43 protein-coding genes, 3 tRNA genes and 1 riboswitch are annotated in these 57671 nt (G+C 35.2%); of the genes, 33 read left to right on the top strand and 13 right to left on the bottom strand.

Annotated elements, in window-relative coordinates; genetic code table 11:
* Positions 1 to 65: 65 nt before the first annotated feature.
* From ABFR62_01750 to ABFR62_01740, 3 genes are read left to right on the top strand one after another with little or no spacing between them, the layout of a single operon-like run.
* Positions 66 to 317: a YkoF family thiamine/hydroxymethylpyrimidine-binding protein gene (locus tag ABFR62_01750; GenBank protein ID MEN8137133.1), complete on the top strand. Its 252-nt coding sequence runs from the start codon at positions 66 to 68 to the stop codon at positions 315 to 317.
* On the top strand, positions 318 to 950 hold the full coding sequence (gene pnuC / locus ABFR62_01745) for a nicotinamide riboside transporter PnuC (GenBank protein ID MEN8137132.1): 633 nt from the start codon (positions 318 to 320) through the stop codon (positions 948 to 950).
* Positions 905 to 1468 carry an ATP-binding protein gene (locus tag ABFR62_01740; GenBank protein MEN8137131.1) on the top strand — a complete coding sequence of 188 codons (564 nt, stop codon included), beginning with the start codon at positions 905 to 907 and terminating at the stop codon, positions 1466 to 1468. Before pnuC ends, ABFR62_01740 begins: the two co-directional genes overlap by 46 nt.
* Positions 1469 to 1544: 76 nt before the next feature.
* On the opposite strand, the gene ABFR62_01735 is transcribed toward ABFR62_01740, so the two are convergent.
* Positions 1545 to 1751, bottom strand: coding sequence for a hypothetical protein (locus ABFR62_01735; protein ID MEN8137130.1), 207 nt, complete (start codon positions 1749 to 1751; stop codon positions 1545 to 1547).
* 339 nt (positions 1752 to 2090) lie between these two features.
* Here ABFR62_01735 and ABFR62_01730 point away from each other — a divergent pair, with 339 nt between their 5' ends.
* From ABFR62_01730 to ABFR62_01715, 4 genes are all read left to right on the top strand, one after another.
* Positions 2091 to 2822, top strand: a complete 732-nt coding sequence (locus ABFR62_01730) for a polyprenol monophosphomannose synthase (GenBank protein ID MEN8137129.1) — start codon at positions 2091 to 2093, stop codon at positions 2820 to 2822.
* A gap of 51 nt (positions 2823 to 2873) precedes the next feature.
* A complete protein-coding gene (locus ABFR62_01725) occupies positions 2874 to 4220 on the top strand; it encodes a dihydroorotase (GenBank protein ID MEN8137128.1) in 1347 nt (448 codons plus the stop codon).
* A gap of 12 nt (positions 4221 to 4232) precedes the next feature.
* Positions 4233 to 4808 carry a DUF4296 domain-containing protein gene (locus tag ABFR62_01720; GenBank protein MEN8137127.1) on the top strand — a complete coding sequence of 192 codons (576 nt, stop codon included), beginning with the start codon at positions 4233 to 4235 and terminating at the stop codon, positions 4806 to 4808.
* Positions 4809 to 4920: 112 nt separating this feature from the next.
* Positions 4921 to 6159: a metallophosphoesterase gene (locus ABFR62_01715; protein ID MEN8137126.1), complete on the top strand. Its 1239-nt coding sequence runs from the start codon at positions 4921 to 4923 to the stop codon at positions 6157 to 6159.
* Positions 6160 to 6234: 75 nt separating this feature from the next.
* Here ABFR62_01715 and ABFR62_01710 read toward each other — a convergent pair whose 3' ends face one another.
* The 4 genes from ABFR62_01710 to ABFR62_01695 all read right to left on the bottom strand — a co-directional run bounded on the left by ABFR62_01710 (position 6235) and on the right by ABFR62_01695 (position 11815).
* Positions 6235 to 7305, bottom strand: coding sequence for a DUF5074 domain-containing protein (locus tag ABFR62_01710; protein MEN8137125.1), 1071 nt, complete (start codon positions 7303 to 7305; stop codon positions 6235 to 6237).
* Positions 7306 to 7323: 18 nt separating this feature from the next.
* Positions 7324 to 9237 carry a TonB-dependent receptor gene (locus tag ABFR62_01705; protein MEN8137124.1) on the bottom strand — a complete coding sequence of 638 codons (1914 nt, stop codon included), beginning with the start codon at positions 9235 to 9237 and terminating at the stop codon, positions 7324 to 7326.
* Positions 9238 to 9342: 105 nt separating this feature from the next.
* Positions 9343 to 9511: riboswitch (cobalamin riboswitch) on the bottom strand.
* A gap of 71 nt (positions 9512 to 9582) precedes the next feature.
* Entirely contained in the window at positions 9583 to 10218 is a 636-nt protein-coding gene (locus ABFR62_01700) for a phosphoribosyltransferase family protein (protein ID MEN8137123.1), read from the bottom strand.
* Between the two features lie 85 nt (positions 10219 to 10303).
* On the bottom strand, positions 10304 to 11815 hold the full coding sequence (locus tag ABFR62_01695; GenBank protein ID MEN8137122.1) for a GH3 auxin-responsive promoter family protein: 1512 nt from the start codon (positions 11813 to 11815) through the stop codon (positions 10304 to 10306).
* 47 nt (positions 11816 to 11862) lie between these two features.
* Between ABFR62_01695 and ABFR62_01690 the strand changes: the two genes are divergently transcribed.
* From ABFR62_01690 to ABFR62_01675, 4 genes are all read left to right on the top strand, one after another.
* Complete coding sequence (locus ABFR62_01690; protein ID MEN8137121.1) at positions 11863 to 12660, top strand: DUF2797 domain-containing protein; 798 nt, start codon at positions 11863 to 11865, stop codon at positions 12658 to 12660.
* A gap of 79 nt (positions 12661 to 12739) precedes the next feature.
* Positions 12740 to 13528, top strand: a complete 789-nt coding sequence (locus ABFR62_01685) for an alpha/beta hydrolase (GenBank protein MEN8137120.1) — start codon at positions 12740 to 12742, stop codon at positions 13526 to 13528.
* 420 nt (positions 13529 to 13948) lie between these two features.
* Positions 13949 to 14497, top strand: coding sequence for a cytochrome C oxidase subunit II (locus ABFR62_01680; protein ID MEN8137119.1), 549 nt, complete (start codon positions 13949 to 13951; stop codon positions 14495 to 14497).
* A 26-nt stretch (positions 14498 to 14523) separates the two neighbouring features.
* Positions 14524 to 16152, top strand: coding sequence for a cbb3-type cytochrome c oxidase subunit I (locus ABFR62_01675; GenBank protein ID MEN8137118.1), 1629 nt, complete (start codon positions 14524 to 14526; stop codon positions 16150 to 16152).
* 74 nt (positions 16153 to 16226) lie between these two features.
* On the opposite strand, the gene ABFR62_01670 is transcribed toward ABFR62_01675, so the two are convergent.
* Together ABFR62_01670 and ABFR62_01665 are read right to left on the bottom strand one after the other, a co-directional pair.
* Entirely contained in the window at positions 16227 to 16754 is a 528-nt protein-coding gene (locus tag ABFR62_01670; GenBank protein MEN8137117.1) for an RNA methyltransferase, read from the bottom strand.
* Between the two features lie 40 nt (positions 16755 to 16794).
* Positions 16795 to 18213 (bottom strand): transglutaminase-like domain-containing protein, encoded by a 1419-nt coding sequence (locus ABFR62_01665; protein MEN8137116.1) that lies wholly within the window; start codon positions 18211 to 18213, stop codon positions 16795 to 16797.
* Positions 18214 to 18390: 177 nt separating this feature from the next.
* On the opposite strand from ABFR62_01665, the gene mutS reads away from it, so the two are divergent.
* The 5 genes from mutS to ABFR62_01640 all read left to right on the top strand — a co-directional run bounded on the left by mutS (position 18391) and on the right by ABFR62_01640 (position 21955).
* Positions 18391 to 20949: a DNA mismatch repair protein MutS gene (gene mutS, locus ABFR62_01660; protein ID MEN8137115.1), complete on the top strand. Its 2559-nt coding sequence runs from the start codon at positions 18391 to 18393 to the stop codon at positions 20947 to 20949.
* 186 nt (positions 20950 to 21135) lie between these two features.
* Positions 21136 to 21207 (top strand) — tRNA-Gly (locus tag ABFR62_01655).
* 6 nt (positions 21208 to 21213) lie between these two features.
* Positions 21214 to 21299 (top strand) — tRNA-Leu (locus tag ABFR62_01650).
* A gap of 54 nt (positions 21300 to 21353) precedes the next feature.
* Positions 21354 to 21439 (top strand) — tRNA-Leu (locus tag ABFR62_01645).
* A 306-nt stretch (positions 21440 to 21745) separates the two neighbouring features.
* On the top strand, positions 21746 to 21955 hold the full coding sequence (locus tag ABFR62_01640) for a hypothetical protein (protein MEN8137114.1): 210 nt from the start codon (positions 21746 to 21748) through the stop codon (positions 21953 to 21955).
* Positions 21956 to 22034: 79 nt separating this feature from the next.
* Here ABFR62_01640 and ABFR62_01635 read toward each other — a convergent pair whose 3' ends face one another.
* From ABFR62_01635 to ABFR62_01625, 3 genes are all read right to left on the bottom strand, one after another.
* Positions 22035 to 23597: a hypothetical protein gene (locus ABFR62_01635; protein ID MEN8137113.1), complete on the bottom strand. Its 1563-nt coding sequence runs from the start codon at positions 23595 to 23597 to the stop codon at positions 22035 to 22037.
* A gap of 213 nt (positions 23598 to 23810) precedes the next feature.
* Positions 23811 to 25241: a hypothetical protein gene (locus ABFR62_01630; GenBank protein ID MEN8137112.1), complete on the bottom strand. Its 1431-nt coding sequence runs from the start codon at positions 25239 to 25241 to the stop codon at positions 23811 to 23813.
* 337 nt (positions 25242 to 25578) lie between these two features.
* Positions 25579 to 26640 (bottom strand): hypothetical protein, encoded by a 1062-nt coding sequence (locus tag ABFR62_01625; GenBank protein ID MEN8137111.1) that lies wholly within the window; start codon positions 26638 to 26640, stop codon positions 25579 to 25581.
* 549 nt (positions 26641 to 27189) lie between these two features.
* Between ABFR62_01625 and ABFR62_01620 the strand changes: the two genes are divergently transcribed.
* The 4 genes from ABFR62_01620 to infB all read left to right on the top strand — a co-directional run bounded on the left by ABFR62_01620 (position 27190) and on the right by infB (position 34287).
* Positions 27190 to 29463 carry a DNA topoisomerase 3 gene (locus ABFR62_01620; GenBank protein ID MEN8137110.1) on the top strand — a complete coding sequence of 758 codons (2274 nt, stop codon included), beginning with the start codon at positions 27190 to 27192 and terminating at the stop codon, positions 29461 to 29463.
* Positions 29464 to 29653: 190 nt separating this feature from the next.
* Positions 29654 to 30121, top strand: coding sequence for a ribosome assembly cofactor RimP (gene rimP / locus ABFR62_01615; GenBank protein ID MEN8137109.1), 468 nt, complete (start codon positions 29654 to 29656; stop codon positions 30119 to 30121).
* A gap of 9 nt (positions 30122 to 30130) precedes the next feature.
* Positions 30131 to 31366 carry a transcription termination factor NusA gene (nusA, locus tag ABFR62_01610; GenBank protein ID MEN8137108.1) on the top strand — a complete coding sequence of 412 codons (1236 nt, stop codon included), beginning with the start codon at positions 30131 to 30133 and terminating at the stop codon, positions 31364 to 31366.
* A 62-nt stretch (positions 31367 to 31428) separates the two neighbouring features.
* Positions 31429 to 34287 carry a translation initiation factor IF-2 gene (gene infB, locus ABFR62_01605; GenBank protein ID MEN8137107.1) on the top strand — a complete coding sequence of 953 codons (2859 nt, stop codon included), beginning with the start codon at positions 31429 to 31431 and terminating at the stop codon, positions 34285 to 34287.
* Positions 34288 to 34616: 329 nt separating this feature from the next.
* Here the strand turns inward: infB and ABFR62_01600 are convergent, their stop codons facing one another.
* Complete coding sequence (locus ABFR62_01600) at positions 34617 to 35057, bottom strand: hypothetical protein (protein MEN8137106.1); 441 nt, start codon at positions 35055 to 35057, stop codon at positions 34617 to 34619.
* A 326-nt stretch (positions 35058 to 35383) separates the two neighbouring features.
* Between ABFR62_01600 and ABFR62_01595 the strand changes: the two genes are divergently transcribed.
* The 9 genes from ABFR62_01595 (at position 35384) to ruvB (ending at position 47979) form a co-directional block, all read left to right on the top strand.
* A complete protein-coding gene (locus ABFR62_01595) occupies positions 35384 to 36637 on the top strand; it encodes a c-type cytochrome (protein ID MEN8137105.1) in 1254 nt (417 codons plus the stop codon).
* An 11-nt stretch (positions 36638 to 36648) separates the two neighbouring features.
* Positions 36649 to 39708: a TAT-variant-translocated molybdopterin oxidoreductase gene (locus ABFR62_01590; protein MEN8137104.1), complete on the top strand. Its 3060-nt coding sequence runs from the start codon at positions 36649 to 36651 to the stop codon at positions 39706 to 39708.
* A gap of 11 nt (positions 39709 to 39719) precedes the next feature.
* Positions 39720 to 41099: an NrfD/PsrC family molybdoenzyme membrane anchor subunit gene (gene nrfD, locus ABFR62_01585; protein ID MEN8137103.1), complete on the top strand. Its 1380-nt coding sequence runs from the start codon at positions 39720 to 39722 to the stop codon at positions 41097 to 41099.
* On the top strand, positions 41092 to 42198 hold the full coding sequence (locus ABFR62_01580; GenBank protein MEN8137102.1) for a quinol:electron acceptor oxidoreductase subunit ActD: 1107 nt from the start codon (positions 41092 to 41094) through the stop codon (positions 42196 to 42198). Before nrfD ends, ABFR62_01580 begins: the two co-directional genes overlap by 8 nt.
* 7 nt (positions 42199 to 42205) lie before the next feature.
* Complete coding sequence (locus ABFR62_01575; protein MEN8137101.1) at positions 42206 to 43534, top strand: quinol:cytochrome C oxidoreductase; 1329 nt, start codon at positions 42206 to 42208, stop codon at positions 43532 to 43534.
* Between the two features lie 256 nt (positions 43535 to 43790).
* The gene (locus tag ABFR62_01570; GenBank protein ID MEN8137100.1) at positions 43791 to 44891 is read left to right on the top strand and encodes a TlpA disulfide reductase family protein; all 1101 of its coding nucleotides are present in this window, start codon (positions 43791 to 43793) and stop codon (positions 44889 to 44891) included.
* 3 nt (positions 44892 to 44894) lie between these two features.
* The gene (locus ABFR62_01565; protein ID MEN8137099.1) at positions 44895 to 46367 is read left to right on the top strand and encodes an NAD(P)/FAD-dependent oxidoreductase; all 1473 of its coding nucleotides are present in this window, start codon (positions 44895 to 44897) and stop codon (positions 46365 to 46367) included.
* 55 nt (positions 46368 to 46422) lie between these two features.
* Positions 46423 to 46926 (top strand): RDD family protein, encoded by a 504-nt coding sequence (locus ABFR62_01560; GenBank protein MEN8137098.1) that lies wholly within the window; start codon positions 46423 to 46425, stop codon positions 46924 to 46926.
* Positions 46927 to 46953: 27 nt separating this feature from the next.
* A complete protein-coding gene (gene ruvB / locus ABFR62_01555; protein MEN8137097.1) occupies positions 46954 to 47979 on the top strand; it encodes a Holliday junction branch migration DNA helicase RuvB in 1026 nt (341 codons plus the stop codon).
* A 71-nt stretch (positions 47980 to 48050) separates the two neighbouring features.
* On the opposite strand, the gene ABFR62_01550 is transcribed toward ruvB, so the two are convergent.
* On the bottom strand, positions 48051 to 50204 hold the full coding sequence (locus ABFR62_01550; GenBank protein ID MEN8137096.1) for a S46 family peptidase: 2154 nt from the start codon (positions 50202 to 50204) through the stop codon (positions 48051 to 48053).
* Between the two features lie 386 nt (positions 50205 to 50590).
* Here ABFR62_01550 and ABFR62_01545 point away from each other — a divergent pair, with 386 nt between their 5' ends.
* Complete coding sequence (locus ABFR62_01545; GenBank protein ID MEN8137095.1) at positions 50591 to 52978, top strand: sodium-translocating pyrophosphatase; 2388 nt, start codon at positions 50591 to 50593, stop codon at positions 52976 to 52978.
* 199 nt (positions 52979 to 53177) lie between these two features.
* Here the strand turns inward: ABFR62_01545 and ABFR62_01540 are convergent, their stop codons facing one another.
* Complete coding sequence (locus tag ABFR62_01540; GenBank protein ID MEN8137094.1) at positions 53178 to 54296, bottom strand: PQQ-binding-like beta-propeller repeat protein; 1119 nt, start codon at positions 54294 to 54296, stop codon at positions 53178 to 53180.
* A 383-nt stretch (positions 54297 to 54679) separates the two neighbouring features.
* Here ABFR62_01540 and ABFR62_01535 point away from each other — a divergent pair, with 383 nt between their 5' ends.
* The 3 genes from ABFR62_01535 to ABFR62_01525 all read left to right on the top strand — a co-directional run bounded on the left by ABFR62_01535 (position 54680) and on the right by ABFR62_01525 (position 57413).
* Positions 54680 to 55087 carry a hypothetical protein gene (locus ABFR62_01535; protein MEN8137093.1) on the top strand — a complete coding sequence of 136 codons (408 nt, stop codon included), beginning with the start codon at positions 54680 to 54682 and terminating at the stop codon, positions 55085 to 55087.
* 66 nt (positions 55088 to 55153) lie between these two features.
* Positions 55154 to 56296: a universal stress protein gene (locus ABFR62_01530; protein ID MEN8137092.1), complete on the top strand. Its 1143-nt coding sequence runs from the start codon at positions 55154 to 55156 to the stop codon at positions 56294 to 56296.
* 232 nt (positions 56297 to 56528) lie between these two features.
* Positions 56529 to 57413: an ATP-binding cassette domain-containing protein gene (locus ABFR62_01525; GenBank protein MEN8137091.1), complete on the top strand. Its 885-nt coding sequence runs from the start codon at positions 56529 to 56531 to the stop codon at positions 57411 to 57413.
* Positions 57414 to 57671 lie beyond the last annotated feature (258 nt).

The following is a 57671-nucleotide window of genomic DNA, read 5'->3' as shown; positions in this document are numbered from 1 at the left end:
ACTCATAATTATTATGTGCTTCACATAGTAATTTTATATCTTTGGTTTTGTTAAAAATAATTTATATGCAAGTTTCTGTAGATATTAGTTTATATCCTTTGAAAGAGGAATTTAAAAAGCCTATAAAAGCTTTTATTGAGAAGGTTAACAGTCAGCACCGGTTTAAGGTAAAGCGTAACAATATGAGTACATCTGTTTTTGGCGATTATAAAGAAGTAATGAATTGGATTACTGATAATATGGAAGATGTGTTGTTGGATGATGAAAATGCTGTTTTCGTGCTTAAAGTGGTTGGTGGAAATTATTATAGAGATTAGATGGGAGAGTTTTGGGACATTCTTTTTAGTCAGTATGAAAATTATTCTAATTTAGATATTGCTTTAGAAAGCTTTGCTACTGTTTTTGGATTGTTTAGTGTTTGGTTTTCCATGCGTGAAAATATTCTGGTGTATCCTACTGGTATTATCAGTACTGCCATTTATGTTTATATACTGTATAATGTAGGACTGTTTGGTGATATGTCTATTAATGCCTATTACTTTGGAATGAGTATATATGGATGGTATAAATGGACCAGGAAAACTGATGAGTCTCATTATATTCCAATTCGTCATTCTACAAAAAAAGAAAAGTTATACTCTCTTGCTTTGATGGTAGTTTCGTATGTTGTTCTTTCTTTTATTTTGAAAAATTATACATCTAGTACGGTTCCTTATATAGATGCATTTACAACATCAATATTTTTTGTTGGAATGTGGCTTATGGCAAAGAAAGTAATAGATAATTGGATTTACTGGATAATAGGAGATATGATAACTATACCGCTTTACATTTATAAGGGACTAACGATAACAGCTACTCAATATTTAATTTTCACTGTACTGGCAATAGCAGGATATATAGCATGGAAAAAACATTTAAACAAACCCAGAGAAACATTGCTAGGATAGTACTTTTCGGTCCTGAATCTACCGGAAAAACAACTTTAGCAAAAGATCTTGCCCGATATTATAACACAATCTGGGTACCGGAATATTTACGTGAATTTGCGCGGACAAAATATAATAATGGTCAGGAGTTAGTGTATGAGGATAATATGGTAATAGCCAAGGGTCAATATCAGACCGAAAAGATGTCTCTGGAGGGGGCCAATAAATATATAATTTGTGATACAGATATACTCCAAACTATTGTTTACTCGCATGAATATTATGGTAAAGTACAAAATGAGCTTGAAGAATTTGTAAAGGATAATGATCAGGAGTTGTATTTATTATTAGAGCCGGATATTCCTTGGGAGTCGGATGTGTTGAGAGATCGACCAAACGATAGGGCAAGGATGTTTAAGGTTTTTGAATCTATTTTGAGAGACTTCGATAAGTCGTATTCTATTTTAAGTGGACATGGAGAGGAGAGATTAAAAAATGCTATAGCTCACATAGATGATTTTTTTAAATACAATCGTTGATCATTAGTTGTATCATGTTGATGGACTCAACGAAAAAACGACAAATCTGATGGTAGTAATTTGCCGTTTTCTAGGTTTACTTGGCAATGTTTTCACTCGGTAAAGTAGAAAACGCCAATTCATGTTCTAATTCATTGATTTTAGATTCAATGCTGTTCAATTTCTTGTAAAGCACCTCCTCTTTTGCTTCTGTTGTGGCGTTTACATAGGAGAAACTAAAAAAAGTAGTTAATCCCATAATAATTAGTGCGCCAACAACAACGAGATGATTTGCAGCATTCATATGTTTGAATTGGTTTGTGTGATTACTTCAAATGTAAGAAAATATCTCAAAAAAAGTAGGAAAGTTGATAAAACTTAAAATATATTTTACTAACAACGCCTATGGTAGTAGTTAAGTTGTTGCAGTATAGTTAATTGCGGTTTTCTTTTGTATTGTAAAAGTGAATAGTTATAGCTAATCTTCTCACGGAGAGTAAGAATTACTCTGAAAGATTAATTAAATTATATAATCTGTATATGCATTTTGATATAAATTTTCTAATTTATGAATGTTTAATAAATTTTATTTCTTCTTGTATATCTTTTGATTAATTTTGTTCGTTATTGAAAACAGCAAAAAATGTCAGATACATTAGTAATTATTCCTACTTACAACGAAAAGGAGAATATAGGAGCTATTATTCATAAAGTGTTTTCGTTGCGAAAGGATTTCGAAATTCTTGTAGTTGACGATAATTCTCCAGATGGTACATCCTTCATTGTAGAAGAGTTGATGGATGAATATCCGGGAGAACTACATTTAGAAAAACGAAAAGGGAAAAATGGCCTAGGGACTGCATATATACACGGGTTCAAGTGGGCTTTAAAGCGGAATTATGATTATCTGATAGAGATGGATGCTGATTTTTCGCACGACCCTAATGATTTAGAGAGGCTATATAATGCCTGTAAAGTTGAAGGAGCTGATGTTTCAATTGGATCCAGATATGTTCAGGGAGTTAATGTTGTAAACTGGCCAATGAAACGAGTTCTTCTTTCATATTTTGCATCAAAATATGTAAAGTTAATAACGTCACTTCCAATAAACGATTCTACTGCAGGATTTGTATGTTATAATAGAACGGTTTTAGAAACTATAAATCTGGATAAAATTCGCTTTGTGGGTTATGCTTTTCAGATTGAAATGAAGTTCAAAAGCTGGAAATACAAGTTTAAGATAAAGGAAGTGCCTGTTATTTTTACAGATAGAACTCTAGGAGAATCAAAGATGAGTAAAAGTATTCTCACAGAGGCTATTTTTGGGATAATTAATATGAAGATCAGAAGTTTTTTTAATAATTATGATCGTTAGAAGTAGATGTTGGTTTTGGGGTAGTTAGGTTTAATATTAAAAAAAATTAGAATGCAAAATCCTGTATTAATTAAGAATGCTACGATAGTAAATGAGGGGAAGTCTTATATTTCTGATGTACTTATCGAAAAAGGGAAGATTGAAAGTATAGGTGAAATGATATCGCCAAAGTCAGCTGATACAAAGGTTATTGATGCCGATGGCCTTCACCTGTTACCCGGTGTTATAGATGATCAGGTACACTTTAGAGATCCCGGACTTACGCACAAAGGAGATACATATACCGAATCCAGAGCTGCAGTTGCCGGGGGTATTACCTCTTACATAGAGATGCCTAATACAAACCCTCAAACCACAACTCAGGAAGCTTTGGAATTGAAGTTTGATAATGCTTCGAAAAAGTCATTAGTGAATTATTCCTTTATGCTTGGTGGTACAAATGATAATATCGAGGAGATCTTAAAAACGGATAAGAAGAATGTTGCCGGATTAAAACTTTTTTTAGGATCATCGACAGGGAATATGCTTGTTGATGATGAAAAAGTACTTGAGAATATATTTTCTAAAACTGATCTTTTGATATCTGCACATTGTGAAGATGAGACAACAATTCAGGAGAATACTAAACATTACATTGAAAAATATGGGGAGAATAACATCCCAATGAGTGCTCATCCCGAAATCAGGAGTGATGTGGCTTGTTATTTGTCATCTTCCAAGGCGATAGAATTAGCTAAGAAAACAGGAGCCCGACTTCATGTTTTTCATCTTTCTACCGCTATTGAAACAGAGTTGTTGTCAAATAAATTACCTCTTTCGAAAAAGAAAATTACCGGGGAAGTTTGTATTCATCACCTTTGGTTCGAAAAAAGTCAGTATGAAACAAAAGGGGCATTGATAAAATGGAATCCAGCTGTTAAATCGGAGGAGGATAGAGATGCTCTTTGGAAAGCTCTTTTGGATGACAGGATTGATGTTATAGCTACAGATCATGCACCTCATACTCTTGAAGAGAAGAATAATACTTATCTTAAAGCTCCATCAGGAGGGCCTATGGTTCAGCATTCGCTAACGGCAATGTTGGAGTTTTCTCATCAGAATAAAATATCTGTTGAGAAAGTAGTGGAAAAGATGTGTCACAACCCATCAATATTATTTGAAATAGAGAAACGAGGATTTATTCGTGAAGGTTATTGGGCAGATTTGGTGCTTGTAGATTTAAGTTCACCTTGGACAGTTAATAAGGAGAACCTACTATATAAATGTGGATGGTCTCCGTTTGAAGGAAATACTTTCCGATCGAAAGTTACTCATACATTTGTTAACGGGAATCTGGTATTCAATACGGGTAAGTTTGATGAGGATTATCGTGGAATGCGACTTAAATTTGACAGATAAAATTATTAACAGATGAAAAAAATAGCTCTCATTATATTGTCTGGATTAATTTTTATTTCCTGTTCATCTGATAAGGAAAAACCTGATCCCTTTTTAGAACATGATGAAATGGTGAATTTGATGACTGACCTTAGCCTTGCTGAAGGAGCGAGAATGTACGCGAGACCAAGTCATAAAAACAGAAAAGGTGAAGAATTAAAAATAGAAGATTATTATGCCATGGTTTTGACTAAACATGGTATTACACAGGTTCAGTTGGATTCTATTAATGCATGGTATATTGATTATCCTGAGGATTATCAGGCTATATTTAAAGAAGTTTTAGATAGTCTTAATAAAATGCAGGCAGAGGAAAAAGCGAGAGTGTTAAGAGAAGCAAAATTGCTGGAAGAAGAGAAAAAGGAAAAGCAAAGGATTAAAGATTCTATAACCAGTCAGCTTGCCATAGATTCAATAAGTAAGATGTCGATACTCAAAGATTCTGTTGCTGAAAAAAAACCTATAGAATCAGGAAAACCGGAATTTAGAGATTCAGTTATAAAAAAGTCTGATGTGAAATTAGATTCTATAATTAAGAAAATAGAATAATTTGAATTTATATATAAACAAAAAAGCCGTATTTTAATTAATACGGCTTTTTTGTTTATAATTTTGATGTTCATTTGGTATTATTGCTATTTTTGATAAAATCCATTTGAGTATGAATTTATTTGTCCGACTTCTCATTATTTCTACAATATTTTTATTGATTGATATTTATGCTTTTCAGGCTTTAAAGCGAATTACAGTTAATAAGTTGTTTTGGCTAATCTACTGGGCATCTTCGATAGCAGTTTTACTGAATGCAAATTATGTAATGATAAATTTTTCGAGGTATGAAGGGCCGACTATTGCTACTTTAAATGCTTCGGGATGGTTATTGTTGTTATATATTCCAAAGCTGATGATAGTATTCGTCTTACTGGGAGAGGACCTGATGAGGGTGTTGATTGTAATATGGAATTTTATTTATGAGAAATTCTTTGGAGCAAACACGAATGTGGATTTTATTCCAGAGCGAAGAAAGTTAATCAGTCAATTAGCTTTTGGGTTAGCTGCTATTCCTTTTGCCTCAATTGTTTATGGAATTGCAAAAGGGAAATATAATTTTAAAGTTATTAAACACGATATTTGGTTTGATGATCTTCCTGAAGAATTTGATGGATTTCAAATTACGCAAATTTCTGATGTTCACAGTGGTAGTTTTAATGATAGGGCCAAAATTTCATATGCAATTGATTTGATAAATGAGCAGGAGTCTGATATTGTTGTTTTTACAGGGGATTTAATAAATAATAAGGCTGAGGAAATGCTTCCGTGGATAGATTGTTTTAAAAGAATAAATGCAAAAGAGGGTAAGTTTAGTATTTTAGGAAATCACGATTATGGAGATTATATCACATGGCGAAACAAGGAAGAAAAGGTCGAAAATCTCAATAAATTAAAAGATATACACAAAGAAACCGGGTTTGACTTGCTTTTGAATTCTAGTCGAAAGCTAAAGCGGAATGAAGAATATATTTCATTGGTAGGGGTAGAGAACTGGGGAGTAAGGTTCAAACAAAAAGGAGACTTGAAAAAGGCAATGGATGGAGTAGGATTCAATGATTTTAAAGTTTTGCTGTCTCACGACCCTTCACATTGGACAGAAGAAGTTAAGAACTATAATTCTAAAATTCACCTTACATTGTCAGGACATACACACGGTATGCAGTTTGGTATAGAAATACCCGGATTTAGCTGGAGTCCGGTACAATATATGTACAAGCACTGGGCCGGATTATTCGAAAAAGCCGGAAGATATTTGTATGTAAACCGGGGATTTGGATTCCATGCTTTTCCTGGTAGGGTTGGTATCTGGCCTGAGATTACTGTGCTAAAGCTGAGGAAAATAAAATAGCCCCATTCGACAAATGTCTATAGGGGCTATAGTTAAAATTTAGTTGTAGTTAATTTTGATTTGTAGGATATGTTTTTAGTTGTTGAATACTACACTATTAGGACCAACTCCTACAGTGTAATTTTCAATTTCATTTCCATCAGAGTCAAATTCTTTCACAGTTCCGTTTGATGAGAAATCAGGAGCTAATGTTCCGAATACATTATTATCTTTATTTACATTGAATCCATAGAAGTAACCCGAAATTATTGGCGCAGAAGGTGCTTCTGTAGCCGAAATACTCATTTCAAAGATTCCATCAATTCCATAGCCTCCACCGTAATACAGTTTATCTTTTGTACTGTTTGTTTTAAGATGTCCGTAATGTGCATATTCCGATAAAGTAATTGTATTCTTAATTTCCTTATTCGATGCATCTATCTCTATTAGTTTAGAAGGTGTTTGTTCTTTTATTCCAACATATTTACCTTCACTATCGTATTCGAATATTATTTTTCCACTGGCCAACACCCAAATATCGCCTTCGCTGTCTTTAACAAAGTGTCTTGGGTTATCAGCATCTAGAGTGATAGTCTCAGTAACTTCGTTGCTGCCAGCATTAATAATTGAAATATTGTTATTACTTCCATAACCACCACTGTTTGCAACCCATATTTCATTGTCAACTACTATTAATCCTTCAGAACCAATCCCTGTTTCAATTGTTTTTATTGATTTCAATGTATTTGCATCAACAACTTCAACAGATCCGTTTTTACCCCATTGTGAGATGTATAACTGATCATTTTTCTCAACAAGGTATCGGGGGGATTCTAAATCCGCAATAACACCCTGTGTTTCGAATGAAGAAGAATTTACAACCTCAATTTTATTTGATGCATTTACTACTAAATATGCTTTATCGTCGTAAATGGTCATTGACTGCAGTACATCGCCAATCGAGTATCCGTTTTTTTCTTCAAAAATATTTTCTTTTACTTCATTATCTTCATTGATAAAACTAATTGATGCGTTGCTGTTTCCCCAGGCACCTTCGTTTACAATAAAAATTCCGTTTTCAAACGTTTCGATATTTTCTTTTTCGCATGAGATTAGCGTGGCTCCAATAAATAATGCACTTAGTACCGACTTGTAAATTGTTTTCATTTTCTGTTTTTACTATGATTAATTAATTATAAATTTAGCTGAAAGCATAAAGTTTCTAAGGGGCATAGCATAGCCTGAAGAAACCTGATATTGCGTATTCCAGATATTGTTTATTTTTCCCGATAGATCTATTTTTAATCCGTTAAAATCGAAACTGTAGCCTATATTAAAGTCACCGATTGCATATGCATCGAGAGATTTCCCAGCTTTATCTATATACCTTTTACTGTAATAATTGATAAAAAGTGTGCTGTATAGTTTCTTGTAATCCCACCTGAATAAAGAATTCAGATTGTGTTTTGGTGTGTAAACCTGAAATTGCCAGTTATTGGATGTATTATTTAAAGTTTCGGCAATTGTGTATGAGTAGTTCTCATTAACGCTTATAATTGATGCTGAAACCGGAAAACTAACTTTTGCTCCAAGCTCAACACCTTTAGCTTTTCCTATATTCTCGTTTAATGGTTTCCATTTACCATCTTCCTGCTGATTCCAAACAATAAGGTTGTTTATATAGTTTAAGAAAACTGTTTGCGATAATTTGATGTCAAAAACGTTTAATTTAATTTTTTGTATTAACCCGAAATCTGTTGAATATCCCGATTCGTCTTTTAGATTTGGATTACCAACCGTGAATCCTGTATCTGTCCAATACAAATCGTTGAAAGTTGGAATACGATACACTCTACTTAGATTAAAATTAAAGTCTAAAGAGTTGCTTAAGTTGCCATCTACACCAACAGAAGCTTGGATAGGAGTAAATTTTGCGTTGACAATTTCTTCTCTCAGACTAATTGCAGCATTTACTTTATTCCATATATTCAATAATCTATAAGCACCTATTAAAGTAGCTTTATTGCGTTTTGATTTTTCGTCGTATTCGTCCGAAACAGCTTCTTCGTATGTGTAGTTCGCAGCCACATATACATATCGGTTTTCGTAGGTTTCTATATTTAAATCTGTTTCAGAAACGAAGGATTTAGATGAATTTATAGCTCTTTTTACAAATACTCCATTTGGGTCGCTAAAATCATTTTTGAAATCTAAATATACATTCTTAAAATTTATTTTCACATTGTTGAAATTATATTTCAGTGTAGTAGAGAGCATAGTGTTTTTATCATTTGTATTTGCTTCGTTAGGGATGTAATTCGACATTAGAGTAGGAACATCCTTATCGTATTCCTGATAAAGTAGTGAGGCAATGAGAACCAGGTTATCTGTAAATTTAGTTTTGTTATCCAAAACAAATCCATACTGCCTAAATGCGCTATTTGTTTGTTTTTCGGTAGGAAAACCAAATTTTGAGGTATTTACAAACTCAAAATCGTTTTCTGATTCCTGATAAAAACTTTTAAACGAAAACAGAGAATTTGATATGTGAAAGTTAGTTCCGGCAGCAACTCTGTAATTGGAGTAACTGCCAATACCTGTACTTATAAATGCAGAATTTTCTTTGCTGAGATTTGAGGAAGATGAAATTCTCAATACTCCAAATGCAGCACCACTACCTGCTAAAGAACCTGAGCCACCGTACTGTAAGCTTACATCACTGAACAGATCAATTGGCAGGAGACTGAGGTTCACTCCTCCGTTCATGGGACTCTGCAAATTTATACCGTTCCACATAACTGCGGTATGCGCCGAACTTCCGCCTCTTACAGAAATGCCGGATAACCCGCCCGGGCCGTCGGTTTTAATGTTTACCCCGCTTGCAGCACTTAGTACATCTGCAACAGAATTCCCTTCATAGTTTTGAATGAGTTTTTTGTCGAGTTCATCAATTTTGTATCCGATGCTATATTCTTTTGCACGGGTATCAATTACCTCGATATTATGAAGTTCGTAAATTGTGTCCTGTTCTACTTCTTGCCCCGGAAGTTGAATCATAAAGAACACAAAAAACAATAAAAATAGTTTTCTTGAGTCCATTGTAAAATAATGATTTAGTAAACCATTTATAGCTCAAGTGTCGAAGAAAAGTTTTGTGATATATTTTTTCAGAAAACCATTCTGTGCCCTTCTACCCGAAAGCTACAAATGCGAAATAATTTCGGCAGGTCTTCTGACTTACTCAAGTGTTTCTTGCCTTCCCATTAATGATTAACAGTGGCATAGGTGAGAAATACTTTTTTACGAGATTACAGCTGCGGGGACAGTATCGGATTTACACCGAATTCCCTTAACCAAAATTCATTGCAATCTTACAATAGATTTTGTAAATTAAAAAGTTTTTTTTTGATATTTTTTTAGTTTGATAAACCGGAAAGCAAAAAATTATGCGGGTTCATGAGATAAAATCATGTCTAAGCGTTTCTTGCACATTTCATCGCTAATATCTTTATAGTTATTATAATAAGAGCTGAGGCCTTTGAATATTCCTGGTTTTATGAGGTGTACAATTCTTTCAACTCTGGGTATAAGTTCTTTATAAGCTTTATTGCTCAAAACAGGAACTGCGATTGTGATACTTGCAGCTTTTCTTTTTTTGCAAGATGTGATACAAGCTTGAAGAGTAGAACCGTGATTAACTCCATCATCAACTATTATTACATTTCGACCTTTTAGGTCAGTCGTGTTTTTAAAAGATCTATAAACTCCGACCTTTTTTCGCATTTCTATTTTAGTTTTGGAAATAATTTCCATTTTTTCTTCATGGTTGATGAATTTCTCAAAATCATTAAAATTAACACTGCCATCTTCTGTTATAGAACCGAAATTAGATTTCGGATTCATAGGCAGTCGTAATTTTTCAACAATTAATAAGTCAAACGAAGAATTGAGGCTGTCAACAATGGGAAGCGAAGTTTCTACACCTCCATTGGGAATTGCCAGAACCAGAGGGTTGATAATTTCAAATTCTCTAAGTTTTTCAACTAGTTTAAATCCGGCGTTGCTTCTGTCGGCAAACATTTTGTATAGGTTTTGATGGTAAATAATGTTTAGCAATTTTAAGAAAAAACTACCAAATAATTAATGTAATAATGATATATATTTTTTAATTTATTTCCAACAATATGTCAAGATATTCCCGGTTATTTGCCAGACGGGGTATCTTGTTTTGACCACCCAATTTACCTTGTTTTTTTAGCCAGTCGTAAAATAATCTTTTTCGGGCTTTGTGTAAGATAGGTGGAGATAATGTCATGTTATTATATCTTTTAGCTTCATAGTCTGAGTTAAGTCCTTTAAGAGATTCGTCCAGATAGTGAGTAAATAGATTCAAGTCAGCAGGCTCCTTTTCAAATTCTACAATCCATTCATGACTACCTGACTTTTTATCTTTCATATAGACAGGGCCTGCAGTATATTCTGTGATTGTTGCTCCTGTTTTTAAACAGGCAAAATTTAGTGCTGAATCAGCATTTTCTATTATTAATTCTTCTCCAAATGTATTTATGTAATGTTTGGTACGACCACTTATTTTGATTCTATAAGGAGATATAGACGTAAACTTTACCGTATCTCCAATTACATAGCGCCACAATCCGGAATTTGTAGATATTACCATAGCATAATTTTTATACAGCTCTACATCGTCGATGTTTATTGTCGTGGGGTTGTCATTGCCGTATTCTTCCATCGGAATAAATTCGTAGTATATTCCATAATCAAGCATTAGAAGTAGCTCATCACTGTAGTTTTGATCCTGAATTGCAAAAAAACCTTCTGAAGCATTATATGTTTCGTAATATTTAAAACTTGATTTAGGGATCAAATTTCTAAACAACTCTTTAAAGGGTGAAAAACTCACTCCTCCATGCAGGTATAGTTCCAGGTTGGGCCATATTTCTAAGAGATTGTTTTTATTTGACTTTTTAATGATTTCATTTAAAAGCACCAACATCCATGAAGGAACTCCTGCCAGACTACGGACATTCTCATTAATAGATTCATTGACAATAGCAGTTAATTTTTCTTCCCAGCCATCCATTAAAGAAATTTTTGAGCTTGGAGTTGTTCCAAATTCCGCCCAAAAGGGTAGGTTATCGATTAATATTGCCGATAAGTCTCCAAAGTATGTGTCGTTATTCTCGTAGATGGAGTGACTGCCCCCTAAGCGTAGCATTTTACCTGAAAAAACTTCAGTGTCAGGGTTATTGTTTACGTAAATGGCAAAAGAATCTTTCCCCGCTTTATAGTGACAATCTTCAAGTGATTCATTACTAACCGGAATAAATTTGCTTTTGGCATTTGTAGTTCCCGAAGATTTTGCAAACCATTTTATGGAAGAAGGCCAAAAAATATTCTTTTCACCTCTTCTGATTCGTTCTATTGTTGGAGAAATATCCTCATATTTATTAAGAGGTACTCTGTTCTTAAAGTCGTTATAGTTTTTAAGAGATTTGAAATCGTATTGTTTTCCGTATTCTGTATTAGCAGCAGTTTTAACAAGACCATTCCATAACTCTTGCTGTACATCGTTCGGGTATTTTTTGAAGAGTTCTATTTGATGATACCTCTTCTTAAAGTACCAAGAAAGTATTGTATTATATATCTGTATCGGCATATTATTGCTAATTTTAGGTTCTTAAAAATAATAAAAAAAACACGCAAATGCATTTTTACGGAGATTTAAAAAAAATGAGTACCGAAAACACTACCCCTGTGAGGTATTTACTCGATTTAGAGGGTGATTTTTTTGAGATGAATAGGTTGATAGGAAAAAAAATATCGATAAAATATTCGAATAAAATTAAATGTTTTTGTGGTAAGTTGGTCAATAAAGTTTATCGCCAAAATTTTTGTTACGATTGTTATTATAAACTTCCTCAGGCAAGTGAAAGTATTATGAAGCCAGAGCTTTGTAAGGCCCATCTGGGAATAGAAGTTAGGGATCTGGAATGGGAGAAGGAGTTTGAACTTAAACCTCATGTAGTGTATTTAGCTGTTTCCAGTGGATTAAAGGTCGGTATTACAAGAAAAACGCAGATTCCGACGCGTTGGATTGATCAGGGAGCAGAATATGCTATAGAATTTGCAGAAGTACCCAATAGATATTTGTCAGGGGTTATAGAGGTAGCACTTAAGCAATACGTGTCTGATAAAACCAGCTGGCAAAAAATGCTTAAAAATGCGTCTCCTGAAATAGATCTGCTAGAATGGAAAAACAGGTTGTATGAGTTTATGCCGGAAGAAACAAAGCAGTATTTTCTTTCGGATAGAAATGAAGTACATGAGATTAAATTCCCTATAGATGTATATCCCGAAAAAGTAAAAAGTGTGAACCTTACAAAGCAAGATTTTTTTGAAGGGATATTGAAAGGTATAAAAGGGCAGTATTTAATATTTGAAGGTGGAATGGTGTTTAATGTAAGAAGCCATGAAGGATATATTGTAGAAGTTGAATTTTAGCGACTGTTGATAAAATCTAAAAACGATATTTATATTTTTATATATCTCACTTTATCTTTGCTACAATAAATATACTGCTATGGATAATTTCCTTGTACATAAAAATACAAAGATCAGATATAGGGACACCGGTAAAGGGGGTGTTATTGTTCTTTTGCACGGTTTTTTGGAGAATCTGGAGATGTGGGATTATTTCTCATCTAAGCTAAGTTTAGCCAATAGAATTGTTTCAATTGATTTGTTAGGTCATGGACAAACTGAATCAGTAGGATATGTGCATACAATGGAAAACATGGCTGAGTATGTTAAAGCAGTTCTGGACCATTTGCGGTTGAAGAAATATGTGATTGTAGGCCACTCTATGGGAGGATATGTAGCCCTGGCTTTAGCAGAGAATTACGTTGACAATATTAAAGGTTTGTGTTTGTTTCACTCGTCAAGCCTGTCAGATTCTGAAGAAAAAAAGCTCAATAGGGATCGGGCAATAAGTTTAGTTAAGGAAAATCATAAATCCTTCATTAGGACTGCTATACCGATGCTTTTTAGACCAAAAAACCGGAAAATCTTCTCAGAAGAGTTGAAAATTACAAAGGAACAGGGGCTGGCAACTTCTAAACAAGGTGTAATTGCTGCATTGGAAGGTATGAAGATTAGAGAGGACCGCGAGGTTTTACTCCATTTTACTCCATTCCCTAAGCTTATGATTGTTGGAAGATACGATTCTGCTCTAGGCTATGATAAACTAATTAATCAGACAAAAAATGCAGCCAATATGGAAATTGCCGAATTTCCTATTGGTCATATGGGGCATATTGAGGCAAGGGAGGCAACTTTGAAGTCTTTGAAGCAATTTTTGAGAAAGGTGTAGTTTGAAATTTTAAAAAGGTTGTCTCAGTTATATAATGAGGCAGTCTTTTTTGATAGATTTTAATTCGAAAAGATAATTACATTTTAGTAAGAGGGATATGTCAAATCAATAGGGTTTTAATTTATCCGTGTTATGTAGGTTATCGAAGTATGGATGTCAATGAGATATTAAATAATTATCATAATAAAAGCAGTTTCCTGTCCAAAACTAAAGTTTATTTAGGTAAGTAAAGTTTTTTTTAGATTCAAAATCAAACTTTTACATCTCTTCGTTAAAATAAGATGTTTTTGTCTTATATTAGCATGGCACATTACGGGTAGTTGAAGATTTAGGAGGATTTTAAAAGTATGGAGGGTGAAGTTATACCGGATGTTGAGAATCTTGATCAACGGAAAATAAATACTAACTCAATATATTTTTATGGTAGATTCTATCGAAGTCCTAAACGGGCAAACAATGGCATATACTTTTTATGCTATTGCAATTATTATCCTCGTACTTTGGTTTGGGATTAAAATCACTTCCGAAGGAAATGTAGGAATGATTAAAGACAAGTACTTTTCTATTCTCGTTGTACTATTAGTGGTTTTAGGTGTATCGCTTCACATAGCTACTGGTTTAACCATTCCATGGGTAAGCACCGATTTGAACCGTAATGAAATTACTGCTCATAATGTTTTCAACATCTCCGTAGCAGATCATAAATTCACTCTTCCACAAGAAAAAATGAAGGCCAAAGTTGGTGATTACGTTATGTTCGACGTTACTTCCGGAGACTTAACCTATGGTTTTGGTATTTTCCGTCAGGACAATACTATGGTTTGTCAGATGCAGGTAGTACCGGGTCACAGAAACGATTTGATGTGGCAATTTGCTAAACCCGGTATTTACTACATACGTTCTACAGAGTATTCAGGACCAAAGGGTAATGGTATGATAGTTGAAAATGCTATCGAGATCTACGAATAATAAAAACTAACTTTTTAGAAAATAATATGACTTTTATAGATACACTAATGAAAGGTGAAAAGGGACTATTTAAGCCCGATAGCCTTACTCCAATGCAAAAACTAACACTGCGTTTTGTAGTAATAGGTGTTTTATTTTACGGACTATCTGCAATTGAAGGTATGATAATGCGCATGTATGCAATTGAACCAATTGCCGGTATTAATGCTGAGCATTATTTTGCAATATTAACTGTTCACCCACTTGTAGGTATTTTTGGTTCATCATACTCGATTGTATTTGGAGCCTTTTTATTCCTTGTTCCCTATTTGATGAAAAAACCTCTTTGGAGTATCAAACTTGGAAACTGGTCATTTATCCTGATTTCAGTTGGTACACTTACTTTTTGGATTGCAGGATTTATTTCGCACTACTCGCCATTGTACACATTGTATTGGCCATTGCCTGCCGATTTTAGCCAATTCTCTGCACTTGGAGGAGCAATTTTTATACTTGGTATAGCATTGGTTATGGTAGGTACTATCTTTTTTGTAATTAATGTATTTACAACAATAGCTTATACTCCCGAAGGAGAAGAAAAAGTTGAAGGAAGAGCTATGTTGGCTTCTGCAACCGGGTTCTCATGGAAAGAAAGTTTCTTCAGAAAGAAAAGCAAACAGCAAGAACCGTTGGTTTCTTTACCGGTAGCCGCTATCGCCCGTGGTACTGTTGATACAGCCCTAAATGCCGGGATAATAACTTTTACAGGGGTCTTAATTCTGGTTTATATGGTAGCCGAGTTATTAGGCTATAGTTTAAAAGAGACTGCTGTAGATGCTCTACTATACAAAAATTGGTTTTGGTGGGGACTTGATCTGATTGCAGATGGACTTGTATTGATATTCGTAGCAGGTACATGGTATTTATTGGCTATGCTTATTACGGGAAAGGATTTATACATGATGCGTGTCGCACGTTTTGCTCTCTGGGTAGAAATGGTAGTTTCGTGGACAGTATGGTCTCACCATTTGTTGGCCGATCAGGCTCAACCTGCATTTTTGAAAATCGTATCCGGTGAGTTTGTTACAGCGTTTGAGTTAATTACTCAAGGCTTGGCATTCTTCATTACATTAATTACTCTTTGGAGTGCACGACCTCTAAAAATGACAAATCCTTTAAAATTCCTTTTAGGAGGATTGTTAGGTTTTGCTTTAGCGGTACCGGCAGGGATTATTCAGGCCGACATGGGATTGAACAGAATACTTCACAATACACAATGGATAATCGGGCCACATGTTCATGTTGCAATTCTTGTTGGTTTGGTAATGACACTTTATGCTGCTATTTATTATTTGTTGCCATTATTAACTAATGGAGCTGAGTTGTACAGTCAAAAATTAGCGAACTTCCATTTCTGGGCTCATATTATTGGAGGTATTGGAATGGGAGCGTTTATGGGGATGGCAGGTATGAAAGGTATGTTGAGAAGAACAATATATTACGAAGGAGAATATGAGCCATATATGATTTTGGCAGCAGTAAGCGGATCGTTACTAATTTTATCGTTCTTTGCTTTCCTGTATAATGTAATTATGACGGTAGGAGTAAAAGGCTTGATCGGTATTTATATGCCTTCGAAACTTGATACAGAAGATTTACTTCCTGCTGGGAAGTAAAATTTATTAAATTGTAGTCAAGCCCTTGCTAATCTTCACCGTGAAGATATCGGGGGCCTGGCTTTCTGTTTTTATTAGTTCAACTGTTTAAACATTTCCCAAACAACAACTCCTGCACTCACCGAAATATTTAAAGAATGTTTTGTTCCGTGTTGCGGGATTTCGATAACTGAATCAGAAGCTGAAACAATTTCCTGCTCTACACCTTTTACTTCATTTCCGAAAACAATAGCGTATTTTTTTGAGTTATCTGCTTCAAAATCATCAAGCATAATAGCGCTTTCTGCTTGCTCAATAGATACTATTTCTACTCCTTCTGTTTTTAAATTTTTAATTACATCTATAGTGTTCTTTGAGTATTCCCAATCAACAGAATCTGTAGCTCCTAAAGCAGTTTTGTGAATGTCTTTATGGGGAGGAGTTGCTGTAATTCCGCATAAATAAATTTTCTCTACCAAAAATGCATCCGAAGTACGGAAAACCGAACCGATATTGTTTAAACTTCTTATGTTGTCTAAAATTATTATCAGAGGAGTTTTTTTAGCTTCTTTAAATTGATTTATATTTTTTCGGTTTAATTCGCTATTTTTTAATTTTCTCATCACAAATCTTTAATTCGCTGCGAAAATACTACAATTATTATTAATCTATATATGTTATGTCCATGTAATAACTCCATTTGTCAAAATACAAATTTCCTCCTCTCCATTCTAGTTCGCCGCGTTGAAAATCTATAGGTTCACTTCTGAAAAACTCTTTTTTAGGATGAAATTCCTGTGAATAACCATCATTAATAATCAACCTGTAGCTATCCATTCCGTTAATATAAAAATCCTTTACCTTTTTATCTTTCGAATCGGTCAATTTAAATGAAGGGTCAACCGGAACCCAGCCCACACCTTCGTAATACACCTCTGCCCAATCGTGTAGATTAATCTCTTCCGGCAACAAATACCATCCACTTTGCCATTTTGTTGGTATTCCTAAACTTCTGGCTAAACTCATAAAAAGTAAAGTTTGCATACCACAATCACCTCTCATATTATCCAGGACATATTTTGGGATATTTGGCATAATTGAATACTCTAAAGCCCCGCTCCAGGTAATGTTATCGTTCATCCAATAGTAAATAAGTTCCACTTGTTTTACAGGGTTTTCCTCATTTCCAACTATCTCTCTTGCAAGAGATTTTATTCTGTCACTAAATTTTATATGTGGGGCAATTTCGGAAGTGTAATTTTTATACAGAGCAGAAGTTTTATTGTATTCCAAAATGTCTTCAGGCTTGATGTCAAACCAAACTCCAGCAAAATCAGCCGAATAAACAATATTAAAAATAGTTGCTGAATCTCTAACAGCACGCTTTTCTATATAGATGCTCCTTTGAATTTGTTCTTTCGGCGCAATTATGTAATTGTCTTCACTTGCAGATATAAGTTCTATATTGCTAAGCCTCATGTCGTTTATCCTTGGATAGGGTATCCAGCATTTCACTATTTCACCTTCAGGGATAGCATTTGCATCAAGAGAAATAGAATAATTTATTTTTATTGTACGCTTGTCTATAGAAGTTTTCTTGTCTATATCTTCTGACAATAATTTGGAAACATAATGTTGTTTAAATTTTGTTACTCCTCCTGTTGATTTACCTATGATTTTTTCTTTCTGCTTTTTTGCTTCATCATCAATTAAAAACAAGTTAGTTGCAGCTCTGTTGAAGTATTTCTTATCGCCATCTATTATCTTGTATTCTAATTTTCCTCTTTCTTCCCAATCATTAATCATCGAATCGCTAACAATATTATAATATTGACTTATATGTTTTATTACATCTTTTTTGTCTTTAGAGAAATCTATTTTAACCCTAGACATAATTTCGGACAAATAGATATATTCTTTAAAAAGGGTTGAGTCAATATCAGGATTGAAACTATATTCATCTATCATTTTTTTGGCTATTTTAAAATTGCCCTTTTCAAAATTTAATTTTATTTCATCATTTGTTGGGTTGTTAATACACGAAATAAAAAATGCAAAAGTCAGTATAATGTAATATTTCATAAATAATGGTTTAACATGATAAATATATGATTTTCATTTTTTTTATAAATAGCAAAAATGTGTTGATAATTTCTGGTCAATAATTTACCCGTTTTTACAAAATCATTTACTTTCGCAATTACTAATATAAACCTGAATATTTTGGCAGCAAAGAAGGCGAGTAAGGAAACTCCATTGATGAAACAATATAACTCTATTAAAGCAAAATATCCTGATGCGATGCTTCTCTTTAGAGTTGGTGACTTTTACGAAACTTTTGGTTCTGATGCAGTTGAGGCATCAAAGATTCTTGGAATAGTACTTACTAATAGGGCCAATGGGTCATCCAGAACCGAGCTGGCAGGCTTCCCCCATCATTCTTTAGATACATATTTGCCAAAGTTGGTTCGTGCAGGACAGCGTGTAGCTATTTGTGATCAGCTTGAAGATCCAAAGATGACCAAAAAGATAGTAAAGCGTGGAGTTACTGAACTTGTTACACCTGGTGTAGCGCTCAATGATCAGGTTTTACAGTCGAAAAGTAATAACTTTTTGGCAGCAGTGCATTTTGGTAAAAAAGAACACGGAATTGCATTTTTGGATGTATCAACCGGGGAGTTTTATGTATCGCAGGGTAATATTGAATATATAGATAAGTTGCTGCAGAATTTCAACCCAAGTGAAGTACTGTATCAAAGACAGAGAAAGAAGTTATTTAAAGATTCATTTGGGGATAATTATTACACATTTCACCTGGAAGATTGGGTCTTTCAAAGTGATTATGCAAACGAAAGTTTATTAAATCAGTTTAATACAACATCATTAAAGGGTTTTGGTATTGAGGGACTTGATGAAGGAATTATAGCAGGGGGTGCTGCATTGTATTATCTTTCAGAAACCCGACATGATAAAATAGGGCATATTACATCTATTCATAGAATTGAAGAAGATAATTATGTATGGATGGATAAGTTCACTATTCGTAATCTTGAGTTATACAATTCACCACACCCTGATGCGACTACTCTATTGGATGTAATTGACAAAACGATTTCTCCAATGGGTGCACGTACGTTAAAAATGTGGCTTGCGCTCCCATTAAAACATGTATCAAAAATAAATGAACGCCTTAATGTTGTAAGTACTTTAATAGAGAATGATGATTTACGGGAAAATTTTGAAAAGTCACTTAAAAACATAGGGGATATTGAGAGGTTAATATCAAAGGTTGCAACTCATAAGATTTCACCCCGGGAGGCGATTCAATTAAAGAGATCATTAGATGCAATTGTACCTGTTAAAGAATTAGCATTAGCGTCGAGTAATGAATCGTTATTGAAGTTAGGCAGAAGTTTGGACTTTTGTGATAATATCAGAAAAAATATAGGGGAAATGTTAAACGATGATGCCCCGGTGAATATTGCAAAAGGTAATGCTATAGCCAGTGGGATATCGGAGGAGTTAGATGATCTGCGAAAAATTGCTTTTTCCGGTAAAGATTATCTCGATAAGCTTTGCCGACGTGAGATTGAACATACCGGTATATCGTCATTGAAAATTGCTTTTAATAATGTTTTTGGATACTATATAGAAGTGCGTAATACTCATAAAGATAAAGTACCTCATGAGTGGATACGTAAACAAACTTTAGTAAATGCAGAACGTTATATTACAGAGGAACTTAAAGAATACGAAAACAAAATACTTGGTGCCGAAGAAAAAATAGGAAAACTGGAACAACAGCTTTTTGGTGAGTTAATTGAACTTATGAAGGAGGAAATTGTTCCTGTACAACGTAATGCACAGTTGATAGGTCAAATTGATGTTCTCAGCTCTTTTGCAGAATTAGCTATTCAGAATAATTATACTAAACCGATTGTAGATGATTCTACCGATTTGGAAATTCAGGAAGGTCGTCATCCGGTTATAGAAAAGCAGTTACCTGAAGGAGAAGAGTATATTTCTAACAGTGTTTCGCTTAATAGAGACCAGCAACAAATGATAATGATTACGGGACCAAACATGTCTGGTAAATCGGCATTACTACGTCAAACTGCGCTAATATCAATTATGGCCCAAATGGGGTCTTATGTTCCTGCTAAACATGCCAGATTGGGAGTTTTAGATAAGGTATTTACGAGGGTTGGAGCGTCAGATAATATTTCTTCTGGGGAGTCAACTTTTATGGTGGAGATGAATGAAACTGCGAGTATTTTAAATAATATTTCGGAAAGAAGTTTAATCCTTTTGGACGAAATTGGTAGAGGTACAAGTACTTATGATGGTATTTCAATAGCCTGGTCAATTTCTGAGTATCTTCATGAGAGCAAGGCAAAACCAAAAACTTTGTTTGCTACGCATTATCATGAGCTGAATGATATGACTGATACTTTCAAAAGGATTAAGAATTATAATGTTTCGGTAAAAGAAGTTGGTGATGGGGTTATTTTTATGAGGAAATTAGTATCCGGAGGAAGTCATCACAGTTTTGGGATTCATGTTGCTAAGATGGCAGGAATGCCTCATAAGGTGATTGCCAGAGCTAATGATATACTGAAGAAGATGGAAAAGAACCATACGGGAGAATTGAGTCCTAAAGTAGAACCTGAAGAGTCAATGCAGTTGAGCTTTTTTAAATTGGATGATCCGACTTTAGAAAATATCAAATCAGAAATAATGGATATAGATATAAATACCCTTACTCCTGTTGAAGCTTTGATGAAGTTAAATGAGATTAAAAAAATGATTGGGGGCTAGATTTATGCATCTAGTGTGGTGAAATCAACGGGTAATTCACTTTGTTTTAAGTCGTTATGACTCAATGGGTCAGCTTGAAATTTTGAAATGTAATTACAGCCAAAAAAAGCTGTAAAAATGTTTTGCAGAAATAGAAAAAGCATCTATATTTGCACTCGCAAAAAACAGGTAAGTTCTTTGAATAATGCGAAAATAGCTCAGTGGTAGAGCACGACCTTGCCAAGGTCGGGGTCGCGGGTTCGAATCCCGTTTTTCGCTCAGCGCGCCTAGGTGGTGGAATTGGTAGACACGCCGGACTTAAAATCCGGTGGACAGTAATGTCCGTATGGGTTCAAGTCCCATCCTAGGTACAAAGGCTCAATCTTTATTAGATTGAGCTTTTTTATCATATTACAATACATCACGCCTAGGTGGTGGAATTGGTAGACACGCCGGACTTAAAATCCGGTGGGCAGTAATGCCCGTATGGGTTCAAGTCCCATCCTAGGTACAAAAGCTCAATCTTTAAATAGGTTGGGCTTTTTTTTGCTATTAAATTGTTTTACTGTTGTAAAGGTTAGTCATTTTTTGATGTATTGAAAATAGGTTATTAAAATAATTGTTGACTCTTAGATAAGATAAATCAGTTTATCATCTAAAATGTGGTTTTCATCACATTGTGAATTTTATTTATCATGAAAATGATTGGATTTTTAAAAATGTTATCATATTTGATGTATCAAAACGATACAAAATAAAAGTGTTTAGGATTCGTTCTAAAATAGTACCTACTAAGCACATAAAAATATAATATAATATGAAAACAGATGATAATTTACTGGTAAAGTTACACAATCATGTAATAGATTTTACAACTGATTTATTAGAATTAGGGTATTCTTTAAGTGAAACATTGAGGTTTGGATTATATTTTATTTATAATCAAAAAGAAAGACAGGATTTAAGTACAGAACAGTATATAGAACTTGAGAGCAAGTATCTGCAAAAGATAATTGCAATCTCATAGTGTACCTACAATCTACTTGAAGTTAGAACAAAAAAAGGCCACCTTTACGGTAGCCTTTTTAATTATAGTGTGATATATTTTAAGGATCAACTCTGGTTAATACTAATTGAATCATATTGTCTCTTGATCCATCAATAACGTTTTCTTCTGTTTCTACAGGATCAAATAATAAAACAACATAGTCGCCTGTTCTTACTTTGTAATCACTGTGATTGTTAAGAGCCTCATTGGCGAAATCAATGTCTGCTTGCTTAATTTGTATACCGGCTAATCCTTCTATTCTATTCATTACATCATTACCCATACCATGGATAACCATCCAAATTGCAGCCTGATAGTGTCTGGCTATCTCTGAAGTAGTTTCTTCAACTGGAGCAAAGTTTGCCATCCAGTTTAATGAACCCCATGGATATGCGGCATACTCAGCAGGTATATTGGCAAGAGCTTCTTCGGTATGAGTAGGATAAATATCTACATCATATATATCTGTAGTAATAAAATTCCAAATATCACCACAATATCCATATGTTGATTCTCCTTTTAATTCTTCAGGATATAAAGGATTGTCAAAGCCTTCAAGTAATCCAATTTCGAAATAGTCAAAGAAGTTTGGACTTTTGAAGTTACCGTAAAGAATTTCTATTGTACCGTGATCAGGTAACAATAGATATGGATCTAGTTCTATATTTGCATCATTTCCTTCCCAAGAACAATTACCTACTACGAAATCAAATATTCCGTCATCACCTGTGATATCTTCTAGGTCATCTTCAGCCATAAATGGATCAGAAGTATATACTAATGGCCATGTACCGTCAGGATAAGCTAAATAAATTTCAAAAGTATATTCGTCATCCTGTCCTTCAATATCCGGAAATTCTATACATAATGGTTCGTTACCATACCATTCTTCATTTGAGTTGACTTCCATATTATTGATTACTTCTCCCTCAGAATCTTTAATCAATACATAAAATATTGCCGGGAAATCATAACCCATATACTCTTGACCTACATACGGAGATCCGTCAAAATTATGAAAGTCTTCGTAAAATTTTGTACAAACATCACCGAAAAAACACAAGGTTTTTACTCTGGTTTTATCAATGTCGAACCAAAAGTATCCGAATTCCTTGTAACTGTATGGTTGCCAGCATAGCACATCTATGTCAACTTTTAACTTTTTAAATGCTTCTACAGTGAATGTGTCACCTATTTTATTAGTAACCCAGTCATAATATTCTGAACCAGGTTTTGGCGCAGCCCAAATAAGGTTGTCTTCTGCATCATACACTTCAAACAGATCAATTGTGTATTCACCAAGCGTCTTAGTTTTTACAACTACTGTTTGTGTTCCGTCATCTACACCTAATATAGGAAGGTGCATTGATGCTACAGGTTTCCCATTAGGATCTATTAACCCAACTATTGCATAATCTGCCTCAGCATCTGAACATTCAGGTAAGTTACCCGTGTTTTCTCCATCAACAGTACCTTTTTTTAGGCTTGGAGTCAGGTTGTTTATGGCAATTGAAACCTCATAATTACCATCTTTAGCTACGGGTTGCTTCTCACACGAGGAGAAGGCAACTATTAAAGCTATTGCAACTAGGGATGTTGCGAGTCGTTTAAAATTCCTCATAGTTTGTAATTTTTGTGATAAAAAAATATTAGACATTAAAAGTAAGAATATTCTCTCGTATTAGCAATGTTTTTTAAGTATTTTTACATCGTAACCAGTTGAAATACAATTAAATACGATTACTGTGCGTGTGTTGTGTTACATGATTACATCTCAAATTAAGAAAATACTTGCTGTAGTAATTTTTTAAATTATATCATGTATAGTTGTCTGTTAATCCGGAGAATCGAATTCTATCTCTTTAATTAGGTTAACACCTTCATTATTGATATAGTTACAGTTTTCACCTTCGTAAACAACGAAGTCAAAAATTCCGTCAGTGTCAATTTCTCCATTAGTGTCTTTGCCATAGAATGCAGATGGAGATAAATTAGGGTTGAGTTTCCTTCCTTCAACTAAAATCCAATCGCCGTTTAGATCTTTGATGTGGATATTAACCCAGTACTTTTCATCTTTTTTATCTGTATAATCAGGGTATTCAATGCACAAAGGTTGATTGTTTGCAAAATCAGACGAATAAGCAATACTGATCTCTTTTTCTTTATGTGCATCAGCACTGTGGTCTAAAATAGTCACTCGCATATCGGCAACAAAATCAGATTGCGATTCTCCCCAATCGCTATAGTTTGGAGTACAAATATCACCGAAGAAACATAAAGTCTTTATAATTGTTTCAGGAGTGCCTATCTCTATTTCAGGACAGAATGGTAAATCCATTTTTAATTCTATTCCTTGGGGGCAATTACCAAAACCGAAGTTAAATATTCCATTTTCTCCTGTAATATTCGATATATCGTCTTCGGCCAGAAACACCTCGGAAGTATGCACAAGTGGCCACGTGTTATCGTGTAGTGCTAAATATATTTCGAAAGTATATCTGTCCTCTTTGTTTAAATAGTCAGGGAATTCTATACATAAAGGTCTATCAATTCCTGCCCTTTTCAGGTTTGAGTTGTTTTTTTGGTTATTAAGAACAACTCCATTTTCATTTTTTATCAATACTTTAAATATGGCTTTAAAACTATCTCCTTCATGAGATTGTCCTTCATAAGGCGATCCCGGATATGAGTATAAATAAGGAGTAAAATTTCTACAGAATTTGGTAAAGAAATCTCCGGAAAAGCAAATAGTTTTTACTTTGATCATATTGAAATCAAACCAGGCGAATCCAAATTCTTTCCAGTACGACGGGGTAAAACAAAGTACATCTACAGGAATCTTTATTTTCTTGAATTCAGAAACTTCAAAAGTTTTTTCTAAACCTTCTATATCCCAAAGTTTTGCATAATCAGATTCTTTCTCAGGTGCTGCCCAAATAAGTACATGATCGGCATCAAAAACTTTAAATGATTGGAGCGTGTATTTTCCGGTTTTGAATTTAACAGTTTGAGTTTGTGTTCCCTCATCCAAATTTTGTAGGACCTCCAACCGATAATCTTCATCATCAATCGTGGCTATAACATATGCAGGAGCTTCATTAGAACATTCTGGGTATACTATGTCATTTTTTTTATTCAGATTGTTTGTTTCATTGTTGATGCTGAATGAAACTTCTTGCAAGGTATCTTCTGATTGTTTTTCACACGATAAAAGGACTAGCGTTAAAGTGCCCAATAATATAGTGCGATGCATTAAATTTTTCATAGCGGTAATTTTGTTATCTACGAAATTGAAGAGTTAAAGTCTGTTTTATAATAATTTATATTTCAAACCAAATAATTAATATTTAGAATATTGTAATAAAGTTGATTTCGCTCTACAGCTATTTTCTTCAAGTGATTCATTATAATAGTAAACATTCTGTATTGCTTGTAAACAGGGTGCTAACTGTTTATTGTTAAGCGAGAGTGTAGAATTGTATATTATTTGAATATAAATGAGGTTTAGATATTTTATCCGAAATATAACATAGAAGCTTATAAAGCAGGCCACCACACCAGGTGGCCTGCTTTGTAAAATAAGAGTTATTTGTTAATTGTCTTTAATAGTCGAGTGAAGTTATATAATCAATATCTTCATCATCAAAGGTCATAACAGCATTAACATCCTGGTTGTATTCCCAATTACATTCAGCTCCTTCTTGTTGAATAACAAAGTCAAATATTCCATCGTCATCAACCCCGTCTTCATCATCATCAGAGAATGTATTCATCCAATGGTCAAGGAAAACCTGAGGGTCATCAGCTGGATTTAAAGGTAATGCTGCAACTGTCAATGGCTGAGCAGAATATGGATGATAAATTTCGAAGTAAACCATATATAAAGCGGGCTCTCCATCTACGTGATAAGGATACTCAATGCAAAGTGGTCCACTAATAGGTTTTTCTTCAGTAATATTAGAAGCACTGGCAATCAAATTTTCACCTTGCATTATTCTAATATTGTATACAGCAGGCATATCATAAAGTGGATCTCCTCCATCTAAGAAAAAATCTGCCCATGGTTCAGGGTCTAAAACACAAATATCTCCAAAGAAACACAATGTTTTTATCTCAGTTCTGTCAAAGTCGAACCAGTAATATCCAAATTCTTTATAGCTGTATGGTTGCCAGCATAGTACATCTATGTCAACTTTTATCTTTTTAAATGCTTCTACAGTGAATGTGTCGCCTATTTTATTAGTAACCCAGTCATAATATTCTGAATCAGGTTTTGGTGCAGCCCAAATAAGATTATCTTCTGCATCATACACTTCAAACAGATCAATTGTGTATTCACCAAGCGTCTTAGTTTTTACAACTACTGTTTGTGTTCCGTCATCCAAGTTAGTTAATATAGGAAGGTGCATTGATGCTACAGGTTTCCCATTAGGATCTATTAATCCAACTACTGCATAATCTGCCTCAGCATCTGAACATTCTGGTAAGTCTCCTGTGTTTTCACCTTCAACAGTGGCTTTTTTTAAACTGTTTGTAAGGTTGTTAATAGCGATTGTTACTTCTTGAGCACCGTCTTTAGCCACAGGTTGCTTCTCGCAAGAAGAGAATGCTACTACAAGAGCTATTGCAACAAGGGAAGTTGCAAGCCTTTTTAAATTTCTCATAATTTGTAATTTTTGTGATTTAAATTTATTACTACTTCAAAAGTAGGAAAACTCTTTCGTATAATCAAGGAGTATTCGTTAAAAATATCAGGGTATATACTTGTGAATCAATGAGATAGGTCTATCTGTGTTGAGGTGGAGGATATTATTGTCTTATAAAATACAATAAAGATTTTTATAAAAAAGTATAGAGTTTGCCTATGTGTTTTTGGTCAATTGTTACAATGATTCAATTATAATAATGGTACTGCCACGAATTTTAAGAAGTTATTAAAAAGATTATTAGAGTAAAAGATTATTGAATCAATGGCAACCGGAACTAATCTACTTATCTTATGATCTTAATAATCAAATATTTTTAAGTAAACCGTTTTTTATTTTCCACACAAATAATGGTAAAACCGTAATAATAATATCATTGATAAAAATGGTTAAAAGTTATATCTATCATTATTTTTCTAAATCTTTTATTTTATTATTGCATTTAAGAATAATAATTAAAAAGCCTGTAGCAAAAAGCTAAAGGTCAAAAGTAAAAGACCTAAAGAAATGAAAGTCTGTATTGCCGAGAAACCAAGTGTAGCAAGAGATATAGCAAAGGTGCTGGGTGCTAATACTCAACGTCAGGGATATTTGGAGGGGAATGGTTATCAGGTAACCTGGACTTTCGGTCACTTCTGTACATTAAAGCAACCCCATGAATATGAAAGTTATCTGAAGCAATGGCGCCTGGAAACATTGCCAATTATTCCGGCCAATTTTGGGATTTCTGTTATTGATAATAATGGTGTCAGGCAACAGTTTCACGTTATTAAAAACTTGATTAATGCAGATGTCTGTACGGAAGTAATAAACTGCGGGGATGCCGGAATAGAGGGAGAGTTAATACAGCGATGGGTTTTACTTAAGGCAAAAAACACTAACCCTGTTAAGAGACTGTGGATATCTTCGTTGACAGAAGAGGCGATAAAAGGAGGGTTTGATAGCCTGAAGGAGGAATCAGAATATGATAATTTATATGCAGCGGGAACATCCAGGGCAATTGGAGATTGGTTATTGGGGATTAATGCGACCAGACTTTTTACCTTAAAATTTGCTCCTCCCAAACATGTTTTGTCAATTGGGAGAGTACAAACTCCTTCTCTTGCATTGATAGTAAACAGGCAGCTGGAGATTGAAAATTTCACACCGGAAACTTATTGGGAGTTAAAAACATTGTATAGAGATGTGTTATTTAGTTCCGATAAGGGAAAGATTAAGATAAAGGAAAAAGCAGATGAGTTTGCAGAGAAAATTAAGTCCGGTTTATTTACAGTTACATCGTTTAAAATTAAAAAAGGGAAAGAAACACCTCCCAAGTTATTCGACCTTACTTCGCTTCAGGTAGAATGTAATAAAAAGTTTGGTTTTTCGGCCGATCATACATTGAAGACTATTCAAACTCTGTATGAAAAAAAACTGGTTACTTATCCGCGTGTAGATACTCAGTATTTACCTGAAGATATGTATCCAAAAATTCCTCAGATAATGAATGGGTTGTTGAATTATAAAGCTTTCACAGCTCCTTTGCTGCAGAAAAAAATAATAAAACCTAAAAGAATATTCGACAATAAAAAAATAACTGATCACCACGCAATAGTCCCTACAGGTGTTGTTGCCAACAATCTTAATGCCGACGATTGGAATGTTTATGATACTGTAGCTCGCAGATTTATTGCGGCTTTTTATCCTGATGCTGTTATATCTAATACAGAGGTAAAAGGAGAGGTAGAAGATATTAAGTTTAAAGCTACCGGGAAGCAAATTCTGGAGGAGAACTGGAAAATTCTGTATAAGGGAGATGCTTCGTCAGGCTCAGCAACCCCGGATGCTGCAGACAAACAGGTGATGCCAAAATTTGTGGAAGGCGAAAGCGGGGAGCATATTCCAAAAGTTCAGGAGAAAAAAACTTCTCCGCCCAAATATTATTCAGAGGCAACCCTGTTAAGGGCAATGGAGACTGCCGGAAAGCAGGTTGACGATGAGGAGTTAAGGGAATTAATGAAGGAGAATGGAATAGGGCGCCCGTCTACCCGTGCTGCAATTATAGAAACATTGTTTAAGAGACAGTACATTTCAAAAAACAAAAAAAGACTTGAAGCTACTCCAACGGGAGTTCAGTTAATCGGAACCATAAAGAACGAACTTCTGAAATCTGTTGAACTTACCGGACAGTGGGAAAGAAAACTGAAATTGATAGAGAAGGGTGAGTTTTCGATTGAGGAATTTAAAAAGGAGATGAAAGAGCTAATTGTTCAGCTTGTACAGGAAGTAAAAACTGATTACTCTCCGCGTATAGAGTCTTTCGATAATGTAAAACCTTTGCCGAAGAAGAAAAAAGCGGAGGAAGATATTTCCTGTCCGAAATGTAAAAAAGGACATTTGATAAAGGGAAAAAGTGCGTACGGATGCAATGAATATAAATCGGGTTGTGATTTTAAGATTCCTTACCTGTTTTTAGACAAAAAGTTATCGAAAAATCAGATAAAAACTCTTGTTTCTAAGGGAAAATCAACTCTTATAAAGGGATTTAAGTTTAATGGAGTAAAAAAGAATGGATATTTGGTTCTGACGGATTCTTATAATATTGAATTTGAAGAAAAGGTAGAAGAAAAAAATAAGTGTCCTGAATGTGGCAGTGAGGAGTTTATCAAAGGAAAGACTGCTTTTGGATGTGCTAATTATAAAAATGGATGTAAATTTATTATTCCATTTGATATTGCCGGAACTGATGACCTGACAAAATTAAAAATCGACAGGAAATTGTTGGCGAAGCTGAAATGATACATTGTAGGTAATTCAGTTTAAATTTTAGTGTAAACAACACTAATTCAGCAATAATTATTAATAGATTATCATATTTGAATAATATTAGAGGCTAAGTATTTGCTCTATAGGAATATGTTCGTATATTTGCAGCGAATTTAAAAGGTGGATGAGGGGACGAAAAGTCCCCTCTTTTTATACCCTGTTTATGGATAAAAAGGTAGTTGAGAGCCTGTTAATAGAGGCTTTAGAATTGAACAAGGAACTATTCCTTGTCGATTTTGATATAAGCGATAGTAACCATATTTCTGTTGTTTTGGATGGCGATAATGGGGTTGCTGTTAGTGAATGTATGAGAGTAAGTAGAAATATTGAGCACAATTTGGATAGAGAAGAAGAAGATTTTTCCCTCGAAGTTGCTTCGTTCGATATTACACATTCTCTTACATTGCCACGTCAGTTCTCAAAGAATATCGGACGTAAACTAAAAGTGAAAACTGTTGATGGTAATAAGTATGAAGGTACTTTGGAAAGCTTTTCTGACGAACACAAACTTGTTTTGAAATGGAAGGAAAGAGTGCCTAAGACCATCGGTAAAGGTAAAATGACAGTAGAGAAAGAACAAGAAATTAACTTTGACGACATAGCAGTAGCAAAAGTGGTTATTATATTTTAATAGAAGACAATGGATAATCGTGAATTAATTGAATCGTTTTCTGAATTTAAATCAGATAAAAACATTGACCGAGTTACCTTAATGGCAATTTTGGAAGAAGTTTTCAGAACTGCTTTAAGAAGAAAATACGGATCGGATGATAATTTCGACATAATTGTGAACCCTGATAAAGGTGATTTGGAAATATGGAGAAACCGTATCGTTGTTGCTGACGGAGAGGTGGAAGATGAAAATGCTGAGGTGTCTTTATCTGATGCGCAGAAGATAGAGCCTGATTTCGAAATTGGGGAAGATGTTTCTGAAGAAGTGAAAATAATAGATTTAGGACGTAGAGCTATTTTATCGTTAGGACAGAATTTGCGTTCAAGAATTATGGATCACGACAATACTATTCTCTACAAGAAATTTAAAGAACTTGTAGGTAATCTTGTTACCGGTGAGATTCATCACATCAGACCAAATGTCGTTATTGTAATAGATGATGAAGGTAATGAGATGGTGATGCCAAAAGATCAACAAATCCCTTCGGACTATTACAGAAAAGGTGAAAGTATCAGAGCTATTATTAAAGAAGTAGAGTTAAAAGGGACAAAGCCTCAAATTATACTTTCGAGAACATCAACGGTTTTCCTTGAAAAACTGTTTGAACAGGAAATACCTGAGGTATTCGATGGCTTGATTACAGTTAAGGGAGTTGTACGTATTCCTGGAGAGAAAGCAAAAGTAGCTGTCGAGTCCTATGATGACCGTATTGATCCTGTAGGTGCTTGTGTTGGTATGAAAGGTGCCAGAATACATGGAATTGTTAGAGAATTAGGTAATGAGAATATTGATGTAATTAATTACACAAGTAACTTAAACTTATTTATAACCAGAGCAATGAGTCCTGCGAAGGTCGTTAAAATCGATATCAACGAGGAAACAAAGAAAGCTGATGTTTGGGTAAAACCGGAAGAAGTTTCAAAGGCTATTGGTAGAGGAGGAAATAATATCAGATTAGCCGGTCAGTTGGTTGGGTATGAGATAGATGTTTATAGAGATGTACCACAGGATGAGGACGTAGAGTTAAGAGATTTCTCTGACGAAATTGACGAGTGGATAATCGATGAATTTTATAAAATTGGCGTAGACACTGCAAAAAGTGTAATCAACCTTAGTGTTGAAGAATTGGCGAGAAGAACGGATCTTGAAGAAGAGACTATTCAGAAGGTAAAAGGAATTCTAAATGCGGAATTTGACGACTAATCCTCGATGGCGAAGAGGATGTAATTAGAGTATAAGAAAAAAAATAGATTGAATATTATTATATGGCAGGTAGCAAACAAATGAGGCTCTCAAAAGTATTAAGAGAACTTAATATTTCAAAAGATAGAGCACTTGAGTACCTAAAGAAAAAAGGAGTCGAGCTTGATTCCAATCCTAATGTCAAGATCGACGAGGGTGTTTATAATGTTCTGTTATCAGGTTTTCAGGCTGATAAAACAAAGAAAGAAGCTTCTAATGAAGTGAGCGAAGAGAAGCGTCGTGAAAAAGAGGCAATTAGAGCTGAGCGCGATAAAGAGCTTGAAGAAAAACGCGAGCGTAAAGAAAAAGAAAAACTCATTGAATCTCTTGAAAAAGAAGAAGCTGATGAGCGTAAACGCAAGCAAGAGGAAGAAGAGCGCCGTAAGGTAATGGTAGCTCTGGAGAAGGAACGTGAGAAAGAGGTTGTAAAAGGACAGGCTAAACCTATATCCAAGCCTAAACAAGTTGGTAAAATAGATCTTGATTCTAAGAAGAAGAAAAAATCTAATACCGATATCGAAAAAGCAAGCCATCAGGCTACAGCTAAGTCTGACACTCAATCTAAAGAGCAAAATAGTAAAAAAGAACAAGTTGAAGAAAAACCAGCTGCTACACCGGAAACTTCTGAAAAACTTGAGACTAATTACGCAAAATTAAGCGGACCTAAACTTACAGGTGAAAAGATTGATCTTTCACAGTTCAATAAACCTAAGAAGAAGGATCCGAAAAAAGCTGACCCTAAGAAAGGCGGTGATGCAAATAAAAAGCGTCGTCGTAGAATAAAGAAGGGAGCTGTTGATGCTACAAAAGCTCAGAACCAGCCCGGCGGAGATAAAGGTCAGGGAAAAGGTGGTCAGAAACCCGGACAAAAAGGTCCTGGTGCACAAGGTGGACAAAAAGGTCCAGGTCAAAGAGGACCAAATGCGAATAAAAAGAGACCACAAAAAGGCAGAGGGGCAAGAGTTGTTAAGGCTGAGCCTACAGAAGCAGAAATTTCTAAACAAATAAAAGAAACTTTAGATAAGTTAACCGGAAAGGGTTCAAAATCTAAAGGAGCTAAATATCGTCGTCAGAAACGTGATGACAGACGTGAGCAGACAGATGCACAATTAGCAAAACAGGAAGCAGAAAAAAGTACATTAAAAGTTACTGAATTTGTAACAGTGATGGAACTTGCTACTATGATGGATGTTTCTATTAACGAAGTTATATCATCATGTATGACTCTTGGTATCATGGTTACCATGAACCAGAGACTTGATGCTGAAACATTATCTATTGTTGCTGAAGAGTTCGGATTTGAAACAGAATTCGTAAGTGCTGAACTTGAAGAAGCTGTACACGAGGAAGATGATAAAGAAGAAGATTTATTACCTAGAGCACCGATCGTAACAGTGATGGGACACGTTGATCACGGTAAAACATCACTTCTTGATTATGTGCGTCATGCAAATGTTATAGCCGGGGAATCCGGAGGAATTACTCAGCATATTGGTGCATATGGAGTACAATTAGATAGCGGGCAGAAAATTACATTCCTAGATACTCCGGGTCACGAAGCCTTTACGGCAATGCGTGCTCGTGGTGCGCAGGTAACAGATATTGCAATTATTGTTGTTGCTGCCGATGATGATGTAATGCCTCAAACAAAAGAAGCTATTGCACATGCCCAGGCTGCAGAAGTACCAATTGTATTTGCAATAAATAAAATTGATAAGCCTCATGCTAATCCTGATAAGATTAAGGAGCAATTGTCTCAAATGAACTTATTGGTAGAAGATTGGGGAGGTAAAATTCAATCACACGAAATCTCTGCGAAAGTGGGAACAGGTGTTGATGAATTGATGGAGAAGGTTCTTTTAGAAGCTGAAATGCTTGATCTGAAAGCTAATCCAAATAAAGGAGCTGTGGGAACAGTTGTTGAAGCATCTCTTGATAAAGGACGCGGATATGTAACTACTTTGTTGGTAAATGGAGGTACATTGAAGATTGGAGATTATATGCTTGCCGGTAAAAATAGCGGTAAAGTAAAAGCGATGTTCAACGAACGCGGAAAAACTATAAAAGAAGCCGGACCATCAACACCCGTGTCAATTTTAGGATTGGATGGAGCACCTCAGGCCGGTGACAAATTCAATATCTTTAAAGACGAAAGAGAAGCTAAACAAATTGCCGCTCGTCGTACTCAATTGCAACGTGAGCAGAGTGTAAGAACTCAGAAACACATTACGCTTGACGAGATTGGTCGTCGTATCGCAATAGGTGACTTTAAAGAACTTAACGTTATTCTTAAAGGTGATGTGGATGGATCTGTTGAAGCACTTTCTGCATCATTACAGAAGTTGTCTACTGAAGAGATTCACGTTAATATTATTCATAAGGCAGTAGGTCAGATTACAGAATCAGATGTATTGTTGGCAACAGCCTCCGATGCAATTATTATTGGATTCCAGGTTCGTCCTTCAGGTAATGCTCGTCAGATTGCAGATCGTGAAAGTATTGATATTAGAACATACTCTATTATATACGATGCTATTGAAGAGTTGAAAGATGCGATGGAAGGAATGCTTTCTCCAGAAGTAAAAGAAGAAGTTACAGGTAATGTGGAAGTTAGAGAGACATTCAAAATCTCTAAAGTTGGTACAATTGCCGGTTGTATGGTTCTAAGTGGTAAAGTATTCCGCAACAGTAATATTAGAATTATTCGTGATGGAGTAGTTGTTCACACAGGATCTCTTGGATCGTTGAAACGATTTAAGGATGATGTTAAAGAAGTAGCTAAAGGCTATGAGTGTGGATTGAACATCGAAAAGTATAACGATATCAAGGTCGGAGATATTATCGAAGCCTATCAGGAAGTTGAGGTTCGTAAGAAACTTTAATTCTTAAACATAAAATTATATTAAGGCCGCTGTTTCAGCGGCCTTTTTTATGATGTATTATCAGATGTTTTTAGTGGGATATAGTACATTTTATATCCATGTCTATTTTCAGACTGTTACTAAGGAATGTTACTCAACAACCGTGTTCGTGTTTTTTTTTTGACAATATCTTTATTATAATCAGGCTTGCTCAGAAGTGTTAAAAAATGAAGCCTGCCCTCATGACTTCTATCTGGCTAAATCGGTTAGACAGGCAGTCAGGAGGGCAGGCTCTATTTCTTAATCTTTAATTAAATAAGTAAAATAGAATGGATTAGTGGTGTTTCTTTTTACTTACTAATCTTATTTCTGATTATAAAAGCATCGTTAAACTTTTTCTTTATCCTTTGCAGATCCCTGTCAGCATCCAGCTTCCTGTAATATTTACCTACTACAGCCTTGAAGTTTGGTTCTTCATAAATCAGGTTCGCTTCAATATCCGGATATAACTCTTTAAATTCAATTATTTTTTCAGAGGCTTTTTTTCTGTTTCCGTAATATACCTGAATTTTAAATCCATCCACTATAGTATCTGAGGAACTTGCTTCCTTGTAAAGTTTATTGATAGTATTTATATCAGGATCTTGTATTATTTGTACAAAAGCTGTTGTGTCATTTTTAGATTCGAAGAAGTTTGAATCTTGAGCTCTCATCGATAAGCTTAACCCTAACATTGCTACAATAAAGAAAAAAGTTCTGTTCACCATCATATTATTTTTAATAATTATCATTTGGTCAAAGTTAAATATATTATTCAATTTTGAATGAAATGAACTGATTATATTGCTATTAGGACTAGTTTGTCTTTTATTATTTTGGAATGCTATATTTTCATTTATTATTGCTTAGTTTAGCCTAAAAATAGTGTAACTGTCTTAAAGTGATGTCATTCTAGTTTAGAACGATTATAAATTACATAAACAGATTCATCATCAGCTATTAATTAAACGAAAATTATATTTTTGTAAGCATGTTGTTTATCAGGAATAGACCTGAAAAATATCATAATATTAAAAGAGTTTAACCAAAACAACCTAAAATTTAATTTTAACTACTAATGAAAGAAGTGAAGAACCTTTACAATTCACTATCAGGCCGTATGGTATTAAGTGTGGTTTTTTCTTTTTTGTTTGCATTGTCGACCTATGCACAGGAAGGTGATGCTAAAAATGGGAAAACGCTTTTTAATGCGAATTGCGCAGCCTGTCACAAATTAGAGCAGAGACTAATAGGTCCGCCTTTGAAAGGTGTTGCTGCTAATAGAGATCAAAAATGGTTACAGGACTGGATACGAAACAGTGCCGCACTAATAGAGAGTGGTGATGCAGATGCAGTAGCTATTTTTGAAGAGTACAATAAGGTACCAATGACTCCGTTTCCAAACCTTTCGGATCAGGATATAGCCGATATAATGGCTTATGCTGATGCAGATCCTGCAATTTTTGAGGAGAAGAAGGCTGAAGAAGCTGTTGCTGAGACCGAGACGGTAGAAAAAGTGAAAGACTATTATGCCGAGGTACTTATTGGAATTATTTTTATTGTCATTCTGTTGACGGTAATATTATTCCGTCTGAAGTCTACGCTACTTCAAATCAATCGAACAGAACAGGGGAACTATGTAAGCGAGGTATTTGCTTATTTAACTTATTTGGCAAAAAACAATTCTATAGCAATAGTAGTTGTTCTTCTTGTATCGATTGGAGCTACATATGCCTTTTGGGAATGGGGCTTAGGAGTAGGTGTTGATAAGGGTTATCAGCCTATTCAACCAATTGCTTTTTCGCATAAGGTACATTCGGGCGATCAGGAAATTGATTGTGAGTATTGTCATTCGAGTGCACGAACAAGTAAAACTTCCGGAATTCCGTCTGCAAATGTCTGTATGAATTGTCACAAACTTATTCAGGAAGGAGAAAATACTGGGAAAGAAGAAATTGCAAAAATTTATGATGCAATAGGTTTCGATCCGGCAACAAATTCATATATCGAAGGTTACGAACAAAAACCGATTAAATGGGTTAGAATTCATAACCTTCCGGATTTCGTTTACTACAATCACTCACAACACGTAACCGTTGGAGGCCTTGAATGTCAGGATTGCCATGGTCCGGTTGAGGAGATGGAGGAACTATATCAATATAGTCCTCTAACAATGGAATGGTGTGTTGACTGTCATAAAACTGAAGAGATAAAGATGGCAGGAAACGACTATTACCAGGAAATACATAAACAGTTGGCGGCTAAGTACGGTACTCAGAAGCTAACAGTAAGTATGATGGGTGGATTAGAATGTGGTAAGTGTCACTACTAAAATTGAAAAGAATGTCACAAAAAAAATATTGGAAAGGAATTGAAGATCTGAACGATGAAAGTCAGATCATGAAAGACCTTCGGGACAGAGAATTTGTTGAAGAAATACCGACGGATGATTTTTTAGGAGATAAAGAAACATTAGAATCGGGATCAACAACTCGAAGAGACTTTTTGAAATATATTGGGTTTAGTACTGCTGCAGCTTCTTTGGTTGCTTGTGAGGGGCCTGTTGTAAAATCTATACCTTACGTTGTAAAACCAGACAGTATTACTCCAGGAACGGCCGATTATTATGCAACCACAATATCAGATGGTCATGATTTTGCAAGTGTATTGGTAAGAGCCAGAGAAGGAAGGCCTATAAGAATAGAGCCAAACTCTATGGCTAAGTTTTACGGAACGACAAATACAAGAATCCAGGCAAACGTACTTTCGTTATATGATAGTAACAGGTTAAAGTCTCCTCAAAAAAAGGGAGAGGAAATTTCGTGGAGTTCTGTTGATTCGGATGTGATAATGGGGTTAAATGCTGTTGGGGATAAACAAATAGCGATATTAACACCATCGATGTTTAGTCCGTCAACTGATGAGGTTATCGCCAAATTCACGGAAAAATACCCTTCTGCAAAGCATATTTCTTATGATGCTGTTTCCAGTTCGGGTGCTTTAGATGCCTACGAAACACTGTATGAAAAACGGGCATTACCGTTGTACAAGTTTTCAGAGGCAAGAGTTATAGTTTCTTTTGGTGCTGATTTTCTGGGAGATTGGCTTGGCGGAGGATATGAAAAAGGATATGCGGTCGGTAGAAAGCCCAATCAGGAGCAAATGTCACGTCATATTCAGATAGAGTCAAACATGTCGCTTGCAGGAGCAAACGCCGATGACAGATATGCTATCAAGCCATCAGAGCAAACATATGCTTTAATTACTCTTTATGGATTGATTACCGGAGAAAAGCTTAGCTCCAAAGAAACACCTATTGATGCACAATTAAAAACTATTGCAAAAGAGTTAAAGAAGGCCGGGGATAAGGCTCTGGTTGTTACAGGCAGTAACGATAAAAATATGCAGATATTAGCAATGAAGATAAATCTTGCATTGCAAAGTAAAGCTATGGGTGTTGACAAGCCTGTGTATGTAAAGGAAGGAAATGATAAAGCTGTTCAACAGTTGATTCAGGATATGAATTCAGGGAAAATTGGAGCTTTATTGGCATATAATGTAAATCCCGTTTACTCGCTAGCTAATTCAGCTGAATTTGTAAAAGGATCGGAGAAAGTTCAGCTTAAGCTTTCAATGTCACAATTTATAGATGAGACCGCTAAGCTTATGGATTTTAATCTTCCATCACAGCATTCGTTAGAGAACTGGGGAGATGCAATGCCGGTAGAAGGAGAATATTCATTGATGCAGCCGACTATTCGGCCCTTGTACGATACACGTCAGTTTCAGGATAATTTGTTGAAATGGATAGGGGCTTCGGAAGATTTTTATTCTTTCATGCAAAAGAACTGGACAGCTAATATATTAAGTCAGAAGTTAGGAGCAAGTTGGAATCAAACAGTTCATGACGGGGTGTTTAGTGTTGATAGCACAAGTGAAATGCCTCAAGTTAATGAGCCTGATATGAATTCTGTAGCAAAGTCTGCCCAAAAACAGTTTAAGGATTCCAAAGGACTGGAGTTAGAGCTATATGTTAAAGCAGGTATGGGTAACGGAGAAATGGCTAACAATCCCTGGTTGCAGGAACTTCCTGATCCAATTACCAGAACTTCATGGGATAACTATTTAACAGTTTCTCCAAAGCAGGCGGAAGAATTAGAGTTAACGAATTGGAATGAATCAAACGGTGCATTGAACGGTGATATTGTTAAACTTACTTCCGGTAATGTTTCAATCACTCTTCCGGTATTTATTCAACCCGGACAAGCCTTCGGAACATTGGGATTGGCATTGGGTTACGGGCGAATAGAAGGAGTAAAGGAAGAAATGAAAACCGGTGTAAATGCTTATACGCTTTACAGAACTTTTAATAAATATGTTAATAATGTAAGTGTAGAAAAAGTAGAGGGAGAGCATGAATTCGCCTGTGTGCAGCTTCATCATACTATGATGGATAGAGATGTTGTGCAGGAAACTACTTTCGATATTTACAAAAATAAAGATAGAGAAGAGTGGAACCCTGTTGTGGCTTTGGAAACTCACAAAGGAAAACAACCGGTTTCTAAAATAGATCTTTGGGACGAATACGATAGTAGTATCGGACATCATTTTAATCTTTCTATCGATCTGAATGCATGTACGGGTTGTGCTGCATGTGTTGTTGCCTGTCACGCAGAAAATAATGTTCCTGTTGTAGGTAAAGAAGAAGTCAGACGTTCAAGAGATATGCATTGGTTGCGTATTGACCGTTACTATTCCTCCGACATGAGCAAGGAAAAGGCCAAAGAAGAAGGTCTGACAGGTGTTAGCGGATCTGTTGAGATGTACAATAAAATGGAAATTGCTTCAGAGAATCCTGAAGTGGTTTTTCAGCCTGTGATGTGTCAGCACTGTAATCACGCTCCATGTGAGACTGTTTGTCCGGTTGCTGCAACTTCTCATGGTAGTCAGGGACAAAACCAAATGGCATACAACCGTTGTGTGGGTACTAGGTATTGTGCAAATAACTGTCCATACAAAGTGCGTCGTTTCAACTGGTTCCAATATGCAGAAAACGAAGAGTTCAACTATTATATGAATGATGAAGTAGGTAGAATGGTATTGAATCCTGATGTGGCTATTCGTTCCAGAGGTGTTATGGAAAAATGTTCTATGTGTATTCAAATTACACAGGCAGGAATTCTTAACGCCAAGAAAGAAGGTCGTAAGTTGGAGGATATTGATATACAGACTGCATGTTCATCGGCCTGTCCGTCGGATGCAATGGTATTTGGTGATATAAATGATGAAAAATCAGGTATTCAGGAACCATTACACGACGACAGAAAGTACTATTTGTTAGAGTCGGTTGGTACGAAGCCAAATGTTATGTATCAAACAAAAATTAGAAATAAAAACTCATAATTATACTGGATATGCATTATGAATCAGATATAAGAGAGCCATTAGTATTAGGTAATAAATCGTATAGCGATGTTACCAAAGATGTGGCTGCTCCGGTAGAAGGCAAAGCCAATAAGATGTGGTGGTTTGCTTTCAGTATTGCTACACTGGCCTTTCTTTGGGGACTTGGTGCCATGGCCTATACAATAGGTGAAGGTATTGGGGCCTGGGGGCTTAATAAAACAGTAGGTTGGGCATGGGATATTACTAACTTCGTTTGGTGGGTAGGTATCGGTCACGCCGGTACTTTGATATCAGCAGTACTTTTATTGTTCCGCCAGAAGTGGCGTATGTCTATAAACCGATCTGCCGAGGCAATGACAATTTTTGCGGTTATTCAGGCTGCAATATTCCCATTACTTCACATGGGACGTCCCTGGTTGGCTTATTGGGTTTTCCCTTTCCCTAATAATTTTGGATCGTTATGGGTGAATTTTAATTCACCACTTCTTTGGGATGTATTTGCAATTTCAACTTATTTCTCGGTGTCTACAGTATTTTGGTATGTAGGTTTAATCCCTGATTTTGCAATGATAAGAGACAGAGCAATTAAACCATTTACAAAACATATTTATACGGTAATGAGTTTTGGTTGGAGTGGAAAAACTAAACACTGGCAACGTTTCGAAGAGGTTTCTTTGGTGTTGGCCGGTTTAGCTACTCCTCTTGTACTTTCGGTACACACCATAGTATCGATGGATTTTGCTACATCGGTTATTCCGGGGTGGCATACAACCATATTCCCTCCTTATTTTGTTGCCGGAGCAATTTTTTCCGGATTTGCAATGGTTCAAACATTGCTTATAATAATGAGAAAGGTTGTTAGCCTCGAGAGTTATATTACCATACAGCATATCGAGATGATGAATATTATCATCATGCTAACGGGATCTATTGTTGGGGTAGCATATATTACAGAGTTATTTATGGCCTGGTACTCAGGAGTAGAATATGAGCAATATGCATTTCTGAACAGGGCAACAGGTCCTTATTGGTGGGCATACTTGTCAATGATGACATTTAATGTTGTGTCTCCGCAGCTGATGTGGTTTAAGAAACTCAGAACAAGTGTTATGTTTACATTTTTCTTATCGATTATTGTAAATACAGGTATGTGGTTCGAACGTTTTGTTATTATTGTAACATCGCTTCACAGAGATTACTTACCGTCATCATGGTCGATGTTCTCTCCAACCTTCGTTGACATAGCGATTTTTATTGGAACAATCGGATTCTTCTTTGTGTTGTTCCTGCTTTATGCTCGTACTTTCCCTGTAATTGCTCAGGCTGAGTTGAAAACGATTTTGAAATCATCAGGCGAAAGCCAAAAAAAGTTACACAAACATGAGTAAGAAATTAATACACGGATTGTTTGACGACGACGATATATTGATGAATGGAGTAAAAACCATTCGTCAGAAAGGATTTGAGATAGATGAGATCTATACTCCGTTTCCTATTCACGGACTTGATAAAGCTATGGGGCTTAAGCCTACCAGAATTGCATACGCGTCATTTATTTATGGAGCCATAGGGTTAAGTTTTGCCATTTGGATGACCTGGTATATGATGATTTTCGACTGGCCTCAAAATATTGGAGGTAAGCCAAGTTTTACATGGGGTGAAAATATGCCTTCATTTGTTCCGATTATGTTCGAGCTTACAGTGTTTTTTGCAGCTCACTTAATGGTGATTACGTACTTTTTTAAAAACAAACTATTCCCTGGAAGGAAAGGTGGAAGTCCCGACCCAAGAACAACTGATGATAAATTTCTAATGGAATTTATGGTTGAAGGTGATTCTACAGAGCTGGAAACAACTCTAAAAGAAGCGGGAGCTATAGAGGTTAATGTGAAAGAGATTAAGAAAGATAAAGGGAAGAAACTTTGGTTTAAGGTTCCTGCGGCATCTTTAATTCTTTTGCTGGGATTTACTTCATGTAGCTCTTCTGATGAAGTTCAGCGAGAACCGGAAACCATATTTATGCCTAATATGTATTATTCAATAGCTTATGAACCATATTCTGAAGATCCTAACGGAGTGAATAATATGGAAGCACGAATACCGGTTGAAGGGACTGTAAAAAGAGGATATGTTCCTTATGGAATACCTGATACTAACGAAGGTTATCAATATGCATTAGAGAATTTAAAATCGCCAATTACTGCAACTGAGAAAACAGATAAACAAGGCGAAGATTTGTATAATATTTATTGTATTTCGTGTCATGGTATTAGTGGTGACGGACAGGGTAAACTTGTACAAAACGAGAAATTTCTTGGAGTACCGTCTTATGCCCCTTCCAGATTGCCAAATATTACCGAAGGAAGCATTTTCCACGTAATGACTTATGGTAAAAATATGATGGGGTCGCATGCTTCTCAGTTAACATCGGAGGAAAGATGGAAAGTAACAGGGCATGTTTTGAAACTTAGAAGTCAATTAAAATAAATATCAGATGTATAAAATTTCAAAAAATCTTAAAACTCTGTCATTTGTTTTAATGGCAGTAGGAATATTGTCGCTGGCATTTGGGTTTATGACTACACCTTCGTCTGTAGAAGATGTAAAGCACCAAATGGAGCAGGTAGATACTGAACATGATGATGGCAGTGAAGCGGTGACAAAAGTAAACGATCATCACGATGAGGCTCATGCCGAGCACATATATCATCAGCAAAAAAACAGACCCTGGTCAGCAATGTATGTTGCGGCGTTATTTTTTCTGTTTATTGCTGTAGGAACAATGTTCTTTATGGCAGTTCAATATATTGGACAAGCGGGTTGGTCGGTTGTTTTACTGAGGGTAATGGAAGCTATGTCATCGTATATGATATTGGGAGGATTGATAGTTTTTCTAATACTGGTGGCTGGGGGATTGCACCTGCATCATATTTTCCATTGGATGGATGCCAGTTTAGTTGACCCTGATTCTGAGAACTACGATTCAATCATCGATGGTAAATCAGGTTTCCTAAATGTAGCATTCTTCCTGATCAGAGCAGTTGTTTATCTTGGAGGATGGATTTTAGCTCTTTTCTTAATCAAGAAATATTCATTAGAACAAGAAACTGCGGGTGATTATAAACCTTATAATAAAGCCTTTAAAGTTGCTGCAATATTTACAGTATTCTTCGGTGTAACATCGTCAACTGGAGCATGGGATTGGGTGATGAGTGTTGATCCTCACTGGTTCTCTACATTGTTTGGTTGGTATGTGTTCTCAGGAATGTTTGTATCGGCAGTTTCAATGATAGCGTTGGTAACAATATATTTAAAGTCTCAGGGATATTTGGAGTTTGTAAATTCTTCCCATATTCACGATTTAGGGAAGTTTATGTTCGGACTGTCTATATTCTGGGCATACCTTTGGATTTCCCAATTCCTTCTTTACTGGTACTCGAACATACCGGAAGAGGTAACTTATTATATAGCGAGATTCGAAGACTATAAAATTCCTTTTTTCACAATGGTAGCGATGAATTTTGCTTTCCCATTATTGATAATAATGGATTCGGCCAAAAAAAGTTATTTCCCGTATATGGTTGTGACGGGACTGGTATTGATAGTTGGTCACTACATAGATTTATTCGTAATGATTATGCCGGGATCAGTTGGTAGTCAGTGGAGTTTTGGTGTAGTAGAGATTGGGTCTTTCCTTGGCTTCTTCGGTTTGTTTATTTTTTGTACACAAAGAAACCTGGCCAAGCGCGGATTGCTTGCAAAAGGACATCCGATGCTAAAGGAATCGGAGCATTATCATTATTACAATATTGAACATAGGTAAACAGTTTTATCTGTTTAATAGATTATTGTTAATATATCGAAGGGGCCTTTTTTAGGCCCCTTTTTCATAGTTAAACCATTGTGTGTGTAATCTTTTTAGATTGAATTATTCCCAACCAAAATAATCATGTTGGGTAGAATCTCTCAGTCGAATATTATTGTAGTAGTCTTTATTATATAATTACAAAGTAATGTGGTTTATTACCTTTTTTGTAGTTTTGGATATGAAGCATACGAGAATCCAATTAGAGCTGACTATGATGAAAAAATTACGATACCTTATTTTTGTTATTTTTTGGAGCTGTCAGGGGGATGCTCCAGATACTTTTCTTATCGAAGGAAGTATTGACGGACTGAATTCACGAGATCTGATATATGCCAAAATTAAAAACGGCAAACCTGTTTATCTTGATACTATAAATGTTAGTTCCAATCAATTTGTTTATAAAGCCTCAGAATTAAAACAGGAAGATTTCCGGTTTTTAGTTCCAATTTATGATCAGAAAAAGTTTATTAAAATATTCCTGGATAATTCTGATATTTACCTGAATGGTAATATCGACAGTCTCAAAGATGTTAAAATCATCGGATCAGAATCTCATGATCTTTTTGCTAGGTTGATGAGTGATTATGCTTTGATAGAAAAGGAAAGCCAGGTAATCAATCTGGAGTATCAATTGGCTGTATTAGATAATGATAGTGTAGGTTATATAAAACTGGAAGAAGATTTATTTGCAAACGAATCAAGAAAAAGCAGTTTGTTTTTAGATTTTGCAAACAAACACCCGGATTCTGATTTGTCAGCCTGGGCATTATATCAGATAACAGCTTATGATGACTATAATACTTTAAAATCTTCTTATGATAAGTTGTCAGAAAAAGTAAAGCTTTCATTGTTTTCAAAAAATCTGGAATTAGTATTAAACGAGATGGCTAAAACAGCAATTGGAGCTCAGGCACCCGGATTTATTTTGCCTGATATTAATGGAGAAAATGTTACTCTTGAAGATTTTAAAGGGAAATTTGTGTTGTTAAATTTCTGGTCACCAATGTGTTCTTATTGCCGCCGGGAAAATCCAAAAGTTGCAGAGCTGTATAATAGTTATAGGGAATTTGAGTTTGAAATATTGGGGATAAACATGGAAGATGAATTTGATCAGGAAATTTGGGAACTGGTTGTGAAAGAGGATAAACTTTTATTTACTCAACTACTCGATACCATTGGAACAGCAGATATTTTCAAGGTGCCGAATACTCCCTATAATATTCTGTTGGATAAAGATGGTAGGATTATAGCTAAGGATTTGCATGATGAAAGGTTAGAATTAAAGCTAAAAGAAATATTCCTAAAAAAATAAGTTATGGCTGATGTATGTATTATAGGTTCAGGGCTTGGAGGTTTAACATCCGGAGCATTGCTGGCAAAGGCTGGATATAAAGTTACTGTACTCGAACAGCACAATGTAGTTGGCGGTGCCGCATCTGCTTTTAAGAGGAAGGGATATACGTGTGAAGTGGGCTTACATGAGTTGGATGGACTTTATACAGATTCGGGCAAAAAGAAAATATTTGAATCGCTTGGTGTTTATGATGAGCTTGAATTTGAAGAAGTGCCGGAATTTTTTCGCACTAAAACTGACACTTTAGATTTTGTTATGCCTGGAAAAGCAGAAGATGCAATAAAGGCATTGATAGAAAAATTTCCGGATCAGGAAACGGGAATAAGAAAGTATTTTAAACTTATATCTGATATAGCCAAGGAGTTTAGGAGTTTAATTAGAATAAAGTGGTGGCAATATCCATTGTTTCCTTTTTTATTTCCTAATGTTTCTAAGTATCGTGATAAGTCAACCCGGGAAGTAATGGATTCGATAATTGAGAATGAACAGCTGAAACTTCTGCTGAATAGTAATATTGGTTATTATCACGATTATGTAGATACCTTTAGTTTTCTTTATCATTCACTGGGACAAAATTCTTATTTTACGGGCGGCGGATGGTTTATTAAAGGAGGAAGCCAGAAACTTTCCAACTACTTGGCAAAGGTGATTTCAGATAATGGCGGAGAGGTTATAACAAAAGCTAATGTTTTTAGAATTTCTGAAAGAGCTGAAAAAAAGATTGTGAGCTTTACCCGAAAAAAGGTTGATGAAGAAATAGTAAGTGATGTTATTATTTCAAATGCCTCACCGATGCAAACCTATAGAATGGCAGGGGTTGATTATGAAAACAATAAAATAATCGGAAACTCTCTATTAACGGTATATATTGGCTTTAAGAATAATGTAAAAAGTATTTACGGCAAACGTCCTTATTCTAATTTTTATTTTGGGCAGGCTATCGATATAGATTCTTATCATAAAAATTTGAAGGAAGATATCACAGATCGGGCTTTTATTTTTGTAGACTATTCTCAGATAGATTCCCAACTAACATCAGATGATAAATCATTTGGCGTATTTTGTTCTATTGATTATTTGAAAGATTGGCAAAATCTGTCTGAAGAGGAATATTCGGAAAAGAAAAAGTTGTTGGCAGAGAGATATTTGGATGTACTGGAAGTAGATTATCCGAATATCAGGGATCATATAGAATTCTATGAGGTTGGAACTGCAAAGACAATGAAAAGGTATTTGCAAACAGATGAAGGTACAGCTTATGGTTTTGCCCCGACACCAAAACAGTTTTTAAAAAAGCCAAAAGTAAAATCAGACTTGATCAATAACTTGTATTTTACAGGAGCTTGGGTGATTGGCGGTGGTTTTTCTCCTGCTATAAGTTCCGGTGGGTTATGCTTTAGAGCAGTAAGTAAAGATTTTCCAATAGAAAAATAATTTATCTTACTTTTGCCATTCAGCCGAAAGGCAGGCATGAATTTTAAAATTAAATATGGAAGTTAAAGTAAAGACGATTTATGTTGCACCAAAGTTGAAGAGGTTAGTAGCATATTTAATTGATATTATTCCTATATCATTTTTAGTGTATTCTTTATTTATTGGTTTTACAAGATACTCTGTGCTGTTTGATGAGTATCTGGAACTAGGAAGGTCGGGGAGTCTGAGCATAGAGTCGTTAAATCCTGCCTTTATAAAGTATACAAATTATATTAATTTAATCGTTATTGTAATTTGGGGACTATATAGTGCATATTCAGAAACTACACCATGGCGTGGTACATTTGGTAAACATTTGATGAAAATAAAAGTAGGAAATGTAATAGGAGAACCTTTGGACGGTGAAACAGCTTTTAAAAGAAATGTTTTGAAAATAATTATCCTTTCAGCTTTCCCGTTTTTGGCTTTGTGGGTTGTTTTTGACAAAAAGAACAGGGGCTTGTACGATGTTATAGCAAATACTTTAGTTGTATCGGATAAAGATTATAGCGACAGGTAATATCAAAAACCCAAAAAAATAAAATTAATGAACGAGAATTTAGACGCATCAGGAGAAAGTTTTGAGCAGGAGGAGCATGATTACGAAAGAGCTTTAAGGCCCTTGAGTTTTGGTGATTTTGCCGGACAGGAAGCTATATTAGATAATCTTGAAATTTTTGTTAAGGCATCTAATTTGCGCGATGATGCTCTTGATCATGTTTTGCTCCACGGTCCTCCAGGACTTGGAAAAACTACTCTTGCTTATATTTTAGCAAATGAATTGGGAGTAGGAATAAAGGTTACTTCCGGTCCTGTTTTGGATAAACCGGGTGATCTTGCTGGGTTACTTACTAACCTTGAAGAACGGGATGTGTTGTTTATAGATGAAATACACCGTTTAAGCCCTGTTGTTGAGGAGTATTTGTATTCGGCAATGGAGGATTATAAGATTGATATTATGATCGAATCCGGTCCTAATGCAAGAAGTGTTCAGATTAATTTAAATCCTTTCACTCTTATTGGAGCAACTACCAGATCAGGTTTGTTAACTGCTCCAATGCGTGCCCGTTTTGGAATAAATTCGCGTTTACAGTATTACAATTCTGAATTATTAAGCCATATAGTGGAACGAAGTGCAGGAATTTTGAAAGTTCCGATAGATCAGAGGGCAGCACTTGAAATAGCAGGAAGAAGCAGGGGAACTCCACGTATTGCAAATTCATTATTGAGAAGAATCAGAGACTTCGCCCAGATAAAAGGTGATGGAAATATCGATATTGAAATATCTCGCTTTGGCTTAAAAGCTTTAAATGTTGATAAAAACGGATTGGATGAGATGGATAACAGGATCCTTACAACTATTATTGACAAGTTTAAAGGCGGACCTGTAGGTATAAATACTTTGGCAACTGCCGTGTCTGAAAATGGGGGTACTATCGAAGAAGTATATGAGCCTTTCCTGATACAGGAAGGATATTTGGTAAGGACTCCAAGGGGCAGAGAGGTAACCGATTTAGCTTATAAGCATTTAGGTAAGCTAAGAAACAGTACAAGTACCGGTGAGTTGTTTTAATTTATGGATTAAGTAATAAAAAAAAACGAGGCCTTCGCTCAAAATGATGGCCTCGTTTTCAATTAATATTATTAGTTCTTAATAATCGTCATCTCATCAATAAGATTCTTTGCCCCTGCAAATTTATCTATGATGAAAAGAGTATAACGGATATCAACAGAAATAGTACGTTGTAAGTTTTCTTCAAATTCTATATCTCCACTCATGGCTTCCCAGTTTCCGTCGAAAGCGGTACCTATAAGATTTCCGTTCCCGTCAATTACAGGAGAACCTGAGTTGCCACCCGTGATATCGTTGTCTGATAAGAACCCTACTATAAGTTCTCCTTTCGAATTTGCGTATTGACCGTAATCTTTTGCATTGTATAGCTCTACAAGTTTTTCGGGAACAACAAATTCAGGGTCGGAATTATCCATTTTTTGCATTATACCTTCAATAGTAGTAGTGAAATTGTACTTTACAGCATCACGAACATCATAGGGAAGTACTTGTCCGTAAGTTAATCGCATTGTAAAGTTTGCATCCGGTGCATAGGCTTTGTCGGGATTCATTTCCCTTAATCCTGCCAAAAACAGACGGTAAGCTTCTTTCTTTTTGTATTCTAAAGGCTCAACCCCCGCTTTCATTTCATCCATGTGATCAGAAAGAGTTGTAAATAGATTACCTAGTTTATCATTTTCGATGTATTTCAAATTAGGTTTATCCAGAAAATCTTCCAATTTCCCCTTGTTAACATAGATGGATTTAGCGAACATTTTTTCAGTATATTTTGTGAAATCTCCATCTTGTTTTTCAGTAAGCTGTACGAATGAACTTGGTTGGTATTCTTTTGAAGCGTCAGAAGAGTATATGTTCAACTGAACAGCTAAAACCTCTTTCTCCAGATCCATGTTGTGCTTGTCGAAGAAAGTATTTATTTTTTCTTCCAACTCAGTACGCATTTCAGCTCGTTTTGCATTATCACCCTCGGTGTAGTTTGCCAGGCTTTCATCCATCTCTATTACAAATTTAGCTAGGTCCCTTCTTTTTCTAAGGGCTCCGTTTCGTAATAGGGTATATGATTTTATATAATCATTTGTTTCTGTATAATACTTTTGGAATAACTGCAGAGCATCTCCGTATTTTTCTTTCCTTGAAGAATCTGAATTTACCCAATTTGTAAACTGTTTTTCAATATCCTGTTTTTTACTAACCGTATTTAGTTTTGTCAGGGCTTTGATCATTCCTATACGGTTTTTCCAGTAATTTGCGATTCCGGCATATGAGCTGGCATAATCGATTCGGATTTTGTCAGATCCGTCCATATACCTTTTCATAATCTTCAGTTTTGCCTCGGTTATTTTTATGTGAGCCGGATATTCTACATCAATAGCCTGTTCAACACCCCATGAAGGAAGATATCTCTTTGTGGATCCGGGGTACCCCAATACCATTGCAAAATCACCTTCTTTTTTATCGTTAAGGTTTATTGGCAGATGGTGTTTTGGTTTTAAAGGAACATTGTCCTTAGAATATTCCGCAGGATTACCATCCTTGTCACCGTAAACTCTGTATATTGAGAAGTCACCGGTATGACGTGGCCACATCCAGTTGTCTGTATCTCCTCCAAATTTACCAATTGATGAAGGTGGAGTTCCTACTAAACGTACATCGTGATAGTCCTGATATATGAAAAGATAAAACTCATTACCTTTATAGAAGTCTTTTATTTCTGCACGAAAATTAGTTCCTTCAGTTTTTTGTTTAATTATATCTTGCTTCAGTTGTTTTATTTTTTCTTCCCGTGACTTTTCGTCAATATCTCCCAATTGACTTTGGATATCATTAGTCACATCCTCCATTCTTACAAGAAATGAAACAAAAAGTTTTTCTGGTTTAAGTTCTTCAGACTTGTCATGAGCCCAGAAACCATCAGTTAAGTAATCGTGTTCCTCGGTAGATAATTCAGCAATGGTACTGTATCCGCAATGGTGGTTTGTAAGAATCAGACCCTGATCGGAAATCACCTCTCCTGTACAATAACCTCCAAAGTTTACAATGGCGTCTTTAATACTTGAATTGTTTACGTCGTATATCTCTTTCGGAGTTAGTTTCAATCCTTCATTTTGCATGTCAACGTAGTTAAGACGCTCGATAAACATCGGAAGCCACATTCCCTCATCCGCTTTTGCTCCTGTTGGCAAAAGGGTTATTACTGATATTATCAGAACAAATATTCTCTTCATAATTATGTAATTATTGTTTGTGATCGCAAAGAAAAGAAAATTATTTTCCTTTTTTTGCTTGTGATTTTTATTTTCGGTTAAATGGATAGATTATTGGCTGAGCACTTTTTAAGAATGATGAAACGTACTTTTCCCCGGTAAATTTATTGTTGCACTCTGAATAATTACACTACTGCTTTATTTTGGTCCGAGATCATTTTGATATTGACTGACTGGAGGTTGATGAAAAATATATAAAGCCACATTTGTCGAATAGTTTTATGAAAAAAGATATTTCTAATATATGAACTACAATATTTATGTTAAAAAGAGTGTCAAACTTGTGTTTTTTTCTATTTTTGCGCCTTGAATCAAAGTTTGTAAACAATAAATAGTAAGTGATTTATATGGAATCGTATGTACTTTATCTTATCCCGGCATTTGGACTGATAGGATTACTTGTAATGGCAATAAAGTCGGCATGGGTAACAAAGCAAGAAAAAGGGGAAGAAAACATGGTGGAACTGGCAACTTATATTGCTGAGGGTGCTATGTCATTTTTGAAAGCAGAATGGAAAGTTTTAGGATACTTTGCCGTTATTACAGCATTGTTACTTGGATGGTCAGGGACTTTAGTAGAGACTTCTGACTGGGTAATTGCAATTTCTTTCCTTATTGGAGCAGTATTCTCTGCTACAGCGGGATATTTTGGAATGAACATTGCTACAAAAGCAAATGTTCGTACAACTCAAGCGGCTCGTACCAGTTTAGTTAGCGCGCTTAAAGTTTCTTTTACCGGTGGTACAGTAATGGGATTAGGTGTTGCAGGATTAGCAGTATTTGGACTTGGTGGTTTATTCATTGTATTTTATCACATGTATGCTGTTACTACTGGAGGTACTGTAGATCCTCACGGACTAGAAGTAGCTATAGAAGTGTTAACAGGTTTCTCTTTAGGAGCTGAATCTATTGCATTATTTGCCCGTGTAGGCGGAGGTATTTATACTAAAGCTGCCGATGTAGGTGCTGACCTTGTAGGTAAAGTTGAGGCTGGTATTCCTGAGGATGATGTTCGTAACCCTGCTACTATCGCCGATAACGTTGGTGATAATGTAGGTGATGTTGCCGGTATGGGAGCCGATTTATTTGGTTCATATGTAGCAACAATTTTGGCAACTATGGTTTTAGGTCGTGAGATTGATGCATCAGGTGATGCTTTTGGCGGTCTTTCACCAATTCTTTTACCAATGGTAATTGCCGGTGTTGGAGTTGTTTTCTCGATTTTAGGAACAATGTTCGTTAAGATTTCTGACGAAAAAGGAGATGTACAAAAAGCATTGAACATAGGTAACTGGTCTTCAGTTGTTTTTGTAGTAATTGCTTCTTATTTTATAGTGTCTTGGATGATGCCTGAGACAATGGTTATACGCGGATACGAGTTTACTAACATGGATATTTTCTATGCTATTTTAGTTGGTTCGGCTGTAGGTGCTGGTATGAGTATTATTACTGAGTACTACACTGCAATGGGGCGTAAACCAGTTAATTCTATTATTCAACAGTCTGATACTGGTGCTGCAACAAACATCATTGGTGGTCTTTCTGTTGGGATGGAATCTACTTTAATTTCTACATTAATTCTTGCTGCAGGTATATATGGTTCTTACCATTTCGCAGGTCTTTATGGTGTGGCTATTGCAGCTGCAGGTATGATGGCTACTACTGCTATGCAGTTGGCTATTGATGCATTTGGGCCAATCGCGGATAATGCAGGAGGTATTGCCGAAATGAGTCAATTACCAAAAGAAGTACGTGAACGTACAGATATTCTTGATGCTGTTGGTAACACAACTGCTGCTACAGGAAAAGGATTTGCAATTGCATCTGCTGCACTTACAGCTCTTGCTTTGTTTGCTGCCTTTATGGGAGTTGCCGGAATTTCTTCGATAGATATTTCTAAAGCTGATGTTTTAGCCGGATTATTTATTGGAGGTATGATTCCATTTATATTCTCTTCATTGGCAATTGCTGCCGTAGGTAGAGCTGCTATGGCGATGGTTACAGAAGTGCGCCGTCAGTTTAAAGAGATTCCCGGAATTATGGAATACAAAGCTAAGCCTGAATATGACAAATGTGTTGAGATTTCGACTGAAGCTTCTATTAGAGAAATGATATTGCCCGGTGCTATTGCATTAATTACTCCGGTAATCGTTGGATTTACTTTTGGTCCTGAAGTTCTTGGAGGTGTTTTAGCCGGAGTTACTGTATCGGGTGTTATGATGGGTATTTTCCAAAACAATGCCGGTGGTGCTTGGGATAACGCTAAGAAATCTTTCGAGGCAGGTGTTGAAATTAACGGAAAAATGGAGTACAAAGGTTCTGAAGCTCACCATGCTTCTGTTACCGGTGATACTGTTGGTGATCCTTTTAAAGATACATCAGGTCCGTCAATGAACATTCTTATTAAGTTAATGTCTATTGTTTCGTTGATTATCGCTCCTCACATTGCTGTGAATGATACACATTCAACTGCAAATTTAGAAGAGCATGTAATCAGAAAAGAGGTTAAGGTTATCGCATCTGAAGGTGTTGACTATATGACTGCTGAATTGGTTACTGTTGAAACAGTTGATGGAAAAGAAGTAGAAAAAGTTGAGGTAATCGAAGGACCAAAAGAAGAGGTTTTAGCAAAGCTAAAAGATCGTAAAGTTGAGGTTCGCAATATTAGCCTGACGAAAAAAAATATAGAAGAAAAACACGAGGAAAATCATGATGAAGCATCTCACGAAGAGTAGATGTATGATATAAACTTATTGCTTTAATATTTAACACCCTTGAAGTTTCTTCAAGGGTGTTTTTTTATAACAAAATTTCAACTGTTTGAAATCTATTAGATTTTGAAATGACAAATGCTTAGTATTTAATTGTCGCTCCTTACTATTACTGAATATTCAGCCTTAAATATGTTTTTGCGGTGAATAATGCGGGTTAATATTATTGTCCTGACTGGCTTACTAATGTTTCCGGAGCAGTGAGTAATTGTCTGTCATTATTCTCTTTATTTTCAAGCCTCAAAAAATATATATGATTATCGTTAGAACCTACTACAACTGTGTCGTCCGACATAACTACGGGAGTTGAAAATATATTTCCTCCGGTTTCAAATTTGCCGATTAGGTTCCCTTTTGGACTTAAAAAATAGACGAAATTGTCGTAAGAGCCTACTACCACAGTTCCGTTACTCAATTTCACCGGACTGGATATTATTTTTCCATCTGTTTTGAATCTGGAAATTAAAATACCCCGGTAGTTTAGGAAGTAAATAGACTCATCAAAAGAACCAATTACTATGGTGCTGTCATTTAAAATTAATGGATTGCCGTGAATTTTGCCCTTTGTTTCGAATTTTGTTTGCACTTCTAATTTGGAATTGAGAAAATAGAGTGATTTATCGTAGGACCCAACTAAGATTGTCCCGTTTGTCAGTTCAGTTGGCTTAGAATGCAGTAACCACCCATTAGTTTTATATCTGGCTACTTCTTTAGCATTTTGATCTACTAAATAAACGTATTTACCTAAGGATCCGGTGGCAATATTGCCGTTTGATAATACCGATAAATCCGTGTGGGCTAAACCATGTGTGTTAAAAGAAATGCTTGTGTTTTCTTTCATATTATAAAAAACCAATCCTTTTTTATTTGATCCAAAAACTAGTCTCCCGTCATCTAATTCCAAAACTTTAGAAAAAATTTTACCACCGGGTTTAAAGCGCTTTATTATTTTTCCATTTGGATTGAATATGTACATGTGCCTGTCATAGGATCCTACTGCTATATTTCCATTTGATAAAACTTTAGGGGACGCATGTACCCAACCTTTTGTTTTATATTTATTAAGCAGTTGTGCATTCTTATCAAAAAAATAGATATACTTATCGTGTCCTCCAAACACAACAATATCGTCAGAAGTTACTGCCGGAGAGGAATATATGTTAGACTTGGTTTCGAATTTATTAATCAATTTTACGTTTTGGGCGTATAATTCCTGACCTGAAAATACGAAAGTCAACAATAAAAGGGCTTTAATTATTAGTATTTTGATTGATTGATTCAAGTTTTATCTCCTTTGGTGAAAAGTTTCTCTATTAAAGTTATGTAATTTATTGAATATTAGAAAGTTAATAACGAAAAAAATAGGTCTAGTTTTTCGATGAGTGATAAAATTTCTATAGAATTATTCTTTAATGTTTCACAGTTGAAGTAATATTTGAGAATTACTATAACACAGTAGGTTAAATAGTTGAAAGACAAGGAATAATGATGATTTATTCGTATATTTGATATACTACATTCATGTGTGTTATAGGAAAGTGTAAACACAATGGTTATGAATGTAAAATCTGGCCAAAACATTAACATATTCAAATAATAAGACGACAATTCTGTAGTCTTTGATGCTATCCAATTTTTTTTACTGTTAGATGTAAACTCATTGTTATGGATAAGAAACAAAAGATTATCCAGATTTATGCAGTTGTTATTTGTGTTGCAGCAGTCATCACTATGCTTATCAGTACGGCAGGTTTAGTATCAGCATTGATCGATCGTAATGATCCGATACATGCATGGCGAAATGATCAAAAACTGGCTTCATTTGAGAATTTTAAAATGGATGCTCTTAAATCAACCTTGAAAGATCAAGCTTATATTCCTGATGATGCTACGTTGCACAAAATGTATGAAAGTGCCAGGGAAGATAAAATTATGTCTGTTGAGCACCATGTAAAGCGTTCGATAATTGTAAACAGTCTTATAATTACGATAGCGGTTATTCTGTTTGTGTCACATTGGGTATTGATACGCAGAGTTGGGAAAACAGAAGAACTAAATGTAAGTAGTGCATGATGTAAATTAGATTTGATTCCGGGTGTATTAGTGGTTTTTGATAGTGTATTTTAAAAATGACAGACCATGAAATTATTAGAAAAAATTTTATTAGCTACAGATTTTAGCAAATCATCGGAAAATGTTTTGAATAATGCGATAAGTTTAGCTAAAATATTTAAATCAAAGATTATTCTCGTTCATGTAATGCCGGAAGATATTCAGAACGAAAAAGCTCAACTACTGCTTGATAAAGCTGCTATGTCGGAATTAGAAAGGATAAATGATAGGATTAAAGGAGAAGGTATTGAAACCTTTAATCCTGTTTTAGAATATGGCAGTCATTGCGATAAGATAGTTAAAACAGCAGAGAAGTACGATGTAAACGGGTTGATAATCGGTTCAGGAGCCAAATCGGATGAAGACTTGTATAAGTTGGGTACAACAGCCGATAAGGTTATCAGAAAGTGTGATAAACCGGTTTGGGTGGTTAAGCATGATAGTCCGTTGAACATAAAGAAATTACTGTGTCCTGTTGATTTTTCTGCAGAGTCTGAAAGGGCATTAAATAATGCCATCATTATGGCACACAGACTCGATGCCGAGTTAGTAGTTTTAAGTGTTAGCGAGCTGGAATATACAGGTTCTTTAAGTTTGTCATACGACTGGAAGGATCTAAAAGATTACCTGACTGCAGAAAATAACAGGTTATTCGATAAATTTCTTGAAAAATTCAATTTCACTGATTTGAAGTGGTCTAAGGAGACAAAGACCGGAGATCCTTCAAAGGAGATACTCAGCGCAATATCACGACATAAAATTGATTTGTTAATTATTGGTACAACAGGTAAAACCGGTTTAAACAGATTAGTAATGGGTAGTGTTACTGCAAAAGTGATAAGGAATGTGCCTTGTTCATTTATCACGCTGAAATCGGAGGATATTATTGATCTACAGTTAGAAACTAAGATTCGTGACATTGAAACTCATTATAAAAATGCCAAGCAACTTGTTAAAGATGGATTCTTCGAGGACGCAATTAATGAGTATAAAATTTGTCTTCATATTAATGAGATGCATATCCCTTCACTTAATGCCATTGCAAAAATTTACGAAAAACTAAAAAAAGAGAATAGTGCAGTTAAATATAGAAGTAGGGCTAAGGAAGTATTGGAGAGACTTTGGGACAGGAAGATAGAAGCAGAAATACGGAAATTTTACAAGTTTTAGTATACGGATGTATAGTACTTATGCTGAATAAGCAATTAAATGGGTTTCACTACGGTGTGAAGCCCTGTTTTTTTATCCCCCGGTTAATAGATATTTGCTATTAATTAACAAAATTGTAGTTTTTCCGCGAATAGTTTTACATTTACAAAAAATACAAAAATCGGAGTTAGCAGGTGTTGTATAGACTGATGGAGTACAAACATGCTAGCTTTTCAATACTTATATCAGTTGTATGATCACAGTAAAAAATATCACAAAAAAATACGATAATCAACTTGCATTAAACAATGTTTCATTCTCTATTAAAAAGGGTGAGATTGTTGGCTTTCTGGGGCCAAACGGAGCAGGTAAATCTACAATGATGAAGATTATTAATTCTCATATTTCTGCTGATTTTGGTAGAGTAGAGGTAGGTGGCATTGATGTATATGAGAATGATGTAGAAGCAAAAAAACTGATAGGATATTTGCCCGAAAATAATCCTCTTTATTATGAGATGTACGTTAGGGAATATCTTGAATATATTGCAGATATTTATAGAATACCTTATAAAGAAATAGAAAAAGTTATTGAAAAGACGGCATTGAAAAGAGAGTCTAATAAGAAGATTTCTCAATTATCGAAGGGTTATAAACAACGGGTTGGACTTGCTGCTGCAATAATTCACAATCCTGATTATTTGATTCTGGACGAGCCTACAACCGGACTTGATCCCAATCAGATTCTTGAGATAAGAAACCTGATTAAAGAATTTGGAAAAGAGAAAACAGTATTGCTTTCAACTCATATTATGCAGGAGGTAGAGGCTATGTGTGACAGGGTTATTATTATAAACCGTGGTGAATTGGTAAAAGATGAATATCTGTCTGATTTTGGGGTAAAAGATAATAATAGCTGTAAGGTAGTATTTGATAAAGAAGTTGACACAGAATTATTTGACAATAATATTATCAAGGTTTTAGATAATGATAATATGAAAACTTTTTATCTTCAATTCGAAAGTGAAGACATTTTACATTACTTACTTGAATTTGCGAGAAGTCAAAATTGTTCTATTAAAGAGTTTAAAATATCAGATAAAAGTCTGGAGGATACATTTAGGGAACTGACCAGATGATTTGACAATATTATATGGTGAAAACAGAAGAACTTTTATAAAATTAAGTCTGAGTACTGACTGATGAGAAAGATTTTTCTTAATACAGTTATTGCCTAAGCTCTTAAAGTTATGATAATGCACACTTCAGTGTTTGTCTGGTAATATTGATTAAAAGTTAGTTTTATTAAATAACTAAAGTTTATCTATGTCATAGATTTGCCATTTGAGACGTGGATATGTTGATGCAATGAATCTTGCCAAAAAGTATATTTATTT

The organism is Bacteroidota bacterium (genome assembly GCA_039714315.1).
Lineage (GTDB): Bacteria > Bacteroidota > Bacteroidia > Flavobacteriales > JADGDT01 > JADGDT01.
This window is presented reverse-complemented; position numbering and strand designations above follow the sequence as displayed.

Excerpts from the sequence above, each read along its gene's own strand:
- ABFR62_01750 (MEN8137133.1), top strand. The coding sequence starts at position 66 with ATGCAAGTTTCTGTAGATATTAGTTTATATCCTTTGAAAGAGGAATTT.
- pnuC (MEN8137132.1), top strand. The coding sequence starts at position 318 with ATGGGAGAGTTTTGGGACATTCTTTTTAGTCAGTATGAAAATTATTCT.
- ABFR62_01740 (MEN8137131.1), top strand. The coding sequence starts at position 905 with ATGGAAAAAACATTTAAACAAACCCAGAGAAACATTGCTAGGATAGTA.
- ABFR62_01735 (MEN8137130.1), bottom strand. The coding sequence starts at position 1,751 with ATGAATGCTGCAAATCATCTCGTTGTTGTTGGCGCACTAATTATTATG.
- ABFR62_01730 (MEN8137129.1), top strand. The coding sequence starts at position 2,091 with ATGTCAGATACATTAGTAATTATTCCTACTTACAACGAAAAGGAGAAT.
- ABFR62_01725 (MEN8137128.1), top strand. The coding sequence starts at position 2,874 with ATGCAAAATCCTGTATTAATTAAGAATGCTACGATAGTAAATGAGGGG.
- ABFR62_01720 (MEN8137127.1), top strand. The coding sequence starts at position 4,233 with ATGAAAAAAATAGCTCTCATTATATTGTCTGGATTAATTTTTATTTCC.
- ABFR62_01715 (MEN8137126.1), top strand. The coding sequence starts at position 4,921 with ATGAATTTATTTGTCCGACTTCTCATTATTTCTACAATATTTTTATTG.
- ABFR62_01710 (MEN8137125.1), bottom strand. The coding sequence starts at position 7,305 with ATGAAAACAATTTACAAGTCGGTACTAAGTGCATTATTTATTGGAGCC.
- ABFR62_01705 (MEN8137124.1), bottom strand. The coding sequence starts at position 9,237 with ATGGACTCAAGAAAACTATTTTTATTGTTTTTTGTGTTCTTTATGATT.
- ABFR62_01700 (MEN8137123.1), bottom strand. The coding sequence starts at position 10,218 with ATGTTTGCCGACAGAAGCAACGCCGGATTTAAACTAGTTGAAAAACTT.
- ABFR62_01695 (MEN8137122.1), bottom strand. The coding sequence starts at position 11,815 with ATGCCGATACAGATATATAATACAATACTTTCTTGGTACTTTAAGAAG.
- ABFR62_01690 (MEN8137121.1), top strand. The coding sequence starts at position 11,863 with ATGCATTTTTACGGAGATTTAAAAAAAATGAGTACCGAAAACACTACC.
- ABFR62_01685 (MEN8137120.1), top strand. The coding sequence starts at position 12,740 with ATGGATAATTTCCTTGTACATAAAAATACAAAGATCAGATATAGGGAC.
- ABFR62_01680 (MEN8137119.1), top strand. The coding sequence starts at position 13,949 with ATGGTAGATTCTATCGAAGTCCTAAACGGGCAAACAATGGCATATACT.
- ABFR62_01675 (MEN8137118.1), top strand. The coding sequence starts at position 14,524 with ATGACTTTTATAGATACACTAATGAAAGGTGAAAAGGGACTATTTAAG.
- ABFR62_01670 (MEN8137117.1), bottom strand. The coding sequence starts at position 16,754 with ATGAGAAAATTAAAAAATAGCGAATTAAACCGAAAAAATATAAATCAA.
- ABFR62_01665 (MEN8137116.1), bottom strand. The coding sequence starts at position 18,213 with ATGAAATATTACATTATACTGACTTTTGCATTTTTTATTTCGTGTATT.
- mutS (MEN8137115.1), top strand. The coding sequence starts at position 18,391 with ATGAAACAATATAACTCTATTAAAGCAAAATATCCTGATGCGATGCTT.
- ABFR62_01640 (MEN8137114.1), top strand. The coding sequence starts at position 21,746 with ATGAAAACAGATGATAATTTACTGGTAAAGTTACACAATCATGTAATA.
- ABFR62_01635 (MEN8137113.1), bottom strand. The coding sequence starts at position 23,597 with ATGAGGAATTTTAAACGACTCGCAACATCCCTAGTTGCAATAGCTTTA.
- ABFR62_01630 (MEN8137112.1), bottom strand. The coding sequence starts at position 25,241 with ATGAAAAATTTAATGCATCGCACTATATTATTGGGCACTTTAACGCTA.
- ABFR62_01625 (MEN8137111.1), bottom strand. The coding sequence starts at position 26,640 with ATGAGAAATTTAAAAAGGCTTGCAACTTCCCTTGTTGCAATAGCTCTT.
- ABFR62_01620 (MEN8137110.1), top strand. The coding sequence starts at position 27,190 with ATGAAAGTCTGTATTGCCGAGAAACCAAGTGTAGCAAGAGATATAGCA.
- rimP (MEN8137109.1), top strand. The coding sequence starts at position 29,654 with ATGGATAAAAAGGTAGTTGAGAGCCTGTTAATAGAGGCTTTAGAATTG.
- nusA (MEN8137108.1), top strand. The coding sequence starts at position 30,131 with ATGGATAATCGTGAATTAATTGAATCGTTTTCTGAATTTAAATCAGAT.
- infB (MEN8137107.1), top strand. The coding sequence starts at position 31,429 with ATGGCAGGTAGCAAACAAATGAGGCTCTCAAAAGTATTAAGAGAACTT.
- ABFR62_01600 (MEN8137106.1), bottom strand. The coding sequence starts at position 35,057 with ATGATAATTATTAAAAATAATATGATGGTGAACAGAACTTTTTTCTTT.
- ABFR62_01595 (MEN8137105.1), top strand. The coding sequence starts at position 35,384 with ATGAAAGAAGTGAAGAACCTTTACAATTCACTATCAGGCCGTATGGTA.
- ABFR62_01590 (MEN8137104.1), top strand. The coding sequence starts at position 36,649 with ATGTCACAAAAAAAATATTGGAAAGGAATTGAAGATCTGAACGATGAA.
- nrfD (MEN8137103.1), top strand. The coding sequence starts at position 39,720 with ATGCATTATGAATCAGATATAAGAGAGCCATTAGTATTAGGTAATAAA.
- ABFR62_01580 (MEN8137102.1), top strand. The coding sequence starts at position 41,092 with ATGAGTAAGAAATTAATACACGGATTGTTTGACGACGACGATATATTG.
- ABFR62_01575 (MEN8137101.1), top strand. The coding sequence starts at position 42,206 with ATGTATAAAATTTCAAAAAATCTTAAAACTCTGTCATTTGTTTTAATG.
- ABFR62_01570 (MEN8137100.1), top strand. The coding sequence starts at position 43,791 with ATGATGAAAAAATTACGATACCTTATTTTTGTTATTTTTTGGAGCTGT.
- ABFR62_01565 (MEN8137099.1), top strand. The coding sequence starts at position 44,895 with ATGGCTGATGTATGTATTATAGGTTCAGGGCTTGGAGGTTTAACATCC.
- ABFR62_01560 (MEN8137098.1), top strand. The coding sequence starts at position 46,423 with ATGGAAGTTAAAGTAAAGACGATTTATGTTGCACCAAAGTTGAAGAGG.
- ruvB (MEN8137097.1), top strand. The coding sequence starts at position 46,954 with ATGAACGAGAATTTAGACGCATCAGGAGAAAGTTTTGAGCAGGAGGAG.
- ABFR62_01550 (MEN8137096.1), bottom strand. The coding sequence starts at position 50,204 with ATGAAGAGAATATTTGTTCTGATAATATCAGTAATAACCCTTTTGCCA.
- ABFR62_01545 (MEN8137095.1), top strand. The coding sequence starts at position 50,591 with ATGGAATCGTATGTACTTTATCTTATCCCGGCATTTGGACTGATAGGA.
- ABFR62_01535 (MEN8137093.1), top strand. The coding sequence starts at position 54,680 with ATGGATAAGAAACAAAAGATTATCCAGATTTATGCAGTTGTTATTTGT.
- ABFR62_01530 (MEN8137092.1), top strand. The coding sequence starts at position 55,154 with ATGAAATTATTAGAAAAAATTTTATTAGCTACAGATTTTAGCAAATCA.
- ABFR62_01525 (MEN8137091.1), top strand. The coding sequence starts at position 56,529 with ATGATCACAGTAAAAAATATCACAAAAAAATACGATAATCAACTTGCA.